Origin of the sequence: Exiguobacterium sp. s26, assembly GCF_018618235.1 — a bacterium.
In the GTDB taxonomy this organism is placed as follows: Bacteria; Bacillota; Bacilli; order Exiguobacteriales; family Exiguobacteriaceae; genus Exiguobacterium; species Exiguobacterium chiriqhucha.
The window spans coordinates 1-56,671 of record NZ_JACSLS010000004.1 but is presented as its reverse complement, the minus strand read 5'-3'; the positions used below and the strand labels follow the sequence as shown (position 1 = coordinate 56,671).

Below are 56,671 nucleotides of genomic sequence, written 5' to 3'. Positions count from 1 at the left end.
TAGTGACAGGGGCTTCCGTGAAAGCTGCCGTCCAATCACCGTCTTGCTCGATGTGGTCGCGCACCGTGAACGTCGTGAACGGGATCCCATCTGCTTGAAGAGCGATGTCGTCCTCGAGAGACAAGTCGGAAAAGTCGATTAAAATCTCGGCCCGTTCACTAGGTGTGAGCGTCAACGTCTCAAGCGAAACCGGTTGGTCGAGCAACCCGCCGTCAGTCGCGATTTGAGTGAACGCCTCCCCGTTCGATAGGGAGAAGTCGAGATTCCGGGCGTTAGAGCCGTTGACGAGACGGACGCGTAACGTGTTCGTCGTCACGTCGAACGTTGTATTGATCGCTCCGTTCGCAATCAACGTATCACCGACCGTCCCATCGATGTTCATCTGGCGGTCGTAATCGAGTTGTCCGTCGGCTGTGAAGAGACGGTCTTGAACGATGAGCGGGATGTCATCAACACCGTATTCATTCGGCAACCCGGTCTCCGCTTGGTTCGTCACGTACAAGAGTCCGGCCAAACCAAGGTATACTTGTTCGGCCGTCGCGCCCATCGGATGCGGGTGAAACCAGAGTGTGCCCGGTTCTTGGTCGATATCGAGACGAACTTGTCTTTGTTCACCCGGGGCAATCGATTGATGGGGTCCGCCGTCTTCGGCTCCCGGGATGACGAGACCGTGCCAATGGAACGAGGTCGGTTCATCGAGCTGATTGATTGTATTGATATAGACGGTCTTTCCAGCTGGTAATTCAATCATCGGTCCGAGCAAATTCCCGTTATAGCCGAGCGTCTCGGTACTGACACCTTGATTGAAAAATCGGTGCTCGCCACGTTCGGTACGAACCGTATAATAGAGCGCCTCGTCCGTGACACGGTCAGGTCGTAGCCGTTCCGGGATGGGGAGTCGTTGATTCGGTTCGTTCGACGCGACGAGCTCGACGGTACCCCCACGTCCCATCCCGCCGTTGCCATGCATCATGCCACCATCGTTTCGATCTCCCATGAATGAACCGTTTCCCATCATCCAGTTTCCAGGAGCAAACGTGAACAAAAGCAAGAACAATCCAATCACGATACTGACTATAACCATCCCAATGACCCATTTCGTTACGCGGTTCATAAGGCATCATCCTTTCGGTTAAAAGCGAGAGCCTATTTAGTTATACCAACAAGTTATGAAATATTTGTTAAACGGAAAATAAGTTTTTATATACTATATAGGGGTATATGGTATACATAGGAGGTGGTCAACGTGGAACATTCACACCACGCGTCATCTCATCATGAACACGGGGAAGCGCATGACTCGCATACCGGCGGACATGAAGGGATGATTGAAGAGTATAAGCGTCGATTTTTCGTCTCGTTAGGGCTGACGATCCCGATTCTCATCTTGTCAGATATGATTCAAGAGTGGGCCGGTTTCGAACTCACGTTTCCTTATGAAAAGGAGACGCTATTCGTGTTGGCGACGATTGTGTACGTCTACGGAGGGTGGCCGTTTTTGAAAGGGAGCATCGATGAATTGCGTCAACGAAATCCGGGGATGATGATGCTGATTGGACTTGCCATCAGCGTCGCGTACTTCTATAGTGTTGCCATCGTGTTCGGATACGGGCATGGGCATGACTTCTTTTGGGAGTTGGCGACGTTAATCGTCATCATGTTGCTCGGGCACTGGATTGAGATGCGCTCAATCATGGGTGCGTCGAACGCGTTGCAACAGCTCGTTCGTCTATTACCGAGCGTGGCACACCGCATCAACGGGAGTGACATCGAGGACGTTCCCGTCTCGGCGCTCGCTGCTGGGGATTTGATTCTCGTCAAACCGGGCGAGCAGATTCCTGTCGACGGGGAACTGCTGAAAGGGCGGACGACGGTCGATGAGTCGATGTTGACCGGTGAATCGATGCCTGTCGAAAAAGAGACCGGGGATGTCGTCATCGCAGGATCAATCAACCAAGAAGGTAGCATGACGATTTCGACGACAAGCACGGGAGAGAGCACATACTTGGCGAAAGTCATCGACTTGGTCAAAGAAGCGCAGGAATCCAAATCGAAAACGCAAAACCTAGCCAATCGGGCCGCCAAGCTCTTGTTTTATGTCGCCGTCGGATCGGGAGTTCTGACGTTCGCCATTTGGGTCGCTCTCGGATATCCGGTCAGTATGGCTGTCGAACGAATGGTCACCGTCATGGTCATCTCATGTCCGCACGCGCTCGGTCTCGCGTCTCCGCTCGTCGTGGCGGTCTCGACAGCCCTGTCGGCGAAACGCGGACTGTTGATTCGGAATCGGACTCAATTCGAAGAGGCGCGTCATCTCGATGCGGTCATTTTCGATAAGACGGGAACGTTGACGCAAGGCGATTTCGGGGTGACGGACATTGAAGCCGCATCTGCTCATACAGAAGAGGACGTGTTACGTCTGGCCGCCGCGGTCGAGACGGCCTCGCAGCATCCGCTCGCACGAGGCATTCTTCGGGAAGCGGAAGCACGCAAATTGACGTTGCCTGAAGTCGTCGATTTCGCTTCGATCACGGGGGTTGGATTAGAAGGACAGGTAGAGGGAGGTCACGTTCAAGTCGTCAGCCCCCGCTATATTCGGGAGCATGAGCTCTCAATTGACGAAACGGCGTTCGACCAGTTATCAGCCGCCGGGAAGACCGTCGTCTTCACGATTCGAGACGGAGACTTGGTCGGTATGATCGCCTTGGCGGACATGGTTCGCGATGAAGCGAAAGAGACGGTCCGAGCGTTGAAAGACCGGGGCGTCCGTTCGATCATGCTCACTGGTGACAACCGAAAAGTGGCCGACTGGGTGGCGTCGCAACTTCATATCGAGGAAGTGTACGCCGAAGTGTTGCCGGATGATAAATCACGGCAAGTGCAAACCGTCCAAGCCGACGGCAGCAAAGTGGCGATGGTCGGGGACGGCATTAATGATGCACCGGCTTTGGCCCAAGCGGACGTCGGCATTGCCATCGGGAGCGGCACCGACGTCGCCGTCGAAACGGCCGATATCGTTCTCGTCCGGAGCAACCCGAAAGACGTGCTGTCGATTCTCGACTTGTCTCGCAACACATACAACAAGATGATTCAGAATCTGTGGTGGGCCGCCGGCTATAACATCGTCGCCATCCCGCTCGCGGCCGGTGTGTTGGCCCCAATCGGCATCATCTTGTCACCGGCCGTCGGTGCCGTGCTCATGAGTCTCAGTACCGTCATCGTCGCGCTCAATGCCCGGACGCTCAAGCTTTAACAATTCTTTCATCTTTGGTCTCTATAATGAGGAGGATGCTAAAGATGGAGGGAACTATTATGAAACGAAAGCTACTCGTACCGATGTTTTTGACGACTGTATTTCTTGCCTCGTGTGGGGGTGCGACACCAGCGAGCGAGTCGAAGGAACCGGTCACGGAAGAAAAAGAGACGTCGACGGAACAGGTGCCGGACCGCTGGACAGCGACAAAAACAGGCACCGCGGTCTCCCATATTCACGGTGCCGGCTTTTGGCCAGACGGGCGTCCGGTCATCGCGACGCATACGGGACTGATGGAATTCAGAGAAGACGGCTGGTACGAATTGTCGTCGAACCGTCACGACTATATGGGCTTCGAGCTCGTCAAAGACGGATTCTATGCGAGTGGTCACCCGGCACAGGATTCGCCGTATAAAAATCCCCTCGGTGTCGTCCGTGGGACCGATAAAGGGGAGACGCTCGAGATTCGCTCGTTAGAAGGTGAGGCCGATTTTCACTATATGAGTGCGGGTTTCGAATCCGAGAGCCTCTACGTGTATTTGGAAACGGCGACCAGTGAACTCGAACCAGGTTTTTATCGGTCGCTCGACGGCGGTACGTCGTTTGAGCCGATGGAGATGGATGGCATCGAAGGTCGAGGCATCGCCGGCATCACGGCCGATGCAAGTGAACCGAAACGCGTCTTCGTCTATGGTCCGGACGGCATCCTCGTCTCAGACGACGGGGGAGACACGTTCGAGCCGTTCCTGGAACAGAAGAATATCGTCACGATGGCATCGACGAAAGGGAAATTGGCGTCAATCACGAAAGACGGTGCCTCGTTCGATCTTGTGGTCTCGGATTTGACCGACGAGACGGAGACGACCGTTGAGCTGCCCTCGCTGAACGCGGACAGCGTCCCGATCGAACTGGTCAGCCAAAACGGGCGATTTTTGCTAGCGACATCGGATAACAGTGTGTACGTCTTTGAAGACGAGGAATGGACGCAACTGTTGCAAGCAGGGAAAGTGAAATGAAAAAAATCCGGCGCCTGAGCTCAGGTGCCGGATTTTTTTAGTGGGGCGGAAGAGTGATGGTGAACATCGTCCCAGATGAATCAGAGGCGACGGTCAACGTACCATCATGCAACCGGATGATTTGATGGGCGATGGCAAGCCCGAGTCCACTGCCACCCGTACGACGGGAACGTGATTTTTCGACCCGGTACAGGCGATTGAAGATGTGAGGCAGATCTTCTTGAGGGATACCTTTCCCATCGTCTTGAATCGTGAAGTGAAGTGCTTCATCCGTAAGTTGCATATCGAATCGGACGTGGCGTGCCTCGCTATGTTGAATCGCGTTGTGGGCGATGGAGCGGAACACTTGTAAGATGCGATGTCGATCTAACTGTAAGACGACGTCCTTGGAGGAGCAATCGGTGCTACTAGCAAACGCGATCGGTGTCACTCGGAACATCGTGGTGAGCACGCGTTGCAAATCGTCACAGAGCGCATCGACGGCCACGGGTTCGCGATGCAACGTGAACGTGTTCTCGTCCAACTGGGCGAGCTGGAACGCGTTCTCGACGAGCTCGGTCAACGCTTGGCTCTCTTCGAGAATCGTCTGAATCGACTGTTCTTTTAACGACTCTGGCGTCTGCGGTTTGGATGCGATTTCGGCATATCCTTGCAGATACGTGAGCGGCGTTTTGATCTCGTGGGCGAGGTCCGACAAGAACTGATTCCGTTCTTTCCGGAGACGAGCCAGTTCAAGCGACATTGCTTCAATTGAGCGGGCCAACTCGCCGATCTCATCTTCTCGGGACGTCGGCAGGGTCAACGTTTCGGGATTCGTCAACACATCCTCGGTTGCTCGGCGCAACAGCTGAATCGGGTTTGAAATCAACCGGCTCAGCAAGACGAACGTCATGATGGTGATGACGAGGGCGATGCCGGTGATATAAAGAAACCGGAGTTGGAGCCGATGGCTGATGCCATGAATAATCTCGGTCGGTAGAAACATATACACATACCCGTAACGGGTGTCATTTTCCATCGCATCAATCGGGGTCCGTACTGCGAGATACGGTTCGTTCTCCCAATCGTCTTCGAGGATGGTCGTCACATCGGCATCCCCTCGCTCTGCTTCAGTTTGGACGAGCACCGAGAGCGGGTCGGGGAAGCGGTTGGATGTCTGTAGAATCGAGTGGTCGGGAGCGGTGATGGCGACTTTCGTATCGGTCTCGCTCTCCATCGTCGCGACGTGGCCAATCGTCTCCTCGTCAAAACTCATCGCCAGCACGCTCGCATGGCTTTCCGCTCTCGATTCGAGCCGGTCGATCTCTTCGACGACACGTTCACCGAGGAGCGTATGGTAGAGCAATAAGAACAAGACGCCTTCAATCAATAACGTCGTCAATAAAAAAATCAGACTGATTCGGAACGGGAGGCTGTTGCGTCGGAATGTCATGAGTCCGACCGCTCCTCGGTCCAGCGATAGCCGCGGCCCCACACCGTCTTCAAATAATCGTCAATCGGGAAGCCGGCCTCGCCGAGTTTGTCGCGAATCATGCGGATATGGGCATCGACCGTGCGCGGGTCCGACTCGGACGAGTAGGGCCACACCAAGTCGTATAAATCCATCCGATTATATAGCCGGTTCGGATGTTGCAAGAACAGTTTCAAAATGGCCGTTGCTTTCGGCGTCATGACGACTTCTTGTTCTTGATAGAGAATCCGTCCGCTCGCTTCTTCATAGCGCAGCTGTCCGTAGTTCACATTGGTGACACGGCTCCGTCGCAACACCGCACGAATCCGGGCCAGGAGCACATTTCCTTCGAACGGCTTCGTGACATAATCGTCGGCACCTGCGTCCAACCCGCGGATCGTTGTCTCACTGTCCGAGCGGGCCGTCAACAAGACGACGGGCAGTTCGGCATCGAGCGCCTTGATTTGGCGGCACAACGTGATTCCATCGACGCCGGGCATCATGATGTCGAGCATCACCAAGTCCGGACGTTCGGAAATCCGTTCCATCGCTTCTCGTCCGTCAGCGGCCTCGATACAGGTGTAGCCGTCGCCTTCTAAGAATAGGCGGAGCAATCGTCTCATTTTCATTTCGTCATCGACAATCAAAATTTTCATATATGGTCCTCCTATGATTCTGAGCCGTCTCGTCTACGTAACGGTTTCGAGAGAAGGGGAACGTTCTCCTTGTCCCTCAGGGCAGTTCGGGCGATTGCAGAAAGCGTCGGACGAGTGCGGGTTCGTCGAACGGTACGGCCTCGTCTCCGATGCGCTCGACGCGGTCATGCCCTTTCCCGAATAAGACACCACAGTCGTAGCCGTCCATCCGTTCGCAGAAGAACCGGATGGCTGCTTCGCGTTCGTCGAAACGTGCAAGCTCGGCAGATTGTCCCGTCGCCAAATCGTCAAGGATTTGTTGCGGATCTTCGTGACGTGGGTCATGGACCGTCAAAATCATATCCGCGCCTGAAGCAACGACGACCTCTGTCATGATGTTTCGCTTCATTCGGTCACGTTCGCCGGCAGCACTGAGCAGCACGAGTACACGAGGATAGCGGGCCGTCAATGCCGTCACGACTTGTTTGATGGCGTCCGGCGTATGTCCATAGTCGATATAGACCGATTGTTCGATTCCGGTCACTCGTTCGAGGCGTCCGCTCGGCAACGTCAACTTCTTAACATGAGGAAGGACCTCTGCCAACGGAACCCCGGTTTGCAGGACGATGCTGATGGCGCACAACGTGTTATCGAGGTTATAGTCCTCATGGAACGGGAGAGGTAAGTGCATTTTCTCGTCGCCTAACTGGAGCATGAACTGCTCGTCTTTGTGATACCCAATCAAGTCCGCGGTAGTCGAGTGACGACTGAATAAAAATGAGTCGGCGATGGATGGTGCCATCGACAACATGAGCGCTTGATGCGAATCATCTTCATTGACGATCCCACATCCAGACTCCGTCAACTGTGCAAACAACTGGGCTTTCGTGTAGGCGTACGTCTCCATCGTCCCATGATAGTCCAAGTGATCGTGGGACAGGTTGAGGAATGAAGTCGTCTCGAACTCCAAGCCGGCAATCCGTGCCTCCGCGATGGCTTGGGATGAGACTTCCATCATACAATCGGTGACACCGGCCTCGACCATGGCATGAAGGTGGCGATTGATGGTCAACGGGTCAGGCGTCGTGTTCGGTGTCTGAAACGTCTTCCCGGCGTACGTGATGCCGAGTGTGCCGATGAGTCCGGCTGACATGCCGACGTGATCAAACAATTGATGGGCGAGCGCCGTCGTCGTCGTTTTTCCGTTCGTCCCGGTGACGCCATGCAGACGAAGTCGCGTCGAGGGATGGTCATAAAACGCACTGGCGAGTTCGGCGAGGGCATGTTTCGTATCTTTACAATAGATGACAGGTACCCGGGCCTCAATCGGACGTTCGGCGACGATGGCGACCGCCCCGTTATGAATCGCCTCGTTCACGTAGTCATGGCCATCATGGCGATAGCCTGAGATACAAACAAATAAAAAATTTTGTTTAATTTCTTTTGAGGAGAAGGAAATGCCCTCAATCATCGTTTCGGCAGGGTTGTCTAAATACGTCCATGTCACGAGCTGTTTCAGCTCTGTCAACAGGTCTTGCAAGGTTTTCAACACTTCGAATTTCTCCTTTGTCGGCAAAGTCCATTTTGACAGTATAGCCCTTGTTTGTGAAAAAGAAGTGAAATGAGAGGAGGTCTCGTGTCGTGCATGAGGTCTCGATGTTTTAACAAAAATGGATTAGGCAATCAATTGTGTAGACAGACCATCAGCAAAGGAGGAGTAGACGATGAAACCTTACGCAAAATTCGGAGTGATGATTCTCGTATCGACATTCCTTATGTATTGGCTCATGTATTTGAACGTGTTCCAACTCGACCACGTCTTCTTCAGTCAGACACGTCTCTATATGGCGCTCATCATGGGCTCGGTCATGGCGTTCGTCATGTTGCTGTTCATGTGGGGGATGTATAAAAACAAGAAATTGAACGCCGTCATCTTAGGTGTGAGCGCGCTCGTGTTCGGACTCTCCCTATGGCTCGTCCGGAGCCAGACGACGGTCGATGACGTCAGTTGGATGAAGGCGATGATTCCGCACCACTCGATCGCCATCTTGACGAGCGAGCGGGCCGAGATTGAGGATCCGCGCGTGAAACAGTTGTCGGAAGAGATCATTAAAGCACAAGAACGGGAAATCGCCGAGATGAAGCGGTTGATTGAAGAGTTAGAAAAAGAAGAAGAGGAAGCAGCAAAAGAAGCTAAATCGACAACAACAGCGACCGAGTGATGCGGTCGCTGTTGTTATGTGTCGGGATGAAGTTGGGCCTCAATCAGTTCGACGGCGATCGTCAGCGCTTGAATACGCCGTTTCGCGAGTGACAGTTGTGACTTGTAGCGCTCAGGGGATTCTTTCGCCTCGAGCGTCGTCACCGTCTCGTTCAGTTTATGAAGAATCGAATCGATTTGACGTTTCGCTTCCGTCAGTTCTGTGGCTGAATAATCCATGTGACCTCCTAAATGATTTTTCCCCAGTATACATAAGAAAACCGAGGCGTGTGCCCCGGTTTAACGTGTTTGCGGTATATATTTTCTAGTACGGCGGTTTGTCAAGCGCGGTGCGACGAGGAAGAAGATTCCTAACATCACGCCGACTCCAAGTCCCCAAAGACTGTTGAACAAAAGCATCAACACGATTCCGAAGACGAGTCCAATACTCACATCACCCATACGGTCAAACATTTATAACCACCTTTTCTGTGTTTGCTAGACTAAAGGTTTACCCACAATTGAGAAGTGAACCACCTGGGAGGCTAGCACGTCTCCCTTTGGTTATACGTTTTTGTCCTGTCCAGGTTTCGTTTTATAGAAACTGTAGACGACACTAATCAAGATGACAAGTACGATTGTGCCGAGCGACATCCAGATCGGCATTTTGTAAACATCACCGAAAATCATCTTCGTCCCGATGAAGACGAGCATGAAGCTGAGTCCGTGCTTCAAGTAGTAGAAGCGGTCAATCAAGTTGGCGAGGACGAAGTAGAGACTACGAAGTCCAAGAATCGCCATGATGTTCGCATAGAAGATGACGTACGGGTCACGCGAGTAGGCGAAACTGGCTGCGACCGAGTCGACGGCGAAGACGATATCCGAGATCTCGATAAAGATGAGCGCGATGAAGAGCGGCGTGAAGAAGAGTTTGCCGTTGATTCGCTTCGTGAACTTACCAGACGAGATGTCTTGCGTGATCGGTAAGCGTCGCTCGAGCCAGCGAATGGTTTTGTTCTCTTCGAGCGACTCGTCCTTGCCGATATTTTTGAACATCATCCAACCTGTGTAGACGAGGAAAGCGCCGAACACGTAGTAAATCCAACCGAAGTTTTCTAACAACGACACCCCGGCGACGATAAAGACGGCCCGGAAGAAGATTGCCCCGAGAATGCCCCAGAACAACACCTTATGCTGATACTTGAGCGGAATCGCGAAGTAGGCGAACACGAGCGAGAAGACGAACACGTTATCGATGGCGAGTGCCTTCTCGATGAAGTAGACGCTCGCATATTCTGTCGCGACGGTGCTGCCTTGCGAGTAGAACAACCAACCGCCGAACGCGATGGCGATCCCGATCCAGACGAACGTCCATGTCCATGCCTCACGGAGCGAGACTTCGTGTGCCTTGCGGTGGAACACCCCGAGGTCAAGCGCGAGCATGAAGATGACGAGTACCAAAAAGGCGATGAGTAATGTCAACAATAATTCCTCCTTTTTAAGTTCGTGTGAACTCTATATGTTTAATTTAAGGTCATAAGAATTTAAAGTCAAGAGGGTAAACTGCGATTCCACAAAAAAACACTCCGAATCGATTTCGGAGTGTGCAAACTTAACGCTGTTCAGAGTGACGTGACCAGATGACCCGGACGATGAAAGCGCCTAGTCCGAGAAGGATGACGGCGAGGACGCCATACATGACATGCGAATACGTCTCGATATGGCCGAGCCACACTTGCCAATTCTCCCCGACGTACACGCCGACAAAGATGAGCACCGTGTTCCAAATGAGCGTCCCGAGTGTCGTCAGCATCAAAAATTTGACGAACGGCATGTTCGACATGCCGGCCGGAATCGAGATGAGGCTACGGACGACGGGGACGAATCGACCGAAAAAGACGAGTTTCGGTCCAAAGCGGTCGAACCAGCGATCGGCCATGCGGACGTCATCCACTTTCAAAAAGAGACGTTTGCCGTAACGCGCGACCCATGACTCGAGACGCTCCTTGTCGAAAAATAATCCGACGCTATACAAAACGATGGCTCCGATGACCGCACCGACCGTCGCGGCGAGAATCATCCAGACGGGTGTAAGCGTGGTCGTTGTCGTGAAGAAGCCGCCGAATATTAAAATGAGCTCGGACGGGATAGGTGGGAAGACGTTCTCGATAAAGATGAGGAAGAGCACGCCCCAATAGCCGAACTGCTCAATCATTTGTTGAATCCATTGTTCCATGAATCGGTTCTCCTTGCGTATTGTGACATCTCTGTCTACTTTACCCGACGGCAAGGAGCACGCCCATACGACTTGAGGTTGAATTTTGACTCAAATCGCACCGACGACCGCGTGTGGAATGTACGGTTCTTCGAGCGAAGCCATCTCTTCTTTTGTCAACGTGACGGCCAACGCACCGACCGCCTCGTCCAAATGACGCTGCTTCGTGGCACCGACGATTGGCGAGGTGACCGTGTCTTGTTGCAAGAGCCAGGCGAGGGCGACTTGTGTCCGGGTAATTCCCCGCGTCTCAGCGATTGCGGCGACCCGCTCGATGATGAGCCGGTCGGCGTCCATCGTCGCGTCATATTTCGAACGTTGAATCACGTCCGTCTCAGAGCGGTGGGTCACGGTCGACACGTCGCGTGTCAGGCGCCCCGAGGCGAGCGGACTGTACGGTGTGACCCCAATTTTCTCTTCCCGGCAGAGCGGCAGCATTTCACGCTCTTCTTCCCGATAAATCAAGTTCAAATGGTTTTGCATCGACACGAACCGGGTCCAGTTGTTCCGTTCCGCCACGTGGAGCGCTTTTTGGAACTGCCAGGCGTACATTGCCGATGCACCGATATAGCGGGCCTTCCCGGATTTGACGACGTCATGGAGCGCCTCCATCGTCTCTTCGATCGGTGTGTCATAGTCCCAGCGGTGGATAATATACAGGTCGACGTAATCGGTGCCGAGCCGTTTCAAACTATGATCGATTTCCGACAGAATCGCCTTCCGCGACAAGCCGCCGCCGTTCGGACCGTCGTGCATTCGACCGTGAACTTTTGTTGCGAGAACGATTTCGTCCCGGTTCGCATAATCCCGAAGCGCACGTCCGACGTATTCCTCGCTCGTGCCTTTCGAGTAGATGTTTGCCGTGTCAAAGAAGTTGATACCGAGGTCGAGCGCTTGTTTGATGATTGGGCGGGTGGCCGCCTCGTCGAGCACCCAATCGTGAATCCAACGGCTCGCGTCGCCGAAGCCCATGCAGCCGAGACAGAGCTGCGAGACGTCGAGTCCCGTATTGCCAAGTTTTACATATTCCATGAAAATACCTCCTTCAAAGTTGGTACGTGGAGAGGAACCGTTCGAACTCATCCACGGTGCTGTCGTCGTTGACGGTCAATCGTAATTCGGTATGGGTGTCGATCGGAAGCGCTAGCGCCTCGACAAGTGCCTCTGGCGTCGGTTCGAGTCGGAATGAATCGAGCCGAATCACCACGTTATGGGCAAGTGCGAAATGCGCACAACGGGTGAGCAATGTCGCGAAGCCACGTTCGACCGTCACGTGATACGTCTTTTCCATGTCGATTCCCCTCCTTTGCCACCAGTATGACGCGAGATGTGGGGCGGGCGTTAGCGCGTTCATGTCGTGTTTTTGCCTAATCCTCTCAACAGGTTGGACAGGGCTCGTCCAAGAAAACAATCTGCCGTATACTGAAGGGGAGAAAACCGAGGGAGGGTGAACGACATCGAGACACGACTGCAACTGATTGACGTCATCACACGACACATACCGGGGGACGGGGTGCATCCGACGATCGTCCCGGCGATGACGTTCATTCATGAATCAATGGTGACCGAACCGATCACACGCGTCAATGAACCGTCATTTTGCCTAATCCTGCAGGGGGGGAAAGAGATGTTGTTCGGTGACGAACGGCTCGTCTACGAGGGCGGACATTACCTCGTTGCCTCGGTCGACTTGCCTGTGACGGGACAAGTGACGAAAGCGAGCGCAGACGTCCCATACGTGGCGCTGAAACTCGAGTTGACGATTGACGACTTGATCGATGCCGTCGGGCACGTCGAGCTGACCGAGCCGCGTGAACCGAAGCGGGGCATGTATATCGCCGATGCCGACGAGGCGTTGTTCGATGTCGCGCTCCGTCTCGCTCGTCTCGTCGACACACCGGATCATGTGGCACTCGCGCCGCTCTATAAGCGCGAACTCCTGTATTGGGTGGCGCAAGGGTCGAACGGGGAGATGCTGCGGCAGTTAGCGTTCGAGGGGAGTCAGGCGTTCCGGATCAAACGGGTCATCGACCACATCATCGCGAACTTCAACGAGACGATTCGAAGTGAGGAATTGGCCCGCGTCGCCAATATGAGCGTCTCGACGCTCCACCGTCATTTCAAGGAAGTGACGGCGATGAGCCCGCTCCAATTCCAAAAACAGTTACGGCTCCAAGAGGCGAGACGGCTGTTGCTCATGCAGGCGACGGACGTGGGCGAGGCGGCGTTCCAAGTCGGCTACGAGAGTCAATCGCAGTTCAGCCGCGAGTATGCCCGGTTGTTCGGGCTGTCGCCACGGGCCGACGTGCGGCAACAACGACAGCTTTGACAAAGGAAATTCGCGAGCGGTATGCTTGAGGGGAAAACGACATACATCAGGATTGTTACTGGATTGCCAGGCAAAACCTAAACTGGGCGCACATGTTGCGTCTGGTTTAGGTTTTTCTTGTATTCAGGACAAAAAGGAGGACATTATGCGACACATCATCTTTCTAGACGTCGACGGCACGCTCGTCGATGACCACGGCAACATCCCGGAATCGGCCAAGCAGGCCGTCCGACAGGCGCGACAGAACGGGCATCTCGTCTTCTTGTCGACGGGGCGCTCGAAGGCGGAACTGTTCCCGGACATTCTCGACGTCGGCTTTGACGGCATCATCGGGGCGGCCGGGGGCTACATCGAGCTCGAGGAGGAAGTACTGTACCACCAACAAGTCTCCGTCGATGATTTGAGCCACCTGATCTCATTTTTCACCGAACACGGCATCGACTTCTATCTTGAGTCGAACGACGGTCTGTTCGCCGGCGGCAAAGCCAAGGCGCGCGTGGCGACGATGATTGACGAGTTGATGGCGAACAATCCGGAGGCGAGCGCGACAATCGAGCGCGGTTTGAAGCCGTTCCATGACGCGATGAAAGAAGGGGTCGACCTCGTCCGTCCCGACGTGAACAAAATCTCGTTCCTCGGCTCATCCGTCCCGCTCGACGTCATCCAACAAGAGTTCGCATCTCGTTTCACCGTCATCCCGAGCACGGTCGCCGTATTCGGGGCCAACAGTGGGGAGCTGTCCATCCCGGGCGTCAACAAAGCGACGGCGATTGCGACGCTGCTCGAACATCTAGGTCTCGAGCGAGCGCAGACGTTCGCCTACGGGGACGGGTTGAATGACATCGAGATGCTTGAATACGTCAAGGTCGGTGTCGCCATGGGCAACGCCAAACCCGAGGTCAAACGCGTCGCAGACGACGTGACGGACGCCTGTGATCAGGACGGGCTTTCTAACAGCTTCAAAAAGTATCGACTCATCTGAAAAAAAGCCAAGCGACCTCTCTTCAGGTTGCTTGGCTTTTCGTGGCGACATCGTTGACGACATCGGCAAGGGTCACGTGCTTCAATACGGACTCCATCGCTGATTGGGCGTGGATGAAAATCGGTTCGATTGTGGATTGGATATGTTGGCCGACGGGGCACGCCGGGTTCGGGTTGTCATGGATACTGAACAACTCGTTCTCCTCGACGACACTGACGGCGCGATAAACGTCATAGAGCGAGATCTCGTTCAAGTCTTTCGTCAGTTTGGCTCCGGCGACGCCAGGCTTCACTTCAATCAAGTCGGCCTTCTTCAACATGGCCATGATTTTTCGGATTAGGGCCGGGTTCGTGTTGACACTGCCGGCCAAAAAGTCAGACGAGGTGACGCCGTCCTGATTGACCTCGATCAACGTCAAGATATGAATGCCGACCGCGAAACGGCTACTGATGGACATAGGCCACCACCTTTCTGCACAACCATGTAAGCGAATTGGTTACATCCTTAGTATAACAGGGAACAAACAATTGACAAACGAAGAAGCTGTAACTATGATGATTACATGTAACTGATTTAATTACAGGTTAAAAGGAGGAAATGATTTATGAAATACTTAGTCACAGGTGCAACCGGAAAACTCGGTTCGAAAATTGTCGATGTGTTGCTCAAGTCGGTACCCGCAAGTGAACTCGCGGTCAGTGTCCGCAACCCTGAAAAAGCAGAAGCACTGAAAGCGAAAGGCGTCGATGTGCGACACGGCGACTTCGACCAGCCCGAGACGCTCGATGAAGCGTTCAAAGGTGTCGAACGGCTGCTCATTATCTCGGCGGACGGGGACAACGACACACGCATCCGTCAACATGCGAACGCCGTCGAGGCGGCCGAGCGCGCAGGCGTATCGTTCATCGCCTATACGAGTCTCGCCGACGCGACAGAGAGCCAAAACTTGATGGCACCGCCACATGTCGAGACGGAAGGCGCAATCGAGCGGACGGGGATCCCGCACGCGTTCTTGCGCAACAACTGGTACTTAGAAAACGAACTTGGCAGTATTCAAGGTGTGCTCGCCGGCGCACCTTGGGTGACGGCAGCCCGTGACGGCAAAGTCGGTTGGGCGCTACAAGAAGATTACGCTGAAGCGATTGCGAACGTTTTGATGGCAGACGATTTCGAACAAGACATCTTTGAATTGTCAGGTCCGCTCCATACGCAAGCCGAACTCGTCGAGGCGCTCAGTGAAGTGCTCGGGCGTGAAGTGACCCTTCAAGAAGTGAGTAACGACGCTTACGCTGGCGTCATGCGCGGCGCCGGGGTGCCGGAAGGAGCGATTCCGATCGTCGTCGGCATTCAAGACAGCATCCGCAATGGCTCACTAGAAGTCGAGTCGAACGATTTCGAGTTGGTGCTCGGTCGTCCGGTGACGCCGCTCAAAGAGGCGCTTCAAAAGCTCGTATCAACGTTATAAACGATAATAGTGACGTCACGTTTTCGATAATCGAGAACGTGACGTTTTTTGATGAATATTAGTGATTTGTCTTCACATATTTGTGCACACGTCATCCCCATCCGGTATACTAACAATAAATGGATAATCATAGATGTACATAGGAAGGATCAATCACATGAAAAACATGATGTTTCTAATGGCCGTTGTCCTCGGATTAGCAATACTTTTCGGGTTGAGATATGAATTCAATGTCATCGGGGATATGGGCTTTAGAATCGCGGCCATCCTTATGCTCGTATCGGTACTCGTCATTCGGTCGACTGCAAAAATTTCATTCTTCAGCCATTCATAAAAACAGACCGCGAATCCACATTCGCGGTCTGTTTTTTAGTTCGCTCGGGCTTCGAGCTGACCGGTCACATCTTCTAACGTGCTCGCGGTCGAGGCGAGGCGATCCGACATGTGGCTCAACTCTTTTTGGATGGCGACTTGTTCTTCGGTCGCGGCGGCGACGTGCTGAATCTGTTGCTGCAGTTCGCTCGCCGCTCGTTTTGTCGTCGCAAGGCGCGTCTCGAGCGTCTCCATCTGAGACGTCACGCGTTGACGTGTCTCTTGAATCGAACTGATTTGACCGTCGATTTCGGAGACATCTTCGGTCAAACGATGGAAGACGGCCGTCACATCGGCCGAGACGGTTTGACAGTTCTCGGTCGCGCGTTTGAACAACTGTGCCGAATCGCGGACGACAATCGTATCGTCCATCAGTCCACCGAGAACGCGGGTCATCTCGGCTGCATAATCTCGGGACTGGACGGCGAGCTTGCCGACCTCAGAAGCGACGACGGCGAAACCACGACCGGCATCACCGGCCCGTGCGGCTTCAATCGAGGCGTTCAAAGCCAGCATGTTCGTCTGGTCGCTGATTGTCTCGACGTGCTGCAGGATGGCTTGAATTTCGGTCGATCGGTTCGACATCGTCGTGACAACGCGTTCGAGTCGTTCCGATTCGCTAATGATTTCTTCGACTTTCGCCTCCATCCGTCGCATGTCGCCGTCCCCGGCGATGGCGTCGGCCGCAATCCGTGACGAAGCGGCAGCTGTTTGGGCCATCCGTTCTTGGATGAGCGCCGTGAGGGAGCGAATCGATTGAATCTCCTCGGCCCCGTGGTTCATCGACGTCTCTTGCTCGGTCGCGTGGGCGACGATCGGATCGACGGTGACGGCGATTTGTTCCCCGGACTGGAGCGACTGGTTGGCTGCCGTCTCGAGTTCGGTCGCATGTGTCTTCAATGTCATGACGAGTTGACTGGCGTCGGTGACGGCCTGCTGTAACAGACGGTGCGTCTCATCTTCCTGTACTTTGACACGCGACGACTCGAGGTTACGGAAGTAAATCTGCGCGATAAGCACGGCGCTCAGTAGGATGAGATAAATCGCATGGACGAGCAATAGGCTGAACGGATAATCGGCCGTCCCGCAAATGATTTCAGGAACCAAGAAATATCCAGCGAGATGTTGCACGGCGAAGATGACCGTACTGTAGACGATCAAATCGATGCGGCGCATGAACGACAAAATCGCCAAGACGACGAAAATCGAGAAATGATATTCGACGAGCCCTTGCCCACCGGCGACGGTCGAGATGCTCGCGAACGTGAGCGTCAGCATCATCAAGTACGGGAAAAGATGTGGTTTTACGCGCTGGCTGACGACCATGGCGATCAATAGTACGATTGGGACTGCAAACAGGACCCATGTCGCGATGGGATATGCGTAGCCGACGGCACCGTTTCGGAGCACGGTGTACGTATAGGCAAAATCCGTGAAGCGGTGGAGCAGATGGACGATAACAGACGTCAAGACGATGACGAACGTGGTGACGAGCATCAATTGATTGCGTTTTTCAGAACTCATGCAGATTCCTCCTGATAATAGGTCGATATAGCTACTAGAGTATCGTCCGATTGGCACGAATGTTTATCGTTTTTACACGCCGAAGCAAAAAAAAGAGAAGCGGATGCGCTTCTCTAGTCTGACGTGAGCCCGAGCCACCGTTTGACGGGTTCGCGGAAATAGTAGGTGACACCAATCAACGTGACGAAGACGAGGGCGGCGATGACGATCAAGGTGATGCTTCCCGAGGCTAGACTCGCCCCGAGAAAACTGTAGGCGAGCGTCCCTGGGATCATGCCGAGGACGGTCGCAAGGATAAACGATTTGAATTTGACTTTAGCGATCCCGCCCGCGTAACTGAGCAAATCGAAGCTGACGAGCGGGATGAGCCGTAAGACGAACACGTATAGGAAGCCACGTTGCTCCATCTGCGTGAACAGCTTCTCCGACCATGGATAGCTCTCGACCTTGAGCACGGACCTGCCGAACAGTCGGGCCATGACGTAACCGGTCACGGCCGCCGCCGTCGCCCCGAACAGGATGTAGAGGACACCCGGCCACACCCCGAAGGCGAGACCGGCCCCGAGTGACAGTACCGAAGTCGGCAAGAAGATGATTGGGCCAATCGCATAGATAAGGAAAAAGACGACAGGACCCCACCAGCCGAACGACAGGACGATGTCACGGATATCGGATGGACGGAGTTCATAGTGGAAATGAGTGATGTAGAAGATACTCCCGAACACAATGAGCATGAGACTAAGTTTGAGCCAGCGGGGCACAGATTACGCCTCCTTTCCATCAGTTCTTTTGTTTATCGTATCGCATTCCGTCTCCAAATGAAGGTGAGCCAGCTTACAAATGCGTCGGCAATGTGCGATTGTGCTCAATAGGGTGGCTAAAAATGGAAACATAGGTCAACGCATGTGTAAATACACTTCATTTCAAGCCTCTTTCCTACGATAAATCAGGTAGGGAGGGATCATCGTGAAAAATTTGAAGATGTCTAAAAAACTGACAGTATTGATCAGCGTATTCATCGCGACACTCGTTCTCGTCGCAGCACTCAGCCACGTCTTCATAGGACGCATGGCCGATGCGGGAGAATCGATTTATGAAGATCGGTTATTGCCGATTCGCGCCCTCGGTCAAATCCGGACGGATAACCGTGCCTTGGACGGGTATTTGCTCGAATTGATGCTGACGACGGATGCGTCTCGAAATGAAGAACTAGAGGCGAGTATTGAGGAACGGCGCGATAGCATCGGGACTAATCTTGAGCTGTTCAACGAGACGTTCGCCTCAACAGATGCCGAGATGCAAGGTCGAGTCGAAGACTTGAATGCCGAAATTGCAGCCTATCTCGAAGGGACCGAGCTCGTGCTTCAGCCGGTGCTTCGGAATGAGAACACGGCGGCCTATCGCGTCTATATGAGTGACTTGCGACCGGTCCGTCAAGACTTGGTCGAGACGGCAACGGTCGTCATGGACGGCATCAATCAAGAAGCCGAGACAGCAAGCACGACGATGCAGAACGAGCGGACGGAATCGGTCACGTTGTTCTGGGCGCTTGTCGCCATCGGGGCACTCGTCTCAATCGGGCTCGGCGTCTACATCACGCGCCTCATTGTCCGCCCAATCCGTGAATTGAATGGACTGATGAGCCGTGCTGGAGCCGGTGACTTGACGGTCGACAGCACGTACACATCGCGTGACGAGATCGGTTCGCTCGCCAACTCATTTAACGAGATGAAAGATAGTCTTCGCGACTTGATCGGCAACGTCACGACGACAGCCGGGCGCGTCGCGACGTCATCGGACGATTTGAAATCGAACGTCGAAGAGACGACAAAAGCGACAGAGATGGTCGCCGTCACAATGGAAGAAATCGCGTCGGGCTCGCTTCGTCAATTGACGCGTGTGAAGGAATCGAACAGTACGCTCACCGAACTGACGAATGGGATTCATCACGTCTCAAATAGCGCCCAACACATGACCGAACTGTCAGACGGGGCACTTCAAAAAGTCGGGACCGGCAACGAGTTGATTGAGACGCTCGAGTCCCAGCTCGAGGCGATGAACGAGAAAGTGAAGGCGTTGCAGACGGTCATCGGCCAACTCGACGTCCGCTCCCAAGAAATCGGCAGCATCACCGGTACGATTTCTGGCATCGCCGAACAGACGAACTTGCTCGCCTTGAACGCGGCCATCGAAGCGGCCCGGGCCGGCGACCACGGACGCGGTTTCGCCGTCGTGGCCTCAGAAGTCCGGAAACTCGCCGAAGAGTCGGCCAGCGCGACGAAACGGATCTCCGGATTGATTGGGGATACGCAGACGGAGACGAAACAAGCCGTCCAGACGATGCATGTCGTCGAGAGCGAGATGGGCCACAGCGTCACGAACGTCCAACAGGCTGGGCTAGCGTTCGAGGACATCAAGCGGGCGATTGAAGAGGTCGGTCAAAAAGTCGAGGAAGTGTCAGGCTCTGTCCAAGAGATGGTGGCCGGGGCGACCGAGATTTTACGATCGGTGAACGAGATTCAAGGCATCACGGAGACGACGGCGACCGACACCGAGAACACGTCGGCGGCGACGGAAGAACAGATGGCGTCGATGGAAGAGATCACGGCATCGGCCCAAGAGCTGTCGAACATGGCAGACGAGATGCGCCAAATGACAAAACGATTCCACGTATGACGGACAGGCAGGTCGCCCATCGACCTGCCTGCTTTTTTAGATTGAACTCCGTTTTATAGAATCGTAGCAACTTAGGGACCCTAGGCGTTAGTCACATTAATCTATCAGGCGAGGGTCATTGAGTGGATGAATTTACCATAGGCAGTTCGTCATAATCGACTGAATACTTTTTATGTAAAATGAATCAAATTGTAATAATCTGTTATCGAATTGTTGAATTTAATGTGAACTATGCTAGATTTTTATGTGTATCAACTCTTTGAATTTCAAAAATTTAACAAGAAAGAAGGAATGTGTGATGAACAAGAAGACAAAACGATTTGCGAGTTCAGCTTTAGTGGTCGGCGCGCTTTTAGTAGGCGCAGGGTCTGCCTCGGCAGCGACGTTCGGTACGGCATCTAGTGGGGCGTCTACAGAAGAATCATTCCAAATCAAGTACAATGGTGCTGCTTGGAACTACAGTAATTCAAAATACAAATCTACTTCGTTCAAATATACGCGCGACGGTAGAACGTTGTTAAGCAAAGTAGCCTACAGCACAAAAGTGACAGGCTCTGTTTGGGACGATTTGAGATGGGGAGACAAGTACACAACGAAGTTCAGCTGGGCTCGAGGCGCACTGAAATAAGTCTTCTGGTGAAGGTAGAGGGTGTGAATCAGACCCGATAGGTATGTTCCTACAGGGTCTGAATTCATGTCTACATGATGTGATGGATTTCTATGTTTAATGGAGTGGCAGCTTACTTTTTTAACTCATAAATTATAACTTACTGTTTTTTTTAGTTAGGTAGTTGGCATTTATTCATACGTGTTACCATAAATTTATAAATGCCATCTGTAAGGAGTAGGTCATGAAATATTCTTTATTTAGATTTAATGATGTGTTTGAAGCTTCTGCCATCTATCTCTTTTGTTTTGTCTCAAATTTGATATTGATGTATGTGCAGACTGTAGATTTAGAAGGTTCGTTTATCTTAATGTCATTCATTGAGAGCATTGTTGACTATCAATTGATCATCAGCATTCTTCTCACGTTTATTATGATGATCTTCCATTATCAATTTTTAAATCGGAGAAAAACAGAGATTTCTTGCCGCATCCTTGTCGGAGACACGAAACAAAAAGTGGTTCGTCGCTACATGTTAAATAGTCTAGCGATCTTGGGGTTCAGTTTTTTATTATCCCTTTCATTGAACTTTTACTTAGATTTGAATGTAACCAGCAACCTTTATCTCGTCTTGCTGTTTATCGTATATATATTAATTAGTGCAGGTCAGGTGAAAAGAGAATGAGAATTTTACACTTTTTTATAACAAGAATATTTTTGAAGCGATGGATCCTTGTTCTGGGAATGATCTTATTACTTTTCCTAGCGAATTACCTCTCTTTTAGTGCCACGCGTTCCATTATTTCGACTGCTCAAGGCTATCAAGAAATTGAAACGTTCAATCGAGAAGGGAATTATATCGCCAATTTAAATCCAGAGAGTGAAGCCGATTTTGATCGAATCGACATCAAGGAAACGCGAAAGCTTTATGAGTATTTAAATAACAATCATACATATGCCTTACAAGCTGACGGCTTTACGACCTCTTTAGAGAATGAACATGATATGGAAGTGTCGTTTAATTACATCAATGAAGAGGCGTACCAACTCAATCAATTCAAGTTGGCGCAAGGCGATCAGTTGAACTTTGATTATCAATTTAAACAAGATGACATTCCGGTTCTGATAGGTGGAGGTCTGGCTTCAACGTATCCGGTAGGATCTAAAATCGAAATCACGGATCCGGTCACCCAACAAGCGGTTGATTTGAGAGTGCAAGGGGTCTTGGAGAAAAATACGCACCGCTCGAACTTTTATGCACCGAATTCAAAGAACTACTATAACTTTTCAGTCATCGTCCCCGTCAACGAGCCGTTTATTCAAAGTGCGGGTCTTGACCTCCACTTGAACGGTTTGATGGACATCGTGTTGCTCGATTCGACGAAAGAAGAAGCAACGAAGTTGAATGAACAGATTCAGAACAATCTAGGGTTGGACTTTAACTTTTTTAGCCAACAAGAAAACTTTAATTACTTTGAAGATTATTATGTAAGCTCTTTGAAGATGATTAGTGCGATTACGCTCGTGTTACTCGTCGTCATTGTGTGTCTGGCGACTTGGAATACATTAATCAGTGTTCGGCTCATGATTAAAGATTTTACGGTCAATTTATTAGTGGGATTAAGTTACTCCAAACTGAGAACCATTTTTTATAGCTACTTTGCGATTTTGTTCTCGATCAACCTCGTCATCTTATTCGCAATCACCGCCTTCAATCGATACGGTTTTTGGATGAGGAAAGATTCGATTTTTGCCACGTATGGGGTATTTGGCTTAATCAGTATGGATTGGATCGCTTTCTTAGGTGTTCTATTGATTGACGTGATCATAGGGGTGATGATTGTGGAACTGGCGCTCAAAAAAATCAAGGGTATTCCAATCTCGGTGGGGGTTTTGCAATGAGTAGCATCATCAAGTTAGAAATTCAGAAAAAAGCGTTCGATAAGAAAGGATTTTCCATCCTGCATGATTTTGAATTAGAGGTTCAACCGGGGGAAAAGCTCTCGATTATAGGGGAGTCTGGCGTAGGGAAGACCTCGTTGCTCAATATAATCGGGTTGCTGGATACACGTTACCAAGGGAGCTATGAGCTATTTGATTCATCTGTTCAGGGGCTGTCACGGGATACATTAGCGAAATGGCGCAATCAAAAGATTGGATTCGTGCTTCAGGAATCGGCACTCATTGATTCGCTGACCATCGAGGACAATATTAAGTTACCGCTCATGTATGCCAATCTTGAAAAAGACCCACGCGCCCAGGAACACTTCAAGCGGATTGTGAGTAAGATTGGAATCGAGTCCATTTTGAAGAAGAAACCGTTGGAATGTTCGGGCGGACAACGGTCGCGAGCTGTTTTTGCGAGGGCTGTCATTATGAATCCCCAAATCATTTTATCCGATGAGCCGACTGCGTCACTAGACCCGGAAAACAAAGAGCGCATCATCGATTTGTTGTTTGAGATGAATCGCGAGTTCAATACGACAGTGATTACCGTGACACATGATTTGGACGTGGCCAATCGTCACGAGCGAATCATTAAGCTGAAAAGGAGCGAATAAAATGGGATTCATCGCAATGGTCTTGTCCTTCCTATTCGGTATCTTCTTTACCGTGATTGGTGTGGTTCGTAGAAAACAAAACATGTTTTACAAATTGTTGATTGTCTTAGGGGTAGCTCTCCTAGTTGTAGCAGTATATCTGGCAAGGCCGCAATGAGGACGGACTCAATCCGTTTCCGACTATGGGGGAAGCGGGGAAAATAAGGAATGCCAAACAGGCAGGTCGACAATCGACCTGCCTTTTTTAACGTGACTCGTACGCCGCAATCCATTGTTCTGGTGTCATCTTCGAGACGAGTTCACCCATCAACTCATATGGGATATGCTTCACGTTTTTGAAGCGGATACAGCTCTTGCCCATGTTCAATTTCGTCGGCACTTGGGCGGCGTATGACTCCTCGAACCAGCGGAGCAGTTCCGGGTCGCTATAGACGCCCATATGATACACGGCGACATGGTTCTTCTGGGCGATGACGCTCAAGAACGGGAGCGGGGTGCCCGGCGTGACGTGATACCCGGACGGATACGTCGATAGCGGGACGACATAATGGATGCCGTTCCCGTCGGTCGTCTTCTCGAACCCGGCCGGTAAGTTCGCATCGATGACGTCAATTAAACGGATGAAAGCGTCGAGCCGCTTGTCGTCGACGAGTGTCGTATAGTCCATCAGACGTCGCCTCCTCGTAAAATCTTCGCCATCGCTTTGCCTTTGGCCAGTTCATCGACGAGTTTGTCCAAATAGCGAATCTCGCGCATGAGCGGCTCCTCGACATTCTCGACGCGGACGCCGCAGACGACGCCTTTGATGAGGGCGCGGTCTTCGTTCATCTTGGGCGCAGCGGCGAAGAATGTGTCAAAGTCGACCTCGGCAGCGAGTTGGCGCTCGAGTCCGGCCTCGTCATAGCCCGTCAACCAGCGGATAATCGTATCGACTTCGTTTTTCGTCCGGCCTTTCCGTTCGGCTTTCGCGACGTAAAGCGGATAGACGCTCGCAAAGCTCGTCGTGTAAATGCGGTGTGCCATGAAATCCCCTCGTTTCGTGGAATGATACCTTCATTTTCTCACACATTCGAAAGACGTACCGAGAATATTTTTTGTTGCAAATGCAACCAAAACAACTATACTAGACGTAACGTATTGTAAATACAACAATCAGGAGGACTATATGAGAGACCAGTTGCGTGAAATCGGGATGATTGCCCGTTCCCTCGACTCAATCAGCAATATCGAGTTCAAAGAGCTCGAGCTGACGAAAGGGCAATATTTATATTTGGTCCGGATTTGTGAGGAGCCGGGCATCATTCAAGAAAAGCTCGCCGAATTGATCAAAGTCGATCGGACGACGGCGGCGCGGGCGGTTCAAAAGTTGGAGACGAACGGGTTAATCACGAAGCAGGACGACCCGCACAACAAGAAAATCAAGCGGCTCGTCCCGACTGAACGGGGCAAGGCGCTGTACCCGGTCATCATCCGCGAGCATGAGCATTCGACGGATGTCGCGCTCGCCGGGCTGAGCGACCAGGAAGCCGAGCAGCTGCTTCGGCTGTTGAAGCGGGTCCGCCACAATATCGAAGGGGACTGGGATGCCGTGAAAAAAGGGAAGAAACGAGACTACTAGGGGGAATAATCATGATCACCATCAAAGCTTGTACAATCGAAGACGTTGACGCACTTCGCACCATCAGCATCGAGACGTTCACGGAAACGTTCGAAGCCGAGAATGACCCGGCGCATCTGGCCGCGTATCTCGAGCGGGCGTATAACGTAGCGCAACTTAAAAAAGAGCTTTCGAATCCGGACTCACAGTTCTTCTTCGCCATACTCGACGGGGAAGTGGCTGGTTACTTAAAAGTGAACGCCAACAACGCCCAGACCGAGGCCATGGGCGAAGAGGCGTTCGAACTCGAACGGATTTATGTGCGACGGAAGTTCCAAGGTAGTGGCGTCGGCAAGGCGTTGTACGCCCAGGCCATCACATGCGCGAACGAGCTGAATAAGCGTGAAATCTGGCTCGGTGTGTGGGAACATAACCATAAGGCACTCGCCTTTTACCGAAAGCACGGCTTCGTTCAGACCGGGGCGCACACGTTTTATATGGGTGACGACGCTCAAGTCGATTTGATTATGGCCAAGCCGCTTCGTCCGTGACCCATTCCAGTATGCCTGACAAGTCCTCGTAGACGGCGTCAGGGGCCAGGTCGGGCATATCGACCGGTTTGCCGTCGCGGTTGATCCAGGCGGTATGGAATCCGAAGTTCTTCGCACCGGCAATGTCCCAACCGTTCGAGGACAGGAACAGCACCTCGTCCCGCTTCAACCCGCTGTTCTTGAACCAGTGCATGTAGGCGGCCGGTGACGGCTTGGCTTGTTTGATGCCGTCGATGCTGACGAGTTCGTCGAACAGGTCGGTGAAACCGGCGTTTTGGATGAGTTCCGCGAGCATCGCGTCCGTCCCGTTCGAGAGAACGATGGTCTGTTTATGATGAAGTTGGTGCAAGACGTCTTCAACCTCTTCATATGGCGACAGGTCGGCGTAAGTGGCAATCAATGCGTCCTCCGTCTCGATCGTCCACGTCACTTCGGCCGCTGACAATGCATACCGGAGCGCGTCGCGCGTGACGACGGAGAAGTCCTCGTAGCGCCCCATGATGTGGCGGGTAAAGAAGTAGTCGAGCTGTTTCGTCCGCCACGCCTGGCTGATTTGGTCACCTTTTCCGGGGAACTGTTCGTCACACGCCGTCTTGACGGAATGGACGTCGAACAAGGTCCCATATACATCGAACACGAATGCTTTAATCGTCGGTTTCATAGAGATCCCTCCTTAGTTGAATCGCGTCATCTACTCTTTACCCTAGTTGGCATGAATTATACGGGAGGGCCAGTCAGTTGATCAACGAACCAGACAAGAGGAATACGATGTACGTCCCAAAACTTTACGCCGTGAACGATCCGAGAGAAGTGCACGATTTCTTGAAGGCGCATCCGTTCGGCACCATCGTCACGTATGATGGCCAAAAACCGATCGCGACGCACGTGCCACTCCGTTTCCATGAGGAAGAGGGCCGCGTCTGGTTCACCACACACATCGCCAAAAACAATCCACAGTGGCAAACGATTGAAGACCAGACCGTCCTCTTGATCGTCCAAGGTCCGGATGCCTATGTGTCGGCGTCGTGGTACGGACATGAGGACGTATCGACGTGGAACTATCAGGCCGTCCATGCATACGGACAGGCCACCATTTTAAATGCGGACCAACTCGATGAAGACTTGGCCGGACTGCTTCAAGACCATGAAGGGGACCGGGAGCACGCCGTCGTCTGGGAGGAACTGTCCGAGCCGGTGCAGCAGCAGAAATATGGCGTCGTCGGGTTCCGCATCGACATTTCGGACATGCAGGCGGCGTTCAAGCTGAGTCAGAATCGAAACGAAATGGATTATACACGTATCGTCTCGGAGCTCGAGCGGGAAGGGTGTCCGATCGCGGATGTGATGCGTAGGCAACGATAATTTCGATTCATTGACCGGACGTTCGATTCTCGTCTACCCAAGGGAAGCAGTGAGGCGTATCATCAATCGTGGAATCAAATTCAATGATGAAGCGAGCGAAGACAGATGAACAAGAAACGGTTGATGAGGTTGCTAGGTTGGCTAATTGTGATTTTGGCTTTGGTTGAACTGGCGACGGATTGGCCAGACCCACCGAATCCACCGATTGAACACGCGTTTGAAGAACCGATTGCGTTTCCTTTTGAAATCACTCGGCGCTATAGTGAGATTGATATCGCAAAACCGCACCACATGCATCAATTCGTGTTTCACTATGTGAACGAGGAGACGACACAGGAGTTGCGCTACATCGTCCATAAAGTCGTCGATGAACCTGATGACATGGAAGATATTTCGTCATACGGAGACCAATATGTACTTGCGGACGGGACATCTGCTTTCTATGATGAGGCGGAATCGACGTCCCAAGGGTTATGGTGGATCAACAAAAACGGATTCACTGCCCGAATCATCTACTACATCGATGGCAACTCCATCGAACTTGACGACGAGACCCGCTTACCGGTCCAACAACTGATCAACTTGGCCAATCAAACGTTATGACGAAAGCCCGCGTCTCACCAGTTGAGAAAGGCGGGCTGTTTCTATTTTCCGAAAGATATCTTGAAGTTCAGATTGACAGCGCTACTCGATTCATCCTATACTCATAACTGATAATGATTATCAATGTCGGCGTAAAACGTTGTCATACAGAAAAAGGGGACTAGGACATGAACAGCTACAAGAAATTGCTACATATGTTCATCATCATGTCTGCCTTCGTGCTCGTGCTCGCAGGATGCGGCGCGAACAATGAAGATGCAGCCACGACAGATGAGTCTGCCGAAACGGCAGAAGGCTATCCGATTACCATCAAACACGCGTTAGGCGAGACGGTCATCGACAAGAAGCCGGAACGCGTCGCAACGGTCGGTTGGTCGAACCAAGACGTCGCGCTCGCGCTTGATGTCGTACCAGTCGGTTTCTCGGCTGCGAACTACGGAGTCCAAGACGGCAGCGGCATGTTGCCGTGGACGGCTGACAAGTTGAAAGACCTCGGTGAAGAAAACCCGAACATCTATCAAGATACGGACGGTCTCGACTTCGAAGCGATCGCCGACTCACAGCCGGACGTCATTCTTGCCGCCTACTCAGGTATTACGCAAGAAGATTACGACACGTTGACAGAAATCGCACCGGTCGTCGCATACCAAGAGACGCCTTGGGTGTCATCATGGCAGGACACGGTTCGTTACGACTCAATGGCCATGGGCATGGAAGAAGAAGGCAAACAGTTGATTGAAGACACAGAGAAACTCATCGCCGACAAGGCAGCTGAAGTACCGGAGATGAAAGGGAAGAAAGCGGCATTCGTCGCGCTCAGCCCAGACGATCTCTCGAAGTTCTACATCTACACGACTGGTGACCCACGCGGTGCCTTCATCGAAGAACTCGGCATGGAGTACCCTGAGAACATCACAAGCCAAATCAAAGATGAGAACAGCTTCTACCTCGAGCTCAGCTCAGAGAACGCTGACATCTTGAACGACGTCGACATCTTCGTCGCCTACGGGAACGAAGAGACGTTGAAAGCACTTCAAGCTGACCCGCTCTATAGCAAAGTGCCGGCCATCAAACGCGGTTCGGTCGTCATGATCGAAGATAACACGCCGCTCGCGGCTGCTGGGACACCATCACCACTCTCGATCGAATATACGATTGACGACTATGTGAAACTCGTGTCAGAAGCACTCGCGAAAGTCGAGTAATCAAATGAATATGCCGAAGAAGTTACACACGCCGAAACGGTTCGGGCTCCTCCTCGTAGGGTCGCTCGTCCTGCTCGTCGTCTGTATGCTCGCTTCGCTTGCTTTCGGCTCACGGACAGTCGGATGGGATGAACTGCTTGACGGTTTATTCCGTCCGGCTGTTCAGTCGTATGAAGCGGACATCGTCCGGCAGCGGGTCGTTCGGACGGTGTTCAGTTTCATGTGCGGGGCAGCACTCGGTGTCTCGGGCGCATTGATGCAGTCGGTGACGCGCAACCCGATCGCCGACCCGAGCATTCTCGGAGTCAACACGGGAGCGGCGCTGTTCGTCGTCGTCGGGATCGCCTTCTTCAACATCTCGACCGCGAGCGACTATATCTGGTTCGCGCTCGCCGGGGCGCTCTTGACGGCGGCGTTCGTGTTCGGCATTGGGTCGCTCGGGCGGGGCGGTTCGACGCCACTCAAACTCGTCTTGGCCGGCGCGGCGACGAGTGCGGCCTTGTCGTCACTCGTCATGGCCATCATGATTCCACGCTCGAACGTCATGGACCAGTTCCGGTTCTGGCAAGTCGGTAGCGTCGGGGCCGGGACGATGGATTCGATTATGACGTTCCTGCCGTTCTTTATCGGCGGTATCGTCATCGCCATCTTGGCGGCACCGTCCCTCAACATCTTGGCGCTCGGGGAAGAGCTCGCCACAGGTCTCGGTGTCCGCATCGGCACGTTGAAACTGATCGCCTCGTTCGCAGGTGTGATTTTGTGCGGGGCGGCGACGGCACTGGCTGGACCAATCGGCTTTATCGGTCTCTTGGCGCCGCATCTCGTCCGCTTGGTCATCGGAGCGGATGAACGGTATATCATCCCGATGTCGGCACTGACGGGTGCGATTTTATTGACGTTCGCTGACGTGGCAGGACGGTTGCTCGGCAGTCCCGGGGAACTCGAAGTCGGAATCGTCACGGCGTTCGTCGGGGCACCAATCTTGATCGCCTTGACGATGAAAGTGAAGGTGCGTGGCGTATGACGAACCAATCGATTCAACCCATCATCCATAACAGTCGCAAGCGTCGGCAACGGACCGTCTTCGTGACGCTTGTCTTGTTCGCGCTGGCCCTTACGTTGAGCGCGACGATGCTCATGCTCGGCAATACGATTTATCCCGTCGCAGACGTCATCCGTGTCTTGTTCGGGGAACAAGTACCGGGCGCCTCGTTCGCCGTCGGCACGATCCGTCTGCCGCGCATGCTCGCCGGCGTCTTCGCCGGACTCGCGTTCGGAATCGCCGGCACGGTGTTCCAAACGATGCTCCGTAACCCGCTCGCCAACCCGAACGTCATCGGCATCACGACCGGTTCGAGTGCGGCAGCCGTGTTCGGTATCGTCGTCTTACAGGCGAGCGATACGTTCGTCTCCATCATCTCGATTATCGGCGGGTTATTGACCGTCCTCGCCATCTACTTCTTGTCGAAAGGCGCCGCCTTTTCAATCGGCCGGCTCGTCTTAGTCGGCATCGGGATTCAAGCGATGCTGACAGCGGTCATCAACTATCTGTTGCTCATCAGCCGCCAAAACGATGTCGGGACGGCGATGCGCTGGTTGAGCGGTAGCTTGAACGGGGTGAAGATGGAGACGCTCCCGCCGCTCATGATCGCGGTCGCGCTCTGCCTCCCGGTCATCCTCCGACTCAGCCGACAGCTCCAGATTTTAGAGCTCGGGGAGATGACGGCGACGTCGCTCGGTGTCAAGACGAACCAGACGCGCGTCCTGCTCATTGTCGCCTCGGTGCTCATGCTGGCGCTCGCGACGGCGACGACCGGACCGATCGCGTTCGTCGCGTTCTTGGCAGGACCGATTGCGAAGCGGCTCGTCGGGGACGGGCGTTCGACGATCATTCCGGCGGCACTCGTCGGGGTCATCTTGGTACTCGCGGCCGATCTCATCGGTCAGTTCGCCTTCACGGCCCGCTACCCGGTCGGTGTCATCACCGGCATGGTCGGAGCGCCGTATTTGATTTATCTCTTAATCCGGATGAACCGGAGAGGGGAGCTATAACGAGAAATGAGCCACATCCCGCGTAGGATATGGCTCATTTTTTGGTTTAATAGGCGGTCCAACCGCCGTCGATGGCGACGACTTGACCGTTGATGAAACTCGATTCGTCCGAGCCGAGGAAGAGGGCGAGTTGAGCAATCTCTTCCGGTTGTCCGATGCGTGGGTTGATGGCCATCCCAAGTTGCTGGCGACCGAACCCGGCCTGGCTCATGTTCGTCATCGTCGAGCCGATGTTCGTCGCGACCGCGCCCGGTGCGATTCCGTTACAACGGATGTTTTGGTCGGCATACATGAACGCCGTGTTCTTCGTCAATCCGACGACGGCGTGTTTTGACGCCGTATAGGCCGCGCCGGCCCGAGCGCCGTACAAGCCGCCGGCCGAGATATTGTTGACGATGACGCCGTGACCTTGCTTCGTGAACAAGTCGACGGCAATCCGCATCGATTTCATGACCGACACCGTGTTGACGGCAAAGATTTTCTCCCAGCGCTCGTTCGAGATCTCACCGACCGGTTCCATCCCGTCCATGATGCCGGCGTTGTTGACGAGGATGTCGACTTGACCGAACGTCTTCACCGTCTCATCGAACAACTGCTGCAACGCTTCTTCAGACGTGACGTTCGTCTGGATGGCGAACGCTTCGCCCGAAATCCCCTCTACGACGGCCTGTGCCCCGTCGAGATTCATATCCGAGACGACGACGCGAGCTCCTTCTTTCGCGTAAAGCTCCGCGATCGCTTTCCCCATTCCTGATGCTGCACCTGTGACAATCGCCACTTTCCCCGATAACCGCATGACTGTCTCCTCCTTTAATTGAACATGTGTTCAATAACTATTATAATGAATGTTGGAAAGCGCTTACAATCATCAAAAAAGAGACGTTCTGTTGAATAATCAACACTTCCAGCCATAACTGTTGAGAGGAATGTGCAAACTATGAAGCCGGACTTGCGTGTCGTCAAAACAAAGCGAGCGCTCCATGAGGCGCTCGTCGAATTATTGAAGAATCATTCGCTCGAACAAGTGACGATTTCAGCACTTTGTCGTGTGGCAAATGTCAATCGGGGCACGTTTTATTTGCATTACGCACGGGTCGAGGACGTATTCGAGGAGTACTTCCAAGAAATCACGGCCGACCTCGCCAAATCGTATGAGGAGCCGTATCGACATGTGAAGCTGCTCAATCCGCGTGAACTCGAACCGTCGACGATCCGCATCTTTCACCACGTCCAGACGTACGTCGACTTCTATCGCATCGTCTTTTCGAAAAACGTACCGCTCGCGTACTATTACATGTTGTTCGACGAAGTGCGCAAGTTGCTCCTCCGCGACACGGCGGCGCACAAGCAAGATGAGATTGACCATGAGTTGTTCTGTTCGTATCAAGCAAACGCCATCGTCGGGATGATCATCCATTGGGCCGAACACGACTTTGCGGCCACCCCGGACGAGATGAACGAGCAGTTGGCGCACATATTGCGCCTCGATTCCGGCCGCCGTGTTTAGGTGGCCGTTTCCCGTTCATCGAACAGCTCTAAAAATGTTGAGGCGACGTTCGACAGGATACTCCCGCTCTTCCAAATCAAATGGACGGAAGACGTGAGCGGGGGATGGAGCGGGACGAACACCAACTCGGTCCCTTGCGTGTTGATGATCCCGTCGAGGCAGAGCGCGTGGCCGATGCCTTCCCGGACGAGGAGTGAGGCGTTATAGAGCAGGTTGTACGTCGCGACGACGTCCGTTTCAGTCAAATCGACGCCGAGCCGGGCCGACAAATGCCGGTCGACGAGCGACTGCTCTGACAAGATGAGCGGCAAGTCGAGCAAGTCCTCGGTCTCGATGGCATGCTTTTGTCCGATTGGGCTGTCGCGGCGCGTCATGATGCCCCAACGATCGACGTGGGGGAGCTCGCGCGAGGCGTACGTGGCCAGGTTGATCGGCTCGATGACGACCCCGAAATCGAGGATGCCTCGGTCCAGCTTGTCGATCACGTCGTCTCCGTTGCCGCTATACAGGCGCAACTTGACGTCGGGATGAAGCTGTTTCATCTGTCGGAACGTCTCGATGACCGAGGTGAGCGTCTCCGTCTCACCACCGCCGATGTACAGTTCTCCGCTGACGGGTGTCGCCGTGTTCAAGTTGATCGAGATCTTATCGGCCAGACGGACCATCTCTTTGGCGTGTTCGGCCAAATAGTAGCCTCGTTCCGTCAGCGTGACGCCGCCTTGGCTCCGCTCGAACAACGGTCCACCGAGACTGTCCTCGAGTTGATGGATTTGCCGTGACAGCGCCGGTTGCGACAGTCGTAAATGTTCGGCCGCGCGCGTGATGTTCCTTTCGCTCGCGACGGCGAGGAAGTACCGTAGTTGTTGTAGCTCCATGTCATCCCTCCATGCGTTTTCGTTATGGTTCTTAATCAAATAGTAGCATTAGACATGATGCTTGTCCGTTCCTATACTGAAGTCAATCAAAGGAGGAATGGATTATGACCATCAATAAAGTTGTCATCATCATGGGGGCGTCGAGCGGGATCGGCGAAGCGACGGCCCATCTATTGGCCGAACGGGGCGCGAAACTCGTGCTCGCCGCCCGTCGTCTCGACCGGTTGGAAGCCATCCAAGCGAAGCATCCCGAGGCTGACATCGTCATCCAGCAAGCCGATGTCACGGACTACGCAGCTGTCGAGGCGGTGGTGAAGACGGCACTCGACACGTTCGGGCATGTCGATGTCTTGTTCAACAACGCCGGGATCATGCCGACCGCGCCACTTGTCGACGGGCGCCGTGACGAGTGGCAGGCCATGCTCGATGTGAACGTGACCGGGGTGTTGAACGGGATTGCCGCCGTGCTTCCAATCATGGAACGTCAACAGTCGGGTCATATCATCGCGACGGATTCGGTGGCCGGCCACGTTGTCTATCCGGAGTCGGCCGTCTACTGCGGGACGAAGTTCGCGGTCCGCGCCATCATGGAAGGCTTGCGCCAAGAACAGCGGGAGAACAACGTCAAATCGACGATCATCTCACCGGGAGCCGTCCAGACCGAGCTGTACAACACGATCAGTGACAAACAAGCCGCCCAGGCGCTCCATGAGGCGCAAACCGAGTGGGGATTGACGAGCGAGGACGTGGCTGAAGCGGTCGTCTACGCCATCGACACACCGGACCGGGTCTCTGTCAGCAACCTCATCATCCGTCCGACGAAACAACAGGTGTGATGATGGGTAGCGGATTGAGAGAACGCGTGTCCGGTCGAACGATCGCTGCGGGCGAAGCCGTCTTTGAAGAGATTCATCACATTCAACGAGCCATCGAGCCGACGCTCATGCGCCTGAATTATCAGTACTTGCCGAAAGACGAGTTCCAGCGGACGCTCTCGGAGTTGCTCGGGCAAGACGTCGCGGACTCGGTCACGGTGCTACCGCCGTTCTATACCGATTTCGGGAAACACATCACGCTCGGGACAGACATCTTCATCAACCGTGGCGTCATGTTCACCGATCTCGGCGGCATCGACATCGAGGACCACGTCTTGATCGGCCCGTTCGCCAAGTTGCTGACGGTCAATCATCCGACCGACCCGACCGAACGGCGCGGCTTGATCACGAAGCCGATTCGTGTGAAACGTAACGCCTGGATTGGGGCCGGGGCGACGATTTTGCCGGGTGTCACCATCGGCGAGAACGCCATCGTCGCAGCTGACGCGACGGTGACAAAAGACGTCCCGGACAACGTGACGGTCGCCGGGACACCGGCCCGTATCGTTCAGACGTCATGAACGTCATCCGCCTCGGATTGGTCGCTTCCATGGTGTTTCTCGCTGGGTGTGGGGACGACACGGTGAGGAAGCCGGAGAATCAGGAAGGAGTGACGTCACAAGTGGAAGAACTAAACGTCTCAATACGTTTCGAAACCAACCCGACAGCCGAAGCGCTCCAAGCCCGTCTGCCACTCACGTTGTCGATGCAGGACTTGCATCAGAACGAGAAGTATTTCTATTTCGACGAACCGTTCCCGACGAACCCGGAACGTGTCGGTTCGATTCGGGCCGGGGATGTCATGCTGTATGGAGATGACTGTCTCGTCTTGTTTTATAAAGACGTCGAGACAAGCTATGCATATACGCGCATCGGTCGGGTCGAGGATTTTGCGACGCTTGAACCGCTGCTTGGGAGCGGGACGGTCGAGCTGACGTTTCAAAAATGATAAAAGATTGTGACCGCTTTCAAAATTTCATTGACTTCTCTATCGCATGAGGTGTATGCTAAAAATCCTGCCCAAAAAAGAGAGGCCGGGAACTGGCATCAGTTCATTTCGAGTCAGAGAGGACAATGATCCCATGAACCAACAACAATTAGTCGAGCGTGCCCGCCAAGTGAAAGAGAACGCCTACTCGCCGTATTCGAACTTCCGCGTCGGAGCAGCGCTTCTCATGAAGGACGGTACGGTCATCGACGGTGTCAACGTCGAGAACGTCTCATTCGGTGCGACGAACTGTGCCGAGCGCACGGCCATCTTCACAGCGGTCGCGCAAGGCTATAAAAAAGGTGACTTCGAAGCCGTCGCGGTGTCAGGCGACACGGTCGACTTCTTGCCGCCATGCAGTATCTGCCGCCAAGTGCTCGTCGAGTTCGGCGACCCGGACTTCAAAGCGCTGCTCACGAACGGCAACGCCGACGTGAAAGAAGTGACGCTTGAAGAGCTCGTCCCGCTCGCATTCACAGAGTTAGAGATGTAATAGTAATGCCCCGCATCCATCGATGCGGGGCATTCTTTATTGATTCGGTTCCCACGGATTGAAAAAGTTGTACGCGGGATGCACCCCTTCTAACGTCCGGAACTCATAGTCGCGTTCTTTCGCATAGCGGATAATCGTATCGAGCGCTTGCGGTGTCATCGAGTGATCGTGCGCCAAGATGATGGAAGCAATATTCATCTCGTAATTCGCCTCGAGCCGATTGAACACACGTTGCTCAATCGGAGCGTTGTCTTTCTTATAGATGTGATCGAGGCTGCCGACGTTCCAGTCCCAAATCTCAAAACCGGCCTCGTCCATCGCTTGCCAGTGCGCAGGCGTCATGCCTGCGTCACTACCGTAAATCGTACGGGCCATGTTCGTATGGATGCCCGTCACTTCGTAAATGAGACGTTGCACGTCCTTCATTTGACGAACGGCCGTCATCGGCGACGCATAAAACTCCTCGCGCACGTGTGTCATCCCATGCAAAGCGATGAGGTGCCCTTCGGCGACGATGCGTCGGATGAGATGCTCATTCCCCTCGATGTTCTTCCCAAGGATGAAGAAGGTCGCTTTCACCCGATGCTTTTTCAAGACGTCGAGCAACGCTCCCGTCTTCCGATTCGGCCCGTCATCGAGCGTCAAATAGATGAGACTGCGGTCGTTATAAGCTTTCGGTTTCGGGATCGCCGCCTGAGATAGGGAGCTGATTAACAAAAAGATGGACATGAGTAAAATGACGCGTTTCTTCATTCTAACAAAACTCCCTCGAGGCAAAAAACGGGTGACATGGCATCGGTATGAAGCATAGAATACCACAAACAGGAGTCAAAAATGAAGCTAAAAATGCCCCTGACGTGGAAGGTCAGGGGCATCGTATCGTTATCGTGAAATCGTCTCGCCGTCTTCTGGAACGATGAGTTGATCGGCGAAGCTGTGTGATGTCGCATAAGCACGTAAGTCAGGACGCGACAACTTCCAATGATTGACCGCTTCCATATGGACCGCGATAATCGTCGCGGCTGGAGCCGCCTCATGCACATGGCGGACGTCCTGTTCGTTCATGACGAGCGACCCGCCTTCGACGAATTGGTTGTCCCCGGCGTTGACGACGATGACTGCTGGTTGATGCGTTTGAATCGTCTTGGCGACTTCGTCATACCAAACCGTGTCCCCGGCGACATAGAGCGTCTGTTCCGAAGGATGGGTGAAGACGACACCGCACACGTAACCGGCCATTTCTAAAATCGGACCGCGACCGTGCTCTCCTGCTGTCTTCGTGAGGCTGATTCCTTCGAATGCTGTCGTGTCGCTCAACACGGTCACGTTCGTGAAGCCGTCGCCTTCGATGACAGTCAAATCGTCCTCGTTTTGCACGAAGAGCGGGATCGCTTTCGGCAGAACTTGTTTCGCGACCTCGTCGTAGTGGTCGAGATGCAAGTGGGTCAAGATGACGGCGTCGACGCCTGTCAGAATGTCGTCAATCGCGATTGGCAGGTCGGCCAATGGATTAGCGTCTTGCCGTTCCGAGTTCGGGAACGGGGGATAGGCACCCTTCTCCCCGAGGAACGGGTCGATGAGGAACGTTTTCCCGGCGTATTCGACGCGGAGTGTGGCATTACGGATCAGTTGTACGTGCATAGAAAAATCTCTCCTTTTAGCTATAATGTATGTACAGTCTACCAAGCAGCCGTCTTTTCATACATAACACGAATCAAGTGTTTGGACGGATTGGCTTGAATCGTGAAAGGAGTCACCTATGCTCGATCCAACAGATCGCCTCATCATCGAGGCGTTACAGGCGAACAGCCGGATAACGATGAAAGAGCTCGGGGCACACGTACACTTGACCGGACAGGCGACGGCGACGCGCGTCAAGAAGCTCGAAGACCTCGGCATCATTGAAGGATATACGATTCGCGTGAACGAGGACAAGCTCGGGCTACCGGTCCACGCGATGATCACCATCTTTACGTCGAGCACATTCCACGACCCGTATCTCATGTTCCTCGAGGAACACCGGCCGTACGTCCGCAATAACTACAAGGTGAGCGGGGACGGCTGTTACGTCTTGGAATGCCGATTCCCGTCGAACCAAGAGCTGAACGCCTTTTTGGACGGGCTCAGTAAGTACGTCAATTATAAGTTGTCGATTGTCATTAACTGACGAAGGACCTGTGAATCGTTTGATTCACAGGTCCTTTTTAATGTCTTCGTCCGGCGCGGATGATGAAGCGGTATTCTTCACTCTTGAAATACGTTTCTGTGAACTCAAACCGACTGCCATCCATAAGAAACGAATAGAGTTCGACTTTGAGTACGGGCGTTCGTTCACTCACTCCGAGCATCTCGGCAATCTCTTTTGTCGGGAGCACCGGGATGAACTCTTGGACGCTGTCCGCAATCTTGAACTGTTTGACTTCTTCGATATAGGCGTACTTCGATTGCGACATCACTTCGTACGTCAAGTCGGGGAACAGCTTTAGCGGCAAGTATGTGTCCTCGACGATGAGCGGTTCGCCGTCTGCGAATCGTTGGCGCCTCACGTAGAAGACGAGCTCGCCATCTTCGAGTTCGAGTGCCTCTCGCACTTTCTCACTCGGTGGCTGCAACGTGAAGGTGAGTACTTTGTTCGTCACTTCTTTCCCTTCTCGTTTCATGTCTTCCGTGAAGCTTTTTAATTCGTACATGTTGTGTTCAATCTTTTCGGACTGGACGTATGTGCCGCTGCCCTGTCGTTTCCATAAGAGACCTTCCTCTTGGAGCAATTTGACCGCCTGCCGGACAGTCACTCGACTGACGCTGAACTCTTCGACGAGTTGAGCCTCGGTCGGAATCGCCTCACCGGGCGCCCACGTGCCGGACTCGATAAACGTGCGCATTTTGTGGGCGACTTGTTGGTAGAGCGGTGATTTTGCTTTCATGACTGACCCTCCGATTTCGACCTGAATTCATACTTCTAGTATACACAAAGTAAAATGTTTTCAAAAATATTGTTGACGTTTAAAATAATATGTATTAAATTTGTATTGTAATCAATAAGATATGTATTCGAAAGGGGAACGCACACATGAAACAAGGACAACGCCTCGTCGTCGTCGGTGGCGGCAGCACGTACACAATCGGTATGATTATGAGCTTGATCGAAGAGAAGGCTCACTTCCCACTACGTTCAATCACGTTTTACGATACGGATGGTGAGCGCCAGGAGCGTGTCGCCAAAGCGACTGAAATCATCTTGCGTGAGGATTACCCAGAGCTCGAGCTGTTCGAGTATACGACGGACAAAGAATACGCCTTCCGCGACAAGGACTTCTTCTTCGTTCAAATTCGAACGGGCGGCCTGGAGATGCGCGAGAAAGATGAACAGATTCCGCTCCGTCACGGCGTGGTTGGACAAGAGACGTGTGGACCGGGTGGGATGTCGTACGGGATGCGGTCGATTGGGGACATGATTGATCTCGTCGCAGACATCCGCCAAGGCTCACCGGACGGTTGGATCTTAAATTATACGAACCCGGCCGCAATCGTCGCCGAGGCGTTGAAGCGTGCCTACCCGAATGACAAAAAGATTTTGAATATCTGTGACATGCCGGCCGCAATCATGGTGAGCTACGCGAAGATTCTCGGCAAAGAAATTTGGGATCTCGTGCCGGAATACTTCGGCCTCAACCACTTCGGTTGGTTCACAGGCATCTATGACAAAGAAGGCAACGAATTGACGGAAGACATCAAGCGCGCCATCTTAGAGGACGGGTTTATCCCAGAAGACTCAGAGATCGCAAACGACCCATCTTGGATCAAGACGTTCAAGCAAGTCGAGAAGATGCTCACCGACTTCCCGGAATACTTGCCGAATACGTACCTTCAGTATTATTTGTATCCGTCCGACATGGCGGAGAAGGAAGACGTAGAGAACACGCGGGCCCGTCAAGTCATCAACGGCCGCCAACAACGTGTCTTCTCGATGTGCGATCAAATCATCGCTGACGACTCGCTAGAGAACGTGCATCTTGAAGTCGACATCCACGGTTGCTACATGATTCGCGTCGCAGCGTCACTCGCCTACAACAATGGCGACATCTTCATCGTCATGGTGAAGAACGACGGCATCATCGCTAACTTGCCGGATGATGCGATGGTCGAAGTGCCGGCGATGCTCACGAACCGTGGACCGAAACCGTTCGCTGTCGGACACATTCCTCGCTTCTACAAAGGGATGATTGAAGGGCAGCTCGCCTACGAACAGCTCGTCGTCGACGCCTATTTCGAGAACAGCTATGAAAAGGCACTCCAGGCACTCACGCTCAACCGGACCGTCGTCGATGCGCCGGTCGCCCGTCAAATCCTTGACGATTTGATTAACGAGAACGAAAACTATTGGCCGGCCCTCAAACAACGGGAGACGGTCGCACGCTAAAGACGAAGGGGAGTCACTCCCCTTTGTTCGTTTTGAGAATTGATAACGCTTACACACGAGGAATGAATCAAATGAGTCAATGGTTCGGGGTATTTCAAAAATTCGGGAAGGCGCTCATGGTACCAGTCGCGCTCTTGCCGGCGGCCGGTATTTTACTTGGTCTCGGCGCGGCGCTAACAGGTCCGCTTGCAGAAAGTTGGACGTTTTTACAGAACGGGACGGTCGAAGCGATCAGTGCCGGGATGCTTCAAATCGGGTTGAGTATCTTCGCCAACTTGCCAATCATCTTTGCGATTGGCGTCGCGGTTGGTCTGTCCGGCGGGTCGGGAATTGCGGCACTTGCCGCACTCGTCGGCTACGTCATCATGAACACGACGATCTCGATTGCCCTTGGGATCACACCGGAAATGGCGGCTGAGAGCGGGGAGTACGGCATGTTGCTCGGTATCCCGTCACTTGAGACGGGTGTGCTCGGTGGAATCGCGGTCGGCTTGCTTGCGGTCTGGGTGTATAAAAAATTCCACACGTTCAACCCACCAGAGATGCTCGGCTTTTTCGCTGGAGATCGTTCGGTCGGTATCGTCATGGTATTCTTCTCCATCTTGCTCGGTTTCTTTATGATGCTCATTTGGCCGCCGATTCAGACCTGCCTCACAGCGATGGCGAATGTCATCGCGAGTGATGCGACGAATCCGGCTTACGTCGGGTTATACGGAATGCTCGAACGGTTATTGATTCCGACCGGATTACATCACATCTGGTACGCACCGTTCTTATGGACGTCACTTGGCGGCACGGCGACGGTTGACGGTTCGATTGTGAGCGGGGACCAATATATTTTCCTCGCCCAAATCGCCGAATGTGTTGCCAGGGACGCCGCGCTGGTGGATGAACCTCGTCGTTGGGGCCGGATTCTTCTTCGTCTATTACGGCATCTTCACGTTCGCGAGTGAACTACTCACCACTTATTCGCTTCGCAAATTGAAGTGGGAGCTTCTTGGGAAGACCGTACTTCTACTAGCCACGATTGTTTACCAAGCTCGTCGGGTGGTTCCCACCCTGAAGGTATTTCAGTCTGCCAACATCAACAGGTTGATGCTCGCATTGATGTCGCGGTCATGATGAGCGCCACACGTACACGTCCATTCGCGTACATCCACTGTTTTCTTCTCGCCTTTTTCACCGCAGGAAGAGCAGATTTGTGTCGATGCGTACCATTGGTCGGCCTTGATGAGCGTCCGTCCGTAGAACTTGCACTTGTATTCTAACTGTCGGACGAACTCGTACCAACTGACGTCTGCGATTGATTTCGCGACCTTGTGGTTCTTCATCATATTTTGCGACTTCAGCGTCTCCACGACGATGACTTGGTTCTCGTCAACGATTCGTTTCGACAGTTTGTGAAGGAAGTCTTTGCGTTGGTTTACGATTTTCTCATGTTTCTTGGCGAGGATCAGCTTGGCCTTCTCTCGATTCTTGCTTCCGGTCTTCTTACGCGACAGGGCACGCTGCGCCTTCTTGACCTTCTCTTCCGACTTACGAAGGAAGCGAGGATTGTCAATCTTCTCAGAAACCATCTCGTCATTTGTCACGATAGCAAAGTGTTCCAAACCGAGATCGATCCCGATCTTGTTCTTGGCAGGAACCCATTTTTCCTCGCCTTGATTGACAAGGATGGAGATGAAGAACTTGCCCGTCTTCGTCATCGAGACCGTCGCGGACTTGATGATCCCCTCGAAAGGACGATGTTGTTTGAACCGCACGAACCCCACCTTAGGGAGTCTCACCTTCCCGTCCTCGATCCGGACGCTCCCGTTCTGATTGTTGGTCGTGTAGGAGGCGCGGTCGCCGTGCTTCGATTTGAACTTCGGGAACCCGACAGACTTGTCGCGGAAGAAGTTGGCATACGCCTTGTTCAAGTCCATCTGGGCGTTCGCCAGGGATAGACTGTCGACCTCTTTCAAGAAAGGGAACTCGGGCTTGTACTTCGCCGGGGTCGGGAGCTTCTGCTTCGCGTCAGGGTTCAGCCTCGACTCTTCATATAACCGGATCCGTTCCTCGAGCATCTTGTTGTAGACGAAACGGACGCAACCGAACGTCTTCATGAAGTGTTCTCGTTGTGGCTTTGTCGGGTATAGTCGAAACTTGTACGCCTTCAGCAAAGTGATCACTCCTCTCCTTGTTTTTCGATGTATTGCCTGATGACGTCGATCGTCGCACCGCCGGTCGTCACGAGGCAGTAGCTTCGAGACCAGAACATTTCTTTCCATAGTCGTCTCTTGACGTGCGGAAAGTCTCGTTTGATCAGTCGGCTGCTGGCGCTCTTGTAGGCGTTCAGAAACTTCGACATCTCTGTGTTCGGGTGGGCTTTGAACAACACATGGATATGGTCGCCGTCATGATTCCATTCGGTCAGTGTGATATGGTATGACGCGCCGATCCGTTCGAACGTCTGTCTCGCGAACTCCGAGACGTCTTCGTCAATCACCTTGCGTCTATATTTGACCACCAGGACGAGGTGGTAATTCAGAAGAAAGACTGAATGTTTGTTTGTATCCATTTTCATTCATATATCAGTCCTTTTGATTGGTTACACTGATTGTATCAAGAACATACAATCTCGACAAGACGGGCGATTCATCTCCCACCTACGCTGGGCTTCGCCCCGAGACACTTAGAGGAGGGAGAATTCTCGCCTAATTTTGTTAAAAAAATGGAACTTGGCGACGCCGGGCCGAGGGGGACAAGAGACGAAACTGTTTACCCGCAAAGACTACAATGAAAAGAAATCAGGAAAGACATCAATCCAAACGACGGCACTTGCCATTCAAGAGGCGCTCGGTGGCCGTGACAACATCATCGATATCGATGCCTGTTTCACACGTCTTCGTGTCGAATTGAAAGATGTGTCCCAAATCGATGAGGACGAGTTGAAGGCACTCGGGGCAGCCGGGGTCGTGAAAGTGAAAAATAACATCCAGGCCATCTTTGGAGGACTCTCGGATTTGTACAAGAATGAGTTGCTCAAACTGCATAAAGAGATGGACCAAGCGAATTGAAAAAAGAGCTCAACCGATTTACGGTTGGGCTCTTTGTCCGAGATGAGAAGGTTAGTTCGTAACCGACGAGGCACGATAAAATTGAGCGCCTTTGATGAGTGTCGAAGCGACGAGACCGATAGCGAGCGGCAGCGTGATGACGCCAATCCCTTGCTCAATGACGATCATGTTGCCTTCCTCATAATAGCCTTTCAAGTAGAACATCCCTGAACCGATCGTCTCGTTCAGTTCGAGCGTCGAGACGTTAAGGTACACCATGATAGCGAACAATGAGATGACACTGATTGAGACGAATAATTTTGAAAACGATAGCTTGGTCATGCGAACGCTCCTTTACATGTAGCAATATGGAGTCATATTACTATATAAAGACAATTCTTACATGAGGACAAAGCATCGATTTGATTAACGATACCGGTTCCATAACCGCTCCGATTGCTCCCGCATCATCTCCCGCAGTTCAATCGGCTCGACAACCTCGACTTCCGCCCCGGCCGCGAGCAATTGCCGCGACAAGAACGGGAGCTCAGCTTCCGGCACGTCCCACTCATTCTTTTCAGCGATATCGGGTAATACGTCTTCAAGCAGACGACGGCCGAGCGAGGTGATGTTCAGTCGAACGGTCACGCCGCTTCGTTCGTCACTCGTCTCGAGAAGCGTCGCCAAATCGTCCGCTTCGAATGTGTCATCGAGGAGACGCATCGCTTCGATCCGATCGATCCGATATTGACGCAGCCCATACGCCGAGAGGCCATACACATACCATTTCAAATCGAGGAGCGCCATCCCGACCGGTGCGACGATGAACGTGCGTGCTCCTTTCGTTGTCGCGTATGTCATCTCGATGTTCCGTCGTTGTTCGACCGCTTGAAACACGTCTTTCGTGAACGGGGCCGACGGGACGGTCTTATTTCCGAGCCAAAGGATATTCTTTTCGAGCCGGGCGATTTTCGTCTCGAGGTCGTGCGGCAATTCGTTCACATACCAGTCCGACAGCGTGTCCCGCATGTCGCCGAACGGCACGTCCGGAATTTGTTCCATCCATTTGAGGGTGAGGTAGAGCGCGACTGCTTCCTGTTCCCGAAGCTGGAGCGGAGGCAACAACCGGTTCGGTAACATCTCATAGCCACCGCCTGTGCCGGGGACGCTCCAAATCGGATAGCCGAGCTCCTCGAGCGTCAACATGTCGCGCTGAATCGTCCGGACCGAGGCATCCGTCTCTTGGGCAAGTTCATCCGCTGTGAACCGTTGCCCACGATTCAACAATCGAATCAAGTGAAGATGTCGTTTTTTCATTTCATCCATTCCCGTCATGTTTTGTCGTGTTTATCAGTTAAGCTGAATGTATCACGAATCAAGGAGGAATTCATCATGGCAAACGTCGTCTTATATATCGCGACAAGTTTAGATGGAAAAATTGCGCGCACGAACGATCAACTCGACTGGTTGTTCGCGGTCGAGGGAGAGGGGGACAATGGCTACGCGGACTTCTTCCAAACGGTCGGCACCGTCATCATGGGACGGAAAACGTACGAGGAAGTGCTCCGGCTCGAGGACAATCATTATCCATACGCGAACATTCCGAACTACATTTTGACACGGAGCCCGGACCGGGAAGCCGAGCACGTCACATTCACGGACGAGCCAATCGAACAGCTTATCGGACGGTTGAAGCAAGACATCGACGGAGATATTTGGATCGTCGGAGGAGGCGAAATCATCAAGGAAGCGATGGCGCACGACTTGATTGACAGCTATGAGATCGCCATCGCCCCGGTCGTATTAGGAGAGGGGATTCCGCTCTTCCCGGAAGGTACGAAAGAGACGAAGTTGAAACTGACGAGCCAACGCGCGTCCGGACAGTTCGTCATGGTGACGTACAAAAAACAAGTGTTAGATGAGCGTAAATATTAATAATAAAATTCAAACAATAGAAACAGGAAAAGAAATACTCGACCTCTAATAAATACATTGTACAGATTCTGAATACATTTATTAGGAGGGTACGTATGTCTAATGTGGAAGCTTTTCGAAATCATATTAATGAGTTAGAAGTTTTTATGGAAGAAGTGAAATTAGAGAACGGAGATACAGGATTCCGTATGCAAGAAACAATTAAAGGCGGAGGAAATGTCCTATTTGGTATCATATTCAATGCAGACGAAACGATTGTTGATATTAACGTATGGGGGCTTGCAGACATAACGAATCCAATGAAAAAAGAGGACTTGTTGTATCTTCTCAACACATTAAACCAAGATTACCGTTTCGCAAGATTCATCGAAAATGAAGGGCAAGTAAGTGTGAATTACTCGTACATCATTGATGATGGATACTTTAATCCTGGTAAAGTAATTCAACATTATATTCTATTGTTGAATTGTTTAGAGAATGTTTATCCTAAATTTATGCGCCTCCAATGGGCGTAAACGAAAGGCCGAGTTCACGATGAACTCGGCCTCGTCTCATACATGCTTCCTTTGGAACGCGGAAATCGCTTCATACTCTTCCGCGAGATGACGAGAGAGCCGGATGTAAATCGGTAGCAACTCCCGGTAAATCGTGGTCGCTTCATGATTTGGTGCATGTTCGTGCGTCACTTGCGGCACGGCCGTGAAGTCGTCGATGTCGCCGAACGCGTACTCTCCGAGCATGACCGCACCGAGACACGAGCTCTCGTGGCTCTCCGGCACGACGACCGGCGTATCGAAAATGTCGGCCATCATCTGACGCCACAGGCTCGACTGGGCGAATCCGCCCGTAGCGTGAATCCGATTCGGTGCGCCCGTCAATTCGTCGAGCATCAATTTGAAATAATTACCCCTTCGTTAAAAAAAACACCACCTCCCTCCTAAAAAACATTATATGATGGACAATGTTGGGAATTTGTAGAAAAGAGGGTATTTATGAAGAAAATATTAGCATTTATTCTAGGGGTTTTAATGTCAATCAGTGGATTGATGCAAGTCGACGCAGCAGTGACAACACCAAATGTTAGCAAATTATCACAGGCAATCACTGACGAGTTCAAAGTGGTGGGTGACAAACTTTATGGTATTGGTGATAGAGATGGACTTGTTTTGTATGATTTAAAGACTGGAACACTGTTACGTGATTATGAAACGTATAGCTCATACTCAAAGTTGGCCGTATCTGATGACGAGTCTCATGTCGTATTGATGTGGTCATACGGTATTCGATCGTTTAATACGTTTGGTGAAGTAAAAGAGGAAATTGAAAAAATTGAATTTGGCCCGTCAATGATGGAAAGTTTTGAAGGCGGCGGAGATTTTCTTCCGAACAGTTCCGTATTGATTCTATCTGGTGATGAAAAGTTAACGGCCTACGACATGACAACAAATGAAGTAAAATGGATGCGTGGAGCCGAGTCCGGCAACGTAACGACCTCAGAGCATTACATCCTTGTTGAAAATCAAAACAGTGGTCGATTATACACGCATGAAGGCGAATTCGTCCATGAATGGACCGATGTCAATGACATCTCAATAAGTCAAAGTGACAAAGTTGTCGTCGTTGGAGACAAAATGGTCAGCAGTTTCGGAGCAAATTCATATGACAAACCTATTCATTCGTTACAAGTACAAGCAACGATTGCAGATATTGAATCGAGCGGACAATTCGTCACCATCAATAACACACCCTATACGTTTGATTTAAAAAAGATTTACATGAATACAGACTTTGGAGGCAAATCAATTGATTTAACCGCGAGCGCAAAATATGTGTTAGCGACAGATTGGGACTATACATATGTGTACTTGGCAAATGGATTCATGGAACGTTCAATATCAGCTTATATTCCATCTACTCTTCAGAAATTGACAGCAGGGACTACGTATAATACGTCGCTCATGGTTAAAGTAGCATCTGGAAAAACAACTAGTGTGAAAAAAGGAGTTGTCTGGACCACGGACAAGCCTCAAATCGCTTACGTTAAAGACGGAAAAATTGTTGCAAAAAGTAAAGGAACCGTTACGTTAAAAGCCACTTACGAAGGACTAACGGCTAAACGCACGGTTACTGTGTTACCGGATCCGCGTCCATCTGATTATAGTTGGCTATTATCACAGAAAGCTCAGATGGTGAGAGGGACTTTCGTTGGAAGTCCTCATAAACTGTATGGTGATTATGCAAAGGTGAAAGGTTCAGCTGGAACGTTTGAAAGCGATTGGGGCTTTGGATATAAAGGTCGTCACCAAGGCGAGTTCATGTTCACTTCAAGCTCCAAACCTCAAAAAATTAACATTATCACCATGTCGCCGTCTCTTCAAAAACGCGATATTACGAAGTACGAGTTTCAGAAAGTGTTCGGAAAACCACGGAATTCTAATGGGGACTATTGGGAAACTTTTAAATTTACAAAAGCAGGGAAAAAATTAAGCGGATATTATATTGAAGAAGTAGCTGAATATAAAATCAACAACAAATTACCGATGTATGTATTCTATGATTCGAACTACCGTGTCCGCTACATTTCCCTTTACTCAAAATAATGCTAGTTCAATAGGTGCTAATTCGTTTTTTTTGAACTGAAGCCTGAATGATAGACACTTGATAAAAAGTGCGCATTCAGGTTTTTTTTGCGTGCAATCGAATTTATATAACGAGCCTATTTATTCAGACGGCGGAACACATCCATGAGTAAAATCATCCTCAACGAACATCAGATTAGGCAGCTCGAGTCAAATCCGAACTTCGAGTCGGTCTAGGAGCGACTAATCCAGTACACGGGCGATTTCAAGGTACGGGCCGTCCTCGAGAATCAGGAAGGAAAGGCCACCCCTCAAATGACGAAAGACCAAGTTCGCAATGAACTTGGTCTTTTCTCATACATGCTTCCGTTGAAACGCGGCAATCGCTTCATACTCTTCCGCGAGATGGCGGGAGAGCCGGATATAAATCGGCAGCAACTCCCGGTAAATCGTAGTCGCTTCATGATTGGGCGTATGTTCATGCGTCACTTGCGGCACGGTCGTGAAGTCGTCGATGTCCCCGAACGCATACTCGCCGAGCATGACCGCCCCAAGACATGAGCTTTCATGGCTCTCCGGAACGACGACCGGCGTATCGAAAATATCGGCCATCATCTGGCGCCACAGGCTCGACTGGGCGAACCCGCCCGTCGCATGAATCCGATTCGGTGCGCCCGTCAACTCGTCGAGCGCCAGCATGACCGTATACAAGTTGAAGATGACACCTTCTAACACCGAGCGGATGAAGTGCTCGCGCTTATGGTGGATACTCAAGCCGAAGAACGAACCGCGTGCGTTCGAGTCCCAGAGCGGGGCCCGTTCCCCCATCAAGTACGGATGGAACAATAGACCGTCCGAGCCAGGATTGACCGTCTCGGCGATACGCGTCAACACATCATACGCGTCCATCCCGAGCCGTTTCGCCGTCTCGACCTCGCTCGCCGCGAACTCATCGCGGAGCCAGCGCAAGATGATGCCGCCGTTATTGACCGGCCCACCGATGACCCAATGCTTGTCGGTCAAGGCGTAACAGAAGATGCGGCCTTTCGGGTCCTCGACCGGTTCGCGGACGACTGTGCGGATGGCACCGCTCGTCCCGATCGTGACGGCGACGACGCCTTGTTCGAACGCTCCAACCCCGAGGTTGGACAACACACCATCACTCGCCCCGATGACGAGCGGGAAGTCCCAGCCGAGCATCTCAACAACATCCGATTTAAGCGTTAAAATCTCGGTCGTCGGCACGAGCTCGGACAGTTGCTCGGGCGTGACGCCAGCGACGTCGAGCGCCTCTGGATCCCAATCGCATTCCTTCAAATTGAACAGCCCTGTCGCCGAGGCGATGGAGTGGTCGATGACGAAACGTCCGGTCAGGCGATAGAAGACGTACTCTTTGATGGAAACGAATTTCACAGCCCGAGCGAACACATCCGGATGCTCGGCTTTCAGCCAACGCAGCTTCGATAACGGCGCCATCGGATGGACCGGTGTGCCGGTACGCATATGGAGCGCACTCGCATCGAAGTTCCGTTTGATTTCTTGCGTATACGGGTTGGCCCGGCTGTCGGCCCACGTGATGCTGTGGGTGAGCGGGCGACCTGACGTATCGAGCGCGATCAGGCTGTGCATCGCCGAGCTGAATGAGGCGAAGCGGACCGGACCGTCGGCTTTGGCGCGGACGGCGGAAATCGCCTCGAGCACGGCCCCGTAGATGACGACCGGGTCTTGCTCGGCCGTCTCCGTGTCCGGGGTGAGGAGCGGGTACAACACGTTATGTACCGCGAGTTGTTGCTGGTTATGGAACAGGACGGCTTTCGTGCTCGTCGTCCCGATATCGACGCCAATCGTGTACACACACATCACTTCCTAACTTAAATGATAAACAAGCTGATCAAGAAGACGACCGCGAAGCCGGTCAATCCGATAATCGTTTCCATGACGGTCCACGACTTGAGCGTGTCTTTCACGTCGAGCCCGAAGTAGCGGTTGACGAGCCAGAAACCTGAGTCGTTGACATGCGAGAGTACCGTCGCACCCGAGGCGATCGAGATGACGATGAGGCCGAGCGCGGCACCGGTGATATTTTGAAGTTCGAGAAGCGGCGTGATGAGTCCTGCCGCCGTGACCATCGAGACGGTCGCCGAACCTTGGGCGACACGGACGACGGCCGCAATCAAGAAGGCGAGCACAATCGCCGGGAGTGCTGACCCGGCCATCATTTCTCCGAGCACGTCACCGACACCCGAGTCGATCAACACTTGTTTGAACACGCCACCGGCACCCGTGACAAGGATGATAATCCCGGCCGGTTCGAGCGCTTTCGTCGCAATCTCTTGCACCTCCTCACGTGTATAGCCGCGGCGTGTGCCAAGGAAGATGAACGTGAGCAGTGTCGCGAGCGTCAAGGCGACGAACGGGTGACCCATGAACGTGAAGAACGTGCGGATGCCGTTGCCTTCTTCAAGCAAGACGGCAGACAACGTATTGGCGAGAATCAACACGAGCGGAATCGAGATGAGCGAGACAATCATCTTGAAGCTCGGCAGTTCTTTCGACGTGTCAATCTCTTCGAACTCCATATAGTCCGGGATAGTGACGTGAATTTTCTTGGCGATATACTTCGCAAAGATTGGCCCAGCGAGAATCGTTGCCGGAATCCCTGCGATGACCCCGAACAAGATGACCCATCCGAGCTCGGCCCCAATCAAGTTGGCAACGGCAATCGGACCCGGCGTCGGCGGGATGAAACTGTGCGTGACGGCGAGACCCGCGAGGAGCGGAATCCCGTAGTACAAGAGCGAGCGGCTCGTCTTTTTGGCGAGGCCGTAAACGATTGGAACGAGAATGATAAAGCCGACGTCGAAGAAGACCGGGACGGCGACGATAAAGCCGGTGAGGGCGAGCGCCCATTGCGCCTTGTCTTCTCCAAACTTATTGACGAGCGTCTGGGCGAGGCGTTCCGCACCACCCGAGACTTCTAACATCTTCCCGAACATGGCACCGAGACCGACGACGACGGCGACGAAGCCGAGCGTGCCGCCCATCCCGTTCTGGATCGAGGCGATGACGTCCCCGAGCGGCATACCGGCCGCGACCCCGACGAGTAAACTGACGAGGAGAAGTGAGACGAAGGCATGGAGCTTCGTCCGCATGACTAAGAATAAGAGCAAGAAAATCCCTGCGACTGCGATTAAAATGAGTGTCGAACCCGACATATGTATTTCCCCCTTTACCGTATGTGTAACCGTTTACAAATATTTACAAAGGAAAAGGCCACCCCTGACCTTTTCCTTGCGGTTATTTCTTGACGACCGCGTGGCCACCGAACTCGTTGCGGAGCGCGGCGACGACTTTCCCTGAGAACGTGTCGTCCTCGAGCGAGCGGTAGCGCATCATGAGCGACATGGCGATGACCGGGGCCGCCGCCTGTAGCTCGAGCGCCGTCTCGACCGTCCATTTTCCTTCCCCTGAGGAATGCATGACGCCGCGGATATCGTCGAGCTTCGCGTCTTTCGAGAACGCGTTCTCGGTCAACTCCATGAGCCATGAACGGACGACCGATCCGTGGTTCCAGACGCGGGCGACCTGTTCGTAATCGTAATCGAACGGGCTCTTCTCCAAGATGTCGAACCCTTCGGCGATCGCCTGCATCATCCCGTATTCGATACCGTTATGAATCATCTTCAAGAAGTGCCCGCTGCCGGCAGGTCCCGTATACAAGTAGCCGTTCTCGACCGAGAGATCTTTGAAGATCGGTTCGATCGTCGGCCAGGCGTCGGCGTCACCACCGACCATCGTGCAGGCGCCGTTGCGGGCACCTTCTGTGCCGCCGCTCGTCCCGCAGTCGAAGAAGGCGATGCCTTTGGCACTGAACTGTTCGGCGCGTGCGACCGACAGCTTGTAGTTCGAGTTGCCGCCATCGATGACGATGTCACCCGGTTCGAGCTTCTCGAGGAGCTCGGCGAGCACGGCCTCGGTGATGTCACCGGCCGGCACCATCGCCCAGACGACACGCGGCGTCTCGAGTGCGTTGACGACGTCTTCGAGCGTCGGCACGATGTCGAACTTCGATGTCGCCTCGACATTCCCGGCGTCCGTCCCGACGACGTCGTGACCGTGGTCGCTCAAGTTGAGCGCCAAGTTGTATCCCATCTTGCCTAATCCAATCAAACCGATTTGCATATCGTCACCTCTAAATCGAATTTTTTTTCATCTCTCCACTATAATATCAAATTAAATTCGATTTACAAGTCGGATGACGGAATTTTTTTCGATTGTAGTTTATAACTTTGGTTAGATGTAAACTAAGAAAGAGTATAAAGTGAGAGGAGTGCCTTGATAATGGAGAAAACTGCACTAACAGTGGGATTTATAATATTTTGTTTGATATTTCTCATTGTGACCATCCCCATCTACATGTTTTGGCGGGAATTTTATATAAATAATCGAGTCGCACTTCGTAAATTTTTCTACGGAATAGTATTGGTGTTTGTTGCAACTTTATGGTACCAAGATAAATTTCCGTTTGTTTCTGTTCCAGAATTAACAATATTTTTAGTTAGTTTGATTATAATAGACCTAATGATTTTTCAAACTCCAGATATCACTAAGTTTCTTGCGAACGAACTTAAGCATGAGCAAGTGGAAGAGACTTTCGATGAAAACCGTGGAGGGGCCTATGAAGATTTATTATCGAAGTTAAATAAAATGAATGAAGTAATAGAATATAATGAAGAGCATTTCCAAACACGCATAACGGATTTTTCTAACCCGACAAATTATATAAATTTCATAAATGACTATTTAGAAGATTTTATTCAAGGTTCTTCTGCGAAATCGTATATATATTATATAGACTCTGAAAATTCACTGCTTGAAGGAATAGAAAGGGCGTATAACAAAGTAGACGAGCACTTCTCATTTTCATATATTCAATTAGGTATGCGTAAGCATCGTTTCTTAAAAAAATTGGCCGAAGGTTTAAGTGTAGAAATCATGACACAATCACCTCAATTTTTTTCGAATATAGTAGACGCTTTGGCTGTAAAAAAGCAAACTGAATCTGCAGAATCTTATATGTTATTTGTATATTCAGGAGAGTACCACAGTGTTTTATTTCTATTAGCGTCAAATCAAGAGTTTGGAGCTACAGGAGCAAACACCCCAATCATTCAAAATTTACTTCGATCAGCAGATATGTGGATTCAAAAAACAGCATTGGCTGGATTCTTAGCCGAAGATCAAGACGATTACCTTCATGTGTCAGGTGTTGATGTTGAAGAAATTGAATAAAAAGTGATAGAATGGGGAATAAAACAACTTATAAGGAGTGGGGAAATATGACTATGTCGACAAAGTCTTCGGACAAAAGAAAAGTTGTTCAGTCATCTCAGAACGCTTCAAATCCTCATCGCATTAAAGTACCTACTCGTAATCCACATAAACGTATTGCGAGAGGGAATGTAGAACGTTCTCTTGCTAGAATGAAAGCTAGAGAGCTTGAAGCATTAGGAAAACGCTACTGAAACATTTGCTTTTAAATCTTATTTTATAAAAACGAGTGTCCCTTACTAAAATTCTAGTGAGGGACACTCGTTTATTAATTTTTAAAATAAATATTAGATTCCGTAGTTTTTATATAAATCATACACTTTTCTTATACGGATACAGGAACGAGTCGAGCTCTTCGGCCGGCATCGGCTTGTTGTAATAGTAGCCTTGCGCCTGGTTGCAATCCTCGGCCTTGAGGAACGCGACCTGCTCTTTCGTCTCGACCCCTTCGGCGATGACATTGAGCCCGAGCTCGTGCGCCATCCGGATGATCGTCTTGACGAGGGCGGCGTCTTTCGAATCGGTCTCGATGTTCTTCGTGAAATGTTGGTCGATTTTCAGCGTGTCAATCGGGAACAGCTTCAAGTAGCTGAGCGACGAGTAGCCGGTGCCGAAGTCGTCGATCGACAAGTGGACGCCGAGGGCGACGAGTTCCTCCATCGTCTCGATGGCGCTTTGCGCGCTCTGGATGACGGTCTCGGTCAACTCGAGCTCGAGGTATTCCGGTGCGAGCCCGCTCGCCTCGAGCGCCTGGCTGACAATGTCCGGCAAATCTTTTTGCGCGAACTGGAGCGCCGAGATGTTGACGGCGACGCGGAACGGTTCGACGCCCGCATCCTGCCACGCCTTGTTCTGCCGGCACGCCTCATTCAAGACGTACTCGCCGAGACGATGGATGCTGCCGGTCTCCTCGGCGATCGGGATGAACTCGGCCGGGGAAATCATGCCGAGCTCGGGATGTGTCCAACGCACGAGCGCCTCGACACCGATGAGCACCTCGGTCTCGAGATGCACTTGCGGCTGATAATGAATCGAGAACTCGCCGCGGCCGATGCCTTTCCGGAGCGCCATCGCGAGCTGTGACTTGCGCGCGACAGACTCGTTCATGTCTTTCGTGAAGAACTGGAAGCCGTTCTTGCCGTCCTCTTTCGCCCGATACATGGCGATGTCGGCGTTCTTCAACAAGTCATCGGCCGTCCGCCCGTCGGACGGATAGAGGCTAATGCCAATCGATAGGCTCGTGAACACGTCCTCACTTTCGAGCAAGAACGGTTGGTTCAACGCGTTCGTAATCTGTTGGGCGCGGTGGGCGGCTAAGTTGCTGCCGGTGTTCGGCGACAGGATGACGAACTCGTCCCCGCCGAGACGGGCGAGCGTGTCGCTCTTATTGATCGTCGTCAACAGCCGGTCCGTCACTTGGCGCAAGAAGACGTCGCCTGATGAGTGGCCGAATCGGTCGTTGATGACCTTGAAGTTGTCGAGGTCAATGTAAAACAACGAGAATGTCGACTCGCTGCCTTGGGAAAGCAAGGCGTCGAGCCGGTCGTTGAACAGGCGGCGGTTCGGTAGGCCGGTCAGCGTGTCCAAATAGACGAGGTCGTTAATTTGTTCTTCGATTTGCTTCCGTTCACTGATATCACGGATGATGCTGCTGAAGAAGAGACCTTTCTCCGTCTCCCACGTCCCGAGCGACATTTCGAACGGGAACTCGGTCCCGTCTTTTCGCAAGCCGACGAGCTCGACCGTACGGCCGATGACGTTTGCTTCACGCGTCTCGCGATAGCGTTTCATGCCTTGTTCGTGTGCGACTTTAAAGCGCTCGGGCATGATGAGCGTGATCGATTCCCCGAGCACCTCGCTTGCCGTATATCCGAATAGGCGCTCGGCCCCGTGGTTCCATTGCACGATGCGACGTTCGGCATCCGCGACGATGATGGCATCGTTCGCCGACTCGATGACGGACTGGAACTTCGTTTCGAGTTCGATGGACTGACGCTCGAGTTGCTTCTCATTGCGAAGCGAGATCAGCATGAGCACGAACAGCGTCGTGACACTGCCGCCGATCCAGAAGGCGAGGAGCGTGCTGTCCATCGAGAAGCCGGTCAATGCTTGAGGCGTCGCGAACGGGGTGAATTCGGCCGCGCCCATGCCGATGTAGTGCATCCCCGAGACGGCGAGCCCAATCAACAGCGAACAGGCGAGCCTCCGCCAATGGAACCGCGGCACGTCCGGGAGCGAGAACAAGAGATACAGCCCGACGAGCGAGGCAATGAACGCGACGACGGCCGATAACAGCCACATGACCGGGTCGTACGTCAACACGGCGTTCATCTGCATCGCTTCCATGCCGACGTAATGCATCGAGACGATACCGATGCTGATGAAGACGGCGCTGATGACGAGGTCGCGCGGACGCGCCGTCTGACGGCTGACGATATAGAAGGCGAACCCGGACGAGATGATGGCTGGGACGATCGAGGCGATGACGATACCGATATGGTAGGATACGTCGGCCTCTAAATGGAATGCCAACATGCCGATGAAATGCATCGCCCAAATGCCGAGCCCGAGACTGAGGGCACCGGCGCTCACCCAACGGATGCGCGACACCCGTTCGGCATACTTGAGCCGGCTGCTAATATCGAGCGAGACGAATGCCGAGAAGACGGCGACGGCGATGGATAACAAGACGAGGGGAAGACTGTATGTACTATGGAGATGATGTTCGATGGGGACCAAACCTTTCTTTAATAATATCGGGACAAATGGACGAAAACGGACAGTTTCTCAAAAATGAGCTTTCCTAGCGTAGCATATTTGTCTTGACGTGAAGGGAATATTTTCCACGGTGGGTCAATAGTTTGGCACATTGTCCGATGGGACGGTCAGTCTTTGATTGCGGAATTTTTTTCGAAACGGTATCGTAAAAAGAAAAAGGGTGAGACATATGGAATCGATGAACGGCCTGGCCCGCATCCGTGGCGCCTATACGACACTCGGCAAGAAAGAGCAACGGATTGCCGATTATATCTTGAAGCAGCCTGAACGCATCATCCACCATACGATCAATCAAGTCGCCGACGACCTCGACGTCGCTGAGTCGACCGTGTTCCGTTTCTGTCAGCGCGTCGGCTTCAAAGGCTATCAGGCGCTGAAAATCGCGCTCGCCACCGACGTTGTCGCACCGCTCCAAGACATTCATGAGGACATCTCGCAAGAAGACACGCCGCTTGAAATCGCCGAGAAGATTTTCACGTCGAACGTGAAGACGCTCGAGGCGACACGACAAATCTTGGACGGGGCCTCACTCGATAAGTCGGTGGCGCTACTGTTGTCGGCCCGCCGCATCGAATTTTTCGGGAGCGGGGGCTCGGCCGTCATCGCGCTCGACGCGTATCATAAGTTCGTCCGGAGCGGATTATTCGTCACGGCCAATTTGGAGTCGCATATGCAGCTCATGTCGGCGTCACAGCTGACGACCGACGACGTCGCCGTCCTCATCTCGCACTCGGGCGCCTCGAAAGACACGCTCGACGTGGCGAAAGTGTTGAATGAGCGCGACGTCCCGACGATCGCCATCACGAACTACGCGAAGTCGCCGCTATCGAAACTGTGTGACGTCGCCCTCTATACCGTGTCGCAAGAGACAGAGTTCCGTTCCGAGGCGCTCGCCTCGCGCATCGCCGAGCTCAGCCTGATTGATGCTTTGTTCACTGTCGTCATGATGCGCCGCGGGGAAGAAGGCCGAGAATCGCTCCAAAAAATGCGCGAAGCCATCTCGCTTCGGCGCATGTGAAAAGGCTGACCCATTTTTGGGCCAGCCTTCTTTCAGTGTGCCCGGCATGGGCGTAATCTATAGGGTGCAAGTCCCGAACTGTGAAGGCAGAAGTAATAGTTAGCCAAGCGCAAGGGTGT

General features: G+C 52.4%; 61 protein-coding genes and 1 pseudogene (1 of these 62 cut by a window edge). 32 read left to right on the top strand and 30 right to left on the bottom strand.

From position 1 onward, the window contains the following. On the bottom strand, positions 1-1,114 hold the 5' portion of the coding sequence (locus tag KNP82_RS07340; RefSeq protein ID WP_251128684.1) for a multicopper oxidase family protein. The gene continues 386 nt to the left of window position 1, outside the view; only the first 1,114 of its 1,500 coding nucleotides appear in the window; the start codon lies at positions 1,112-1,114; its stop codon lies beyond the left edge, outside the window. Between the two features lie 282 nt (positions 1,115-1,396). Here KNP82_RS07340 and KNP82_RS07335 point away from each other — a divergent pair, with 282 nt between their 5' ends. Both KNP82_RS07335 and KNP82_RS07330 read left to right on the top strand, forming a co-directional pair. Next, positions 1,397-3,253, top strand: coding sequence for a heavy metal translocating P-type ATPase (locus KNP82_RS07335; protein WP_370448607.1), 1,857 nt, complete (start codon positions 1,397-1,399; stop codon positions 3,251-3,253). 59 nt (positions 3,254-3,312) lie between these two features. After that, the gene (locus tag KNP82_RS07330; RefSeq protein ID WP_131471400.1) at positions 3,313-4,269 is read left to right on the top strand and encodes a F510_1955 family glycosylhydrolase; all 957 of its coding nucleotides are present in this window, start codon (positions 3,313-3,315) and stop codon (positions 4,267-4,269) included. 37 nt (positions 4,270-4,306) lie between these two features. On the opposite strand, the gene KNP82_RS07325 is transcribed toward KNP82_RS07330, so the two are convergent. From KNP82_RS07325 to KNP82_RS07315, 3 genes are all read right to left on the bottom strand, one after another. Beyond that, on the bottom strand, positions 4,307-5,701 hold the full coding sequence (locus tag KNP82_RS07325; protein ID WP_214827555.1) for a sensor histidine kinase: 1,395 nt from the start codon (positions 5,699-5,701) through the stop codon (positions 4,307-4,309). Beyond that, entirely contained in the window at positions 5,698-6,375 is a 678-nt protein-coding gene (locus KNP82_RS07320; RefSeq protein ID WP_029594726.1) for a response regulator transcription factor, read from the bottom strand. Before KNP82_RS07320 ends, KNP82_RS07325 begins: the two co-directional genes overlap by 4 nt. Positions 6,376-6,451: 76 nt before the next feature. Beyond that, positions 6,452-7,906, bottom strand: coding sequence for a UDP-N-acetylmuramoyl-L-alanyl-D-glutamate--2,6-diaminopimelate ligase (locus KNP82_RS07315; protein ID WP_214827552.1), 1,455 nt, complete (start codon positions 7,904-7,906; stop codon positions 6,452-6,454). A 172-nt stretch (positions 7,907-8,078) separates the two neighbouring features. On the opposite strand from KNP82_RS07315, the gene KNP82_RS07310 reads away from it, so the two are divergent. Beyond that, complete coding sequence (locus tag KNP82_RS07310) at positions 8,079-8,576, top strand: DUF305 domain-containing protein (RefSeq protein ID WP_029594728.1); 498 nt, start codon at positions 8,079-8,081, stop codon at positions 8,574-8,576. A gap of 14 nt (positions 8,577-8,590) precedes the next feature. Here KNP82_RS07310 and KNP82_RS07305 read toward each other — a convergent pair whose 3' ends face one another. The 6 genes from KNP82_RS07305 to KNP82_RS07280 all read right to left on the bottom strand — a co-directional run bounded on the left by KNP82_RS07305 (position 8,591) and on the right by KNP82_RS07280 (position 12,120). Next, positions 8,591-8,794, bottom strand: a complete 204-nt coding sequence (locus KNP82_RS07305) for a hypothetical protein (protein ID WP_029594729.1) — start codon at positions 8,792-8,794, stop codon at positions 8,591-8,593. 60 nt (positions 8,795-8,854) lie between these two features. Next, positions 8,855-9,028, bottom strand: a complete 174-nt coding sequence (locus KNP82_RS07300) for a hypothetical protein (protein ID WP_214714414.1) — start codon at positions 9,026-9,028, stop codon at positions 8,855-8,857. 90 nt (positions 9,029-9,118) lie between these two features. After that, positions 9,119-10,036 (bottom strand): TerC family protein, encoded by a 918-nt coding sequence (locus KNP82_RS07295; RefSeq protein WP_214827549.1) that lies wholly within the window; start codon positions 10,034-10,036, stop codon positions 9,119-9,121. A gap of 130 nt (positions 10,037-10,166) precedes the next feature. Further along, positions 10,167-10,790: a DedA family protein gene (locus KNP82_RS07290; RefSeq protein ID WP_029594731.1), complete on the bottom strand. Its 624-nt coding sequence runs from the start codon at positions 10,788-10,790 to the stop codon at positions 10,167-10,169. Between the two features lie 90 nt (positions 10,791-10,880). Beyond that, the gene (locus KNP82_RS07285) at positions 10,881-11,861 is read right to left on the bottom strand and encodes an aldo/keto reductase (RefSeq protein WP_214827547.1); all 981 of its coding nucleotides are present in this window, start codon (positions 11,859-11,861) and stop codon (positions 10,881-10,883) included. Positions 11,862-11,874: 13 nt separating this feature from the next. Then, positions 11,875-12,120, bottom strand: coding sequence for a hypothetical protein (locus KNP82_RS07280; protein WP_214714411.1), 246 nt, complete (start codon positions 12,118-12,120; stop codon positions 11,875-11,877). A 156-nt stretch (positions 12,121-12,276) separates the two neighbouring features. Here KNP82_RS07280 and KNP82_RS07275 point away from each other — a divergent pair, with 156 nt between their 5' ends. Both KNP82_RS07275 and KNP82_RS07270 read left to right on the top strand, forming a co-directional pair. Next, complete coding sequence (locus tag KNP82_RS07275; RefSeq protein WP_021066189.1) at positions 12,277-13,158, top strand: AraC family transcriptional regulator; 882 nt, start codon at positions 12,277-12,279, stop codon at positions 13,156-13,158. 145 nt (positions 13,159-13,303) lie between these two features. Then, entirely contained in the window at positions 13,304-14,140 is an 837-nt protein-coding gene (locus KNP82_RS07270; protein ID WP_214827541.1) for a Cof-type HAD-IIB family hydrolase, read from the top strand. A gap of 22 nt (positions 14,141-14,162) precedes the next feature. Here KNP82_RS07270 and KNP82_RS07265 read toward each other — a convergent pair whose 3' ends face one another. Further along, positions 14,163-14,597 (bottom strand): Rrf2 family transcriptional regulator, encoded by a 435-nt coding sequence (locus KNP82_RS07265; protein ID WP_029594735.1) that lies wholly within the window; start codon positions 14,595-14,597, stop codon positions 14,163-14,165. A gap of 147 nt (positions 14,598-14,744) precedes the next feature. On the opposite strand from KNP82_RS07265, the gene KNP82_RS07260 reads away from it, so the two are divergent. Beyond that, a complete protein-coding gene (locus KNP82_RS07260) occupies positions 14,745-15,605 on the top strand; it encodes an SDR family oxidoreductase (RefSeq protein WP_214802180.1) in 861 nt (286 codons plus the stop codon). A gap of 369 nt (positions 15,606-15,974) precedes the next feature. Here KNP82_RS07260 and KNP82_RS07255 read toward each other — a convergent pair whose 3' ends face one another. Together KNP82_RS07255 and KNP82_RS07250 are read right to left on the bottom strand one after the other, a co-directional pair. Further along, the gene (locus KNP82_RS07255) at positions 15,975-17,501 is read right to left on the bottom strand and encodes a methyl-accepting chemotaxis protein (RefSeq protein ID WP_214714405.1); all 1,527 of its coding nucleotides are present in this window, start codon (positions 17,499-17,501) and stop codon (positions 15,975-15,977) included. A gap of 113 nt (positions 17,502-17,614) precedes the next feature. Beyond that, positions 17,615-18,262, bottom strand: a complete 648-nt coding sequence (locus KNP82_RS07250) for a TVP38/TMEM64 family protein (RefSeq protein WP_029594738.1) — start codon at positions 18,260-18,262, stop codon at positions 17,615-17,617. A gap of 205 nt (positions 18,263-18,467) precedes the next feature. Here KNP82_RS07250 and KNP82_RS07245 point away from each other — a divergent pair, with 205 nt between their 5' ends. From KNP82_RS07245 to KNP82_RS07230, 4 genes are all read left to right on the top strand, one after another. Beyond that, entirely contained in the window at positions 18,468-20,177 is a 1,710-nt protein-coding gene (locus KNP82_RS07245) for a methyl-accepting chemotaxis protein (protein WP_214827539.1), read from the top strand. Positions 20,178-20,475: 298 nt separating this feature from the next. Beyond that, positions 20,476-20,805, top strand: a complete 330-nt coding sequence (locus tag KNP82_RS07240; RefSeq protein ID WP_029594741.1) for a hypothetical protein — start codon at positions 20,476-20,478, stop codon at positions 20,803-20,805. 660 nt (positions 20,806-21,465) lie between these two features. Then, a complete protein-coding gene (locus tag KNP82_RS07235) occupies positions 21,466-22,686 on the top strand; it encodes an ABC transporter permease (RefSeq protein WP_029594743.1) in 1,221 nt (406 codons plus the stop codon). Then, a complete protein-coding gene (locus tag KNP82_RS07230) occupies positions 22,683-23,345 on the top strand; it encodes an ABC transporter ATP-binding protein (RefSeq protein WP_029594744.1) in 663 nt (220 codons plus the stop codon). Before KNP82_RS07235 ends, KNP82_RS07230 begins: the two co-directional genes overlap by 4 nt. Before the next feature lie 244 nt (positions 23,346-23,589). Here KNP82_RS07230 and KNP82_RS07225 read toward each other — a convergent pair whose 3' ends face one another. After that, complete coding sequence (locus KNP82_RS07225) at positions 23,590-24,012, bottom strand: DUF1801 domain-containing protein (RefSeq protein WP_131471386.1); 423 nt, start codon at positions 24,010-24,012, stop codon at positions 23,590-23,592. Next, entirely contained in the window at positions 24,012-24,368 is a 357-nt protein-coding gene (locus KNP82_RS07220) for a DUF2200 domain-containing protein (RefSeq protein WP_131471385.1), read from the bottom strand. Before KNP82_RS07220 ends, KNP82_RS07225 begins: the two co-directional genes overlap by 1 nt. A 142-nt stretch (positions 24,369-24,510) precedes the next feature. On the opposite strand from KNP82_RS07220, the gene KNP82_RS07215 reads away from it, so the two are divergent. Both KNP82_RS07215 and paiA read left to right on the top strand, forming a co-directional pair. Next, positions 24,511-24,963 (top strand): MarR family winged helix-turn-helix transcriptional regulator, encoded by a 453-nt coding sequence (locus KNP82_RS07215; RefSeq protein ID WP_214798729.1) that lies wholly within the window; start codon positions 24,511-24,513, stop codon positions 24,961-24,963. A gap of 8 nt (positions 24,964-24,971) precedes the next feature. Beyond that, positions 24,972-25,493 carry a spermidine/spermine N(1)-acetyltransferase gene (gene paiA, locus KNP82_RS07210; protein WP_131471383.1) on the top strand — a complete coding sequence of 174 codons (522 nt, stop codon included), beginning with the start codon at positions 24,972-24,974 and terminating at the stop codon, positions 25,491-25,493. Here paiA and KNP82_RS07205 read toward each other — a convergent pair. Next, the gene (locus KNP82_RS07205; RefSeq protein WP_131471382.1) at positions 25,468-26,154 is read right to left on the bottom strand and encodes a haloacid dehalogenase type II; all 687 of its coding nucleotides are present in this window, start codon (positions 26,152-26,154) and stop codon (positions 25,468-25,470) included. The two genes, paiA and KNP82_RS07205, sit on opposite strands and share 26 nt — an antisense overlap. 77 nt (positions 26,155-26,231) lie before the next feature. On the opposite strand from KNP82_RS07205, the gene KNP82_RS07200 reads away from it, so the two are divergent. From KNP82_RS07200 to KNP82_RS07180, 5 genes are all read left to right on the top strand, one after another. Then, complete coding sequence (locus tag KNP82_RS07200) at positions 26,232-26,855, top strand: FMN-binding negative transcriptional regulator (protein ID WP_251128682.1); 624 nt, start codon at positions 26,232-26,234, stop codon at positions 26,853-26,855. A 105-nt stretch (positions 26,856-26,960) separates the two neighbouring features. Further along, positions 26,961-27,458 (top strand): hypothetical protein, encoded by a 498-nt coding sequence (locus KNP82_RS07195; protein WP_131471380.1) that lies wholly within the window; start codon positions 26,961-26,963, stop codon positions 27,456-27,458. Positions 27,459-27,625: 167 nt separating this feature from the next. Further along, positions 27,626-28,663, top strand: coding sequence for an iron-siderophore ABC transporter substrate-binding protein (locus tag KNP82_RS07190; protein WP_131471379.1), 1,038 nt, complete (start codon positions 27,626-27,628; stop codon positions 28,661-28,663). A 10-nt stretch (positions 28,664-28,673) separates the two neighbouring features. Next, a complete protein-coding gene (locus tag KNP82_RS07185; protein WP_034797063.1) occupies positions 28,674-29,687 on the top strand; it encodes a FecCD family ABC transporter permease in 1,014 nt (337 codons plus the stop codon). Next, entirely contained in the window at positions 29,684-30,715 is a 1,032-nt protein-coding gene (locus tag KNP82_RS07180) for a FecCD family ABC transporter permease (RefSeq protein WP_029594756.1), read from the top strand. Before KNP82_RS07185 ends, KNP82_RS07180 begins: the two co-directional genes overlap by 4 nt. Before the next feature lie 46 nt (positions 30,716-30,761). On the opposite strand, the gene KNP82_RS07175 is transcribed toward KNP82_RS07180, so the two are convergent. Continuing rightward, positions 30,762-31,511, bottom strand: coding sequence for an SDR family oxidoreductase (locus KNP82_RS07175; protein WP_214827536.1), 750 nt, complete (start codon positions 31,509-31,511; stop codon positions 30,762-30,764). 141 nt (positions 31,512-31,652) lie between these two features. Between KNP82_RS07175 and KNP82_RS07170 the strand changes: the two genes are divergently transcribed. Beyond that, positions 31,653-32,222: a TetR/AcrR family transcriptional regulator gene (locus KNP82_RS07170; RefSeq protein ID WP_021066231.1), complete on the top strand. Its 570-nt coding sequence runs from the start codon at positions 31,653-31,655 to the stop codon at positions 32,220-32,222. Here KNP82_RS07170 and KNP82_RS07165 read toward each other — a convergent pair. After that, complete coding sequence (locus tag KNP82_RS07165) at positions 32,219-33,097, bottom strand: LysR family transcriptional regulator (protein WP_214827532.1); 879 nt, start codon at positions 33,095-33,097, stop codon at positions 32,219-32,221. The two genes, KNP82_RS07170 and KNP82_RS07165, sit on opposite strands and share 4 nt — an antisense overlap. 104 nt (positions 33,098-33,201) lie before the next feature. Here KNP82_RS07165 and KNP82_RS07160 point away from each other — a divergent pair, with 104 nt between their 5' ends. From KNP82_RS07160 to KNP82_RS07145, 4 genes are all read left to right on the top strand, one after another. Continuing rightward, complete coding sequence (locus KNP82_RS07160; protein WP_021066233.1) at positions 33,202-33,933, top strand: SDR family oxidoreductase; 732 nt, start codon at positions 33,202-33,204, stop codon at positions 33,931-33,933. Further along, on the top strand, positions 33,933-34,493 hold the full coding sequence (locus KNP82_RS07155) for a sugar O-acetyltransferase (RefSeq protein ID WP_198922689.1): 561 nt from the start codon (positions 33,933-33,935) through the stop codon (positions 34,491-34,493). The genes KNP82_RS07160 and KNP82_RS07155 overlap by 1 nt, the downstream gene beginning before the upstream one ends. Continuing rightward, entirely contained in the window at positions 34,490-34,921 is a 432-nt protein-coding gene (locus KNP82_RS07150; RefSeq protein WP_029594760.1) for a cyclophilin-like fold protein, read from the top strand. The genes KNP82_RS07155 and KNP82_RS07150 overlap by 4 nt, the downstream gene beginning before the upstream one ends. 133 nt (positions 34,922-35,054) lie before the next feature. Further along, positions 35,055-35,453, top strand: coding sequence for a cytidine deaminase (locus tag KNP82_RS07145; protein WP_029594761.1), 399 nt, complete (start codon positions 35,055-35,057; stop codon positions 35,451-35,453). Between the two features lie 36 nt (positions 35,454-35,489). On the opposite strand, the gene KNP82_RS07140 is transcribed toward KNP82_RS07145, so the two are convergent. Next, a complete protein-coding gene (locus tag KNP82_RS07140) occupies positions 35,490-36,206 on the bottom strand; it encodes a polysaccharide deacetylase family protein (protein ID WP_029594762.1) in 717 nt (238 codons plus the stop codon). Between the two features lie 129 nt (positions 36,207-36,335). Further along, positions 36,336-37,094, bottom strand: coding sequence for an MBL fold metallo-hydrolase (locus tag KNP82_RS07135; protein WP_029594763.1), 759 nt, complete (start codon positions 37,092-37,094; stop codon positions 36,336-36,338). A 118-nt stretch (positions 37,095-37,212) separates the two neighbouring features. On the opposite strand from KNP82_RS07135, the gene KNP82_RS07130 reads away from it, so the two are divergent. After that, positions 37,213-37,620, top strand: a complete 408-nt coding sequence (locus KNP82_RS07130; protein WP_029594764.1) for an Lrp/AsnC family transcriptional regulator — start codon at positions 37,213-37,215, stop codon at positions 37,618-37,620. Between the two features lie 37 nt (positions 37,621-37,657). Here the strand turns inward: KNP82_RS07130 and KNP82_RS07125 are convergent, their stop codons facing one another. Beyond that, the gene (locus KNP82_RS07125; RefSeq protein WP_029594765.1) at positions 37,658-38,377 is read right to left on the bottom strand and encodes a GntR family transcriptional regulator; all 720 of its coding nucleotides are present in this window, start codon (positions 38,375-38,377) and stop codon (positions 37,658-37,660) included. 146 nt (positions 38,378-38,523) lie between these two features. On the opposite strand from KNP82_RS07125, the gene KNP82_RS07120 reads away from it, so the two are divergent. Together KNP82_RS07120 and KNP82_RS07115 are read left to right on the top strand one after the other, a co-directional pair. After that, positions 38,524-39,873: a 6-phospho-alpha-glucosidase gene (locus KNP82_RS07120; RefSeq protein WP_029594766.1), complete on the top strand. Its 1,350-nt coding sequence runs from the start codon at positions 38,524-38,526 to the stop codon at positions 39,871-39,873. Positions 39,874-39,944: 71 nt separating this feature from the next. Then, positions 39,945-40,826, top strand: coding sequence for a PTS transporter subunit EIIC (locus tag KNP82_RS07115; RefSeq protein ID WP_214827529.1), 882 nt, complete (start codon positions 39,945-39,947; stop codon positions 40,824-40,826). A 117-nt stretch (positions 40,827-40,943) separates the two neighbouring features. On the opposite strand, the gene tnpB is transcribed toward KNP82_RS07115, so the two are convergent. Next, complete coding sequence (tnpB, locus tag KNP82_RS07110) at positions 40,944-42,035, bottom strand: IS200/IS605 family element RNA-guided endonuclease TnpB (RefSeq protein WP_029594768.1); 1,092 nt, start codon at positions 42,033-42,035, stop codon at positions 40,944-40,946. Positions 42,036-42,040: 5 nt separating this feature from the next. Next, on the bottom strand, positions 42,041-42,439 hold the full coding sequence (gene tnpA, locus KNP82_RS07105) for an IS200/IS605 family transposase (RefSeq protein WP_029594769.1): 399 nt from the start codon (positions 42,437-42,439) through the stop codon (positions 42,041-42,043). 136 nt (positions 42,440-42,575) lie between these two features. Between tnpA and KNP82_RS07100 the strand changes: the two genes are divergently transcribed. After that, positions 42,576-42,932 (top strand): PTS sugar transporter subunit IIB, encoded by a 357-nt coding sequence (locus KNP82_RS07100; protein WP_029594770.1) that lies wholly within the window; start codon positions 42,576-42,578, stop codon positions 42,930-42,932. 51 nt (positions 42,933-42,983) lie between these two features. On the opposite strand, the gene KNP82_RS07095 is transcribed toward KNP82_RS07100, so the two are convergent. Both KNP82_RS07095 and KNP82_RS07090 read right to left on the bottom strand, forming a co-directional pair. Beyond that, entirely contained in the window at positions 42,984-43,253 is a 270-nt protein-coding gene (locus KNP82_RS07095; protein WP_029594771.1) for a hypothetical protein, read from the bottom strand. An 84-nt stretch (positions 43,254-43,337) separates the two neighbouring features. Beyond that, positions 43,338-44,228, bottom strand: a complete 891-nt coding sequence (locus KNP82_RS07090; RefSeq protein ID WP_251128681.1) for a helix-turn-helix transcriptional regulator — start codon at positions 44,226-44,228, stop codon at positions 43,338-43,340. Positions 44,229-44,303: 75 nt separating this feature from the next. Here KNP82_RS07090 and KNP82_RS07085 point away from each other — a divergent pair, with 75 nt between their 5' ends. Together KNP82_RS07085 and KNP82_RS07080 are read left to right on the top strand one after the other, a co-directional pair. Continuing rightward, positions 44,304-44,846 carry a dihydrofolate reductase family protein gene (locus KNP82_RS07085; RefSeq protein WP_214827523.1) on the top strand — a complete coding sequence of 181 codons (543 nt, stop codon included), beginning with the start codon at positions 44,304-44,306 and terminating at the stop codon, positions 44,844-44,846. Positions 44,847-44,941: 95 nt separating this feature from the next. Then, positions 44,942-45,361: a hypothetical protein gene (locus KNP82_RS07080; protein WP_214764303.1), complete on the top strand. Its 420-nt coding sequence runs from the start codon at positions 44,942-44,944 to the stop codon at positions 45,359-45,361. 36 nt (positions 45,362-45,397) lie between these two features. On the opposite strand, the pseudogene KNP82_RS07075 reads toward KNP82_RS07080, so the two are convergent. Continuing rightward, positions 45,398-45,739, bottom strand: a pseudogene (locus KNP82_RS07075) (FGGY-family carbohydrate kinase); the annotation flags it as partial. A 99-nt stretch (positions 45,740-45,838) separates the two neighbouring features. Between KNP82_RS07075 and KNP82_RS07070 the strand changes: the two are divergent. Then, positions 45,839-47,446 carry a hypothetical protein gene (locus tag KNP82_RS07070; protein ID WP_214827520.1) on the top strand — a complete coding sequence of 536 codons (1,608 nt, stop codon included), beginning with the start codon at positions 45,839-45,841 and terminating at the stop codon, positions 47,444-47,446. Positions 47,447-47,779: 333 nt separating this feature from the next. Here the strand turns inward: KNP82_RS07070 and gntK are convergent, their stop codons facing one another. From gntK to gnd, 3 genes are all read right to left on the bottom strand, one after another. After that, positions 47,780-49,285 carry a gluconokinase gene (gene gntK, locus KNP82_RS07065; RefSeq protein WP_214827516.1) on the bottom strand — a complete coding sequence of 502 codons (1,506 nt, stop codon included), beginning with the start codon at positions 49,283-49,285 and terminating at the stop codon, positions 47,780-47,782. Positions 49,286-49,296: 11 nt separating this feature from the next. Beyond that, positions 49,297-50,640 carry a GntT/GntP/DsdX family permease gene (locus KNP82_RS07060; RefSeq protein ID WP_214827513.1) on the bottom strand — a complete coding sequence of 448 codons (1,344 nt, stop codon included), beginning with the start codon at positions 50,638-50,640 and terminating at the stop codon, positions 49,297-49,299. An 82-nt stretch (positions 50,641-50,722) separates the two neighbouring features. Next, positions 50,723-51,607: a phosphogluconate dehydrogenase (NAD(+)-dependent, decarboxylating) gene (gene gnd, locus KNP82_RS07055; RefSeq protein WP_214827510.1), complete on the bottom strand. Its 885-nt coding sequence runs from the start codon at positions 51,605-51,607 to the stop codon at positions 50,723-50,725. Positions 51,608-51,766: 159 nt separating this feature from the next. Between gnd and KNP82_RS07050 the strand changes: the two genes are divergently transcribed. After that, positions 51,767-52,717 carry a type II toxin-antitoxin system SpoIISA family toxin gene (locus KNP82_RS07050; RefSeq protein ID WP_214827507.1) on the top strand — a complete coding sequence of 317 codons (951 nt, stop codon included), beginning with the start codon at positions 51,767-51,769 and terminating at the stop codon, positions 52,715-52,717. A gap of 47 nt (positions 52,718-52,764) precedes the next feature. Beyond that, complete coding sequence (locus KNP82_RS07045; protein ID WP_214827505.1) at positions 52,765-52,950, top strand: hypothetical protein; 186 nt, start codon at positions 52,765-52,767, stop codon at positions 52,948-52,950. Positions 52,951-53,068: 118 nt separating this feature from the next. Here KNP82_RS07045 and KNP82_RS07040 read toward each other — a convergent pair whose 3' ends face one another. Continuing rightward, entirely contained in the window at positions 53,069-55,495 is a 2,427-nt protein-coding gene (locus KNP82_RS07040) for a bifunctional diguanylate cyclase/phosphodiesterase (RefSeq protein ID WP_285801270.1), read from the bottom strand. A 208-nt stretch (positions 55,496-55,703) separates the two neighbouring features. Here KNP82_RS07040 and KNP82_RS07035 point away from each other — a divergent pair, with 208 nt between their 5' ends. Further along, positions 55,704-56,552 (top strand): MurR/RpiR family transcriptional regulator, encoded by an 849-nt coding sequence (locus tag KNP82_RS07035; protein WP_058764656.1) that lies wholly within the window; start codon positions 55,704-55,706, stop codon positions 56,550-56,552. The last annotated feature ends 119 nt before the right edge of the window (positions 56,553-56,671 follow it).

Coding starts and splice junctions, on each gene's coding strand:
- KNP82_RS07125 (WP_029594765.1), bottom strand. CDS start 38,377: ATGAAAGCAAAATCACCGCTCTACCAACAAGTCGCCCACAAAATGCGC.
- KNP82_RS07330 (WP_131471400.1), top strand. CDS start 3,313: ATGAAACGAAAGCTACTCGTACCGATGTTTTTGACGACTGTATTTCTT.
- KNP82_RS07140 (WP_029594762.1), bottom strand. CDS start 36,206: ATGAAGAAACGCGTCATTTTACTCATGTCCATCTTTTTGTTAATCAGC.
- gnd (WP_214827510.1), bottom strand. CDS start 51,607: ATGCAAATCGGTTTGATTGGATTAGGCAAGATGGGATACAACTTGGCG.
- KNP82_RS07325 (WP_214827555.1), bottom strand. CDS start 5,701: ATGACATTCCGACGCAACAGCCTCCCGTTCCGAATCAGTCTGATTTTT.
- KNP82_RS07135 (WP_029594763.1), bottom strand. CDS start 37,094: ATGCACGTACAACTGATCCGTAATGCCACACTCCGCGTCGAATACGCC.
- KNP82_RS07180 (WP_029594756.1), top strand. CDS start 29,684: ATGACGAACCAATCGATTCAACCCATCATCCATAACAGTCGCAAGCGT.
- KNP82_RS07095 (WP_029594771.1), bottom strand. CDS start 43,253: ATGACCAAGCTATCGTTTTCAAAATTATTCGTCTCAATCAGTGTCATC.
- KNP82_RS07120 (WP_029594766.1), top strand. CDS start 38,524: ATGAAACAAGGACAACGCCTCGTCGTCGTCGGTGGCGGCAGCACGTAC.
- KNP82_RS07255 (WP_214714405.1), bottom strand. CDS start 17,501: ATGAGTTCTGAAAAACGCAATCAATTGATGCTCGTCACCACGTTCGTC.
- KNP82_RS07155 (WP_198922689.1), top strand. CDS start 33,933: ATGATGGGTAGCGGATTGAGAGAACGCGTGTCCGGTCGAACGATCGCT.
- KNP82_RS07130 (WP_029594764.1), top strand. CDS start 37,213: ATGCTCGATCCAACAGATCGCCTCATCATCGAGGCGTTACAGGCGAAC.
- KNP82_RS07225 (WP_131471386.1), bottom strand. CDS start 24,012: ATGGACTATACGACACTCGTCGACGACAAGCGGCTCGACGCTTTCATC.
- KNP82_RS07320 (WP_029594726.1), bottom strand. CDS start 6,375: ATGAAAATTTTGATTGTCGATGACGAAATGAAAATGAGACGATTGCTC.
- KNP82_RS07085 (WP_214827523.1), top strand. CDS start 44,304: ATGGCAAACGTCGTCTTATATATCGCGACAAGTTTAGATGGAAAAATT.
- KNP82_RS07265 (WP_029594735.1), bottom strand. CDS start 14,597: ATGTCCATCAGTAGCCGTTTCGCGGTCGGCATTCATATCTTGACGTTG.
- KNP82_RS07175 (WP_214827536.1), bottom strand. CDS start 31,511: ATGCGGTTATCGGGGAAAGTGGCGATTGTCACAGGTGCAGCATCAGGA.
- KNP82_RS07070 (WP_214827520.1), top strand. CDS start 45,839: ATGAAGAAAATATTAGCATTTATTCTAGGGGTTTTAATGTCAATCAGT.
- KNP82_RS07235 (WP_029594743.1), top strand. CDS start 21,466: ATGAGAATTTTACACTTTTTTATAACAAGAATATTTTTGAAGCGATGG.
- KNP82_RS07145 (WP_029594761.1), top strand. CDS start 35,055: ATGAACCAACAACAATTAGTCGAGCGTGCCCGCCAAGTGAAAGAGAAC.
- KNP82_RS07185 (WP_034797063.1), top strand. CDS start 28,674: ATGCCGAAGAAGTTACACACGCCGAAACGGTTCGGGCTCCTCCTCGTA.
- KNP82_RS07335 (WP_370448607.1), top strand. CDS start 1,397: ATGATTCAAGAGTGGGCCGGTTTCGAACTCACGTTTCCTTATGAAAAG.
- KNP82_RS07260 (WP_214802180.1), top strand. CDS start 14,745: ATGAAATACTTAGTCACAGGTGCAACCGGAAAACTCGGTTCGAAAATT.
- KNP82_RS07165 (WP_214827532.1), bottom strand. CDS start 33,097: ATGGAGCTACAACAACTACGGTACTTCCTCGCCGTCGCGAGCGAAAGG.
- KNP82_RS07090 (WP_251128681.1), bottom strand. CDS start 44,228: ATGAAAAAACGACATCTTCACTTGATTCGATTGTTGAATCGTGGGCAA.
- KNP82_RS07115 (WP_214827529.1), top strand. CDS start 39,945: ATGAGTCAATGGTTCGGGGTATTTCAAAAATTCGGGAAGGCGCTCATG.
- KNP82_RS07045 (WP_214827505.1), top strand. CDS start 52,765: ATGACTATGTCGACAAAGTCTTCGGACAAAAGAAAAGTTGTTCAGTCA.
- KNP82_RS07205 (WP_131471382.1), bottom strand. CDS start 26,154: ATGAAACCGACGATTAAAGCATTCGTGTTCGATGTATATGGGACCTTG.
- KNP82_RS07300 (WP_214714414.1), bottom strand. CDS start 9,028: ATGTTTGACCGTATGGGTGATGTGAGTATTGGACTCGTCTTCGGAATC.
- KNP82_RS07060 (WP_214827513.1), bottom strand. CDS start 50,640: ATGTCGGGTTCGACACTCATTTTAATCGCAGTCGCAGGGATTTTCTTG.
- KNP82_RS07240 (WP_029594741.1), top strand. CDS start 20,476: ATGAACAAGAAGACAAAACGATTTGCGAGTTCAGCTTTAGTGGTCGGC.
- KNP82_RS07150 (WP_029594760.1), top strand. CDS start 34,490: ATGAACGTCATCCGCCTCGGATTGGTCGCTTCCATGGTGTTTCTCGCT.
- KNP82_RS07190 (WP_131471379.1), top strand. CDS start 27,626: ATGAACAGCTACAAGAAATTGCTACATATGTTCATCATCATGTCTGCC.
- tnpA (WP_029594769.1), bottom strand. CDS start 42,439: ATGAAAATGGATACAAACAAACATTCAGTCTTTCTTCTGAATTACCAC.
- gntK (WP_214827516.1), bottom strand. CDS start 49,285: ATGTGTGTGTACACGATTGGCGTCGATATCGGGACGACGAGCACGAAA.
- KNP82_RS07170 (WP_021066231.1), top strand. CDS start 31,653: ATGAAGCCGGACTTGCGTGTCGTCAAAACAAAGCGAGCGCTCCATGAG.
- KNP82_RS07285 (WP_214827547.1), bottom strand. CDS start 11,861: ATGGAATATGTAAAACTTGGCAATACGGGACTCGACGTCTCGCAGCTC.
- KNP82_RS07280 (WP_214714411.1), bottom strand. CDS start 12,120: ATGGAAAAGACGTATCACGTGACGGTCGAACGTGGCTTCGCGACATTG.
- KNP82_RS07035 (WP_058764656.1), top strand. CDS start 55,704: ATGGAATCGATGAACGGCCTGGCCCGCATCCGTGGCGCCTATACGACA.
- KNP82_RS07195 (WP_131471380.1), top strand. CDS start 26,961: ATGAACAAGAAACGGTTGATGAGGTTGCTAGGTTGGCTAATTGTGATT.
- KNP82_RS07290 (WP_029594731.1), bottom strand. CDS start 10,790: ATGGAACAATGGATTCAACAAATGATTGAGCAGTTCGGCTATTGGGGC.
- KNP82_RS07215 (WP_214798729.1), top strand. CDS start 24,511: ATGAGAGACCAGTTGCGTGAAATCGGGATGATTGCCCGTTCCCTCGAC.
- KNP82_RS07230 (WP_029594744.1), top strand. CDS start 22,683: ATGAGTAGCATCATCAAGTTAGAAATTCAGAAAAAAGCGTTCGATAAG.
- KNP82_RS07220 (WP_131471385.1), bottom strand. CDS start 24,368: ATGGCACACCGCATTTACACGACGAGCTTTGCGAGCGTCTATCCGCTT.
- KNP82_RS07305 (WP_029594729.1), bottom strand. CDS start 8,794: ATGGATTATTCAGCCACAGAACTGACGGAAGCGAAACGTCAAATCGAT.
- KNP82_RS07160 (WP_021066233.1), top strand. CDS start 33,202: ATGACCATCAATAAAGTTGTCATCATCATGGGGGCGTCGAGCGGGATC.
- KNP82_RS07050 (WP_214827507.1), top strand. CDS start 51,767: ATGGAGAAAACTGCACTAACAGTGGGATTTATAATATTTTGTTTGATA.
- KNP82_RS07080 (WP_214764303.1), top strand. CDS start 44,942: ATGTCTAATGTGGAAGCTTTTCGAAATCATATTAATGAGTTAGAAGTT.
- KNP82_RS07270 (WP_214827541.1), top strand. CDS start 13,304: ATGCGACACATCATCTTTCTAGACGTCGACGGCACGCTCGTCGATGAC.
- KNP82_RS07310 (WP_029594728.1), top strand. CDS start 8,079: ATGAAACCTTACGCAAAATTCGGAGTGATGATTCTCGTATCGACATTC.